The sequence below is a fragment of the Streptomyces sp. BV286 genome (genome assembly GCF_019090165.1).
Lineage (GTDB): Bacteria > Actinomycetota > Actinomycetes > Streptomycetales > Streptomycetaceae > Streptomyces.
This window is the reverse complement of sequence record NZ_JAHRIB010000170.1, coordinates 1-47,591: the sequence shown is the minus strand read 5'-3', so window position 1 is coordinate 47,591 and position 47,591 is coordinate 1. Positions and strand designations below refer to the sequence as shown.

General features: G+C 70.6%; 36 protein-coding genes and 2 tRNA genes. 31 read left to right on the top strand and 7 right to left on the bottom strand.

Annotation, left to right across the window (positions count from 1 at the left end):
* The 5 genes from KUF83_RS31160 to obgE form a co-directional block, all read left to right on the top strand.
* A partial coding sequence (locus KUF83_RS31160; protein ID WP_254644638.1) for a ribonuclease E/G occupies positions 1–3,816 on the top strand: 3,816 nt, incomplete at its 5' end.
* Between the two features lie 344 nt (positions 3,817–4,160).
* Entirely contained in the window at positions 4,161–5,513 is a 1,353-nt protein-coding gene (locus tag KUF83_RS31155) for a phospholipase D-like domain-containing protein (RefSeq protein ID WP_217458341.1), read from the top strand.
* Positions 5,514–5,777: 264 nt separating this feature from the next.
* On the top strand, positions 5,778–6,098 hold the full coding sequence (gene rplU, locus KUF83_RS31150) for a 50S ribosomal protein L21 (protein ID WP_006374708.1): 321 nt from the start codon (positions 5,778–5,780) through the stop codon (positions 6,096–6,098).
* Positions 6,099–6,112: 14 nt separating this feature from the next.
* Entirely contained in the window at positions 6,113–6,367 is a 255-nt protein-coding gene (gene rpmA, locus KUF83_RS31145; protein ID WP_189775945.1) for a 50S ribosomal protein L27, read from the top strand.
* Positions 6,368–6,512: 145 nt separating this feature from the next.
* Entirely contained in the window at positions 6,513–7,952 is a 1,440-nt protein-coding gene (gene obgE, locus KUF83_RS31140) for a GTPase ObgE (protein WP_217458340.1), read from the top strand.
* 406 nt (positions 7,953–8,358) lie between these two features.
* Here obgE and KUF83_RS31135 read toward each other — a convergent pair whose 3' ends face one another.
* Entirely contained in the window at positions 8,359–10,443 is a 2,085-nt protein-coding gene (locus KUF83_RS31135) for a hypothetical protein (protein WP_217458339.1), read from the bottom strand.
* Positions 10,444–10,839: 396 nt separating this feature from the next.
* Here KUF83_RS31135 and proB point away from each other — a divergent pair, with 396 nt between their 5' ends.
* The 5 genes from proB to KUF83_RS31110 all read left to right on the top strand — a co-directional run bounded on the left by proB (position 10,840) and on the right by KUF83_RS31110 (position 16,054).
* Positions 10,840–11,946, top strand: a complete 1,107-nt coding sequence (proB, locus tag KUF83_RS31130; protein WP_217458345.1) for a glutamate 5-kinase — start codon at positions 10,840–10,842, stop codon at positions 11,944–11,946.
* A 256-nt stretch (positions 11,947–12,202) separates the two neighbouring features.
* A complete protein-coding gene (locus KUF83_RS31125) occupies positions 12,203–12,661 on the top strand; it encodes a hypothetical protein (protein ID WP_217458344.1) in 459 nt (152 codons plus the stop codon).
* Between the two features lie 115 nt (positions 12,662–12,776).
* Positions 12,777–14,063 carry a glutamate-5-semialdehyde dehydrogenase gene (locus KUF83_RS31120; protein ID WP_217458338.1) on the top strand — a complete coding sequence of 429 codons (1,287 nt, stop codon included), beginning with the start codon at positions 12,777–12,779 and terminating at the stop codon, positions 14,061–14,063.
* A gap of 157 nt (positions 14,064–14,220) precedes the next feature.
* Positions 14,221–14,829, top strand: coding sequence for a hypothetical protein (locus KUF83_RS31115; RefSeq protein WP_217458337.1), 609 nt, complete (start codon positions 14,221–14,223; stop codon positions 14,827–14,829).
* A 157-nt stretch (positions 14,830–14,986) separates the two neighbouring features.
* Positions 14,987–16,054 carry a hypothetical protein gene (locus tag KUF83_RS31110; RefSeq protein WP_217458336.1) on the top strand — a complete coding sequence of 356 codons (1,068 nt, stop codon included), beginning with the start codon at positions 14,987–14,989 and terminating at the stop codon, positions 16,052–16,054.
* Between the two features lie 10 nt (positions 16,055–16,064).
* Here KUF83_RS31110 and KUF83_RS31105 read toward each other — a convergent pair whose 3' ends face one another.
* On the bottom strand, positions 16,065–17,180 hold the full coding sequence (locus tag KUF83_RS31105) for a M48 family metallopeptidase (protein WP_374106210.1): 1,116 nt from the start codon (positions 17,178–17,180) through the stop codon (positions 16,065–16,067).
* Between the two features lie 102 nt (positions 17,181–17,282).
* Here KUF83_RS31105 and KUF83_RS31100 point away from each other — a divergent pair, with 102 nt between their 5' ends.
* The 10 genes from KUF83_RS31100 (at position 17,283) to KUF83_RS31055 (ending at position 23,201) form a co-directional block, all read left to right on the top strand.
* A complete protein-coding gene (locus KUF83_RS31100; protein ID WP_217458334.1) occupies positions 17,283–17,438 on the top strand; it encodes a hypothetical protein in 156 nt (51 codons plus the stop codon).
* Between the two features lie 279 nt (positions 17,439–17,717).
* Complete coding sequence (locus KUF83_RS31095) at positions 17,718–17,882, top strand: hypothetical protein (protein ID WP_217458333.1); 165 nt, start codon at positions 17,718–17,720, stop codon at positions 17,880–17,882.
* Between the two features lie 47 nt (positions 17,883–17,929).
* Positions 17,930–18,604, top strand: coding sequence for a nicotinate-nucleotide adenylyltransferase (nadD, locus tag KUF83_RS31090; RefSeq protein ID WP_217458332.1), 675 nt, complete (start codon positions 17,930–17,932; stop codon positions 18,602–18,604).
* A gap of 16 nt (positions 18,605–18,620) precedes the next feature.
* Positions 18,621–20,363 (top strand): LCP family protein, encoded by a 1,743-nt coding sequence (locus tag KUF83_RS31085; RefSeq protein WP_217458331.1) that lies wholly within the window; start codon positions 18,621–18,623, stop codon positions 20,361–20,363.
* A 263-nt stretch (positions 20,364–20,626) separates the two neighbouring features.
* A complete protein-coding gene (gene rsfS, locus KUF83_RS31080; RefSeq protein WP_217458330.1) occupies positions 20,627–21,073 on the top strand; it encodes a ribosome silencing factor in 447 nt (148 codons plus the stop codon).
* Complete coding sequence (locus KUF83_RS31075) at positions 21,070–21,771, top strand: histidine phosphatase family protein (protein ID WP_254644637.1); 702 nt, start codon at positions 21,070–21,072, stop codon at positions 21,769–21,771. The genes rsfS and KUF83_RS31075 overlap by 4 nt, the downstream gene beginning before the upstream one ends.
* Before the next feature lie 307 nt (positions 21,772–22,078).
* Positions 22,079–22,151: transfer RNA gene (locus KUF83_RS31070), tRNA-Ala, on the top strand.
* Between the two features lie 301 nt (positions 22,152–22,452).
* Positions 22,453–22,626 carry a hypothetical protein gene (locus KUF83_RS31065; RefSeq protein WP_217458329.1) on the top strand — a complete coding sequence of 58 codons (174 nt, stop codon included), beginning with the start codon at positions 22,453–22,455 and terminating at the stop codon, positions 22,624–22,626.
* Positions 22,627–22,629: 3 nt separating this feature from the next.
* A complete protein-coding gene (locus KUF83_RS31060; protein ID WP_010986886.1) occupies positions 22,630–22,863 on the top strand; it encodes a hypothetical protein in 234 nt (77 codons plus the stop codon).
* Positions 22,864–23,128: 265 nt separating this feature from the next.
* A tRNA-Ala gene (locus KUF83_RS31055) sits at positions 23,129–23,201 on the top strand.
* 109 nt (positions 23,202–23,310) lie between these two features.
* Here KUF83_RS31055 and KUF83_RS31050 read toward each other — a convergent pair.
* Together KUF83_RS31050 and KUF83_RS31045 are read right to left on the bottom strand one after the other, a co-directional pair.
* Positions 23,311–24,933 carry an NADH-quinone oxidoreductase subunit NuoF family protein gene (locus tag KUF83_RS31050; RefSeq protein ID WP_217458328.1) on the bottom strand — a complete coding sequence of 541 codons (1,623 nt, stop codon included), beginning with the start codon at positions 24,931–24,933 and terminating at the stop codon, positions 23,311–23,313.
* The gene (locus KUF83_RS31045) at positions 24,933–26,246 is read right to left on the bottom strand and encodes a cytochrome b/b6 domain-containing protein (RefSeq protein ID WP_217458327.1); all 1,314 of its coding nucleotides are present in this window, start codon (positions 26,244–26,246) and stop codon (positions 24,933–24,935) included. Before KUF83_RS31045 ends, KUF83_RS31050 begins: the two co-directional genes overlap by 1 nt.
* Before the next feature lie 418 nt (positions 26,247–26,664).
* Between KUF83_RS31045 and leuS the strand changes: the two genes are divergently transcribed.
* The 9 genes from leuS to holA all read left to right on the top strand — a co-directional run bounded on the left by leuS (position 26,665) and on the right by holA (position 39,264).
* Entirely contained in the window at positions 26,665–29,541 is a 2,877-nt protein-coding gene (gene leuS, locus KUF83_RS31040; protein ID WP_217458326.1) for a leucine--tRNA ligase, read from the top strand.
* A 148-nt stretch (positions 29,542–29,689) separates the two neighbouring features.
* Positions 29,690–30,481, top strand: coding sequence for a hypothetical protein (locus KUF83_RS31035; protein WP_217458325.1), 792 nt, complete (start codon positions 29,690–29,692; stop codon positions 30,479–30,481).
* A gap of 72 nt (positions 30,482–30,553) precedes the next feature.
* Entirely contained in the window at positions 30,554–31,399 is an 846-nt protein-coding gene (locus KUF83_RS31030; protein WP_217458324.1) for a DegV family protein, read from the top strand.
* A gap of 313 nt (positions 31,400–31,712) precedes the next feature.
* Positions 31,713–32,969, top strand: a complete 1,257-nt coding sequence (locus KUF83_RS31025) for a ComEA family DNA-binding protein (RefSeq protein ID WP_217458323.1) — start codon at positions 31,713–31,715, stop codon at positions 32,967–32,969.
* Positions 32,970–33,250: 281 nt separating this feature from the next.
* Positions 33,251–35,929, top strand: coding sequence for a ComEC/Rec2 family competence protein (locus KUF83_RS31020; protein WP_217458322.1), 2,679 nt, complete (start codon positions 33,251–33,253; stop codon positions 35,927–35,929).
* Positions 35,930–35,933: 4 nt separating this feature from the next.
* Entirely contained in the window at positions 35,934–36,761 is an 828-nt protein-coding gene (locus KUF83_RS31015; RefSeq protein ID WP_217458321.1) for an arylamine N-acetyltransferase, read from the top strand.
* A 172-nt stretch (positions 36,762–36,933) separates the two neighbouring features.
* Positions 36,934–37,815 carry a YceI family protein gene (locus KUF83_RS31010; protein WP_217458320.1) on the top strand — a complete coding sequence of 294 codons (882 nt, stop codon included), beginning with the start codon at positions 36,934–36,936 and terminating at the stop codon, positions 37,813–37,815.
* A 62-nt stretch (positions 37,816–37,877) separates the two neighbouring features.
* A complete protein-coding gene (locus KUF83_RS31005) occupies positions 37,878–38,123 on the top strand; it encodes a hypothetical protein (RefSeq protein ID WP_217458319.1) in 246 nt (81 codons plus the stop codon).
* Positions 38,124–38,277: 154 nt separating this feature from the next.
* On the top strand, positions 38,278–39,264 hold the full coding sequence (gene holA, locus KUF83_RS31000) for a DNA polymerase III subunit delta (RefSeq protein ID WP_217458318.1): 987 nt from the start codon (positions 38,278–38,280) through the stop codon (positions 39,262–39,264).
* A gap of 296 nt (positions 39,265–39,560) precedes the next feature.
* On the opposite strand, the gene rpsT is transcribed toward holA, so the two are convergent.
* Complete coding sequence (gene rpsT / locus KUF83_RS30995) at positions 39,561–39,827, bottom strand: 30S ribosomal protein S20 (RefSeq protein WP_217458317.1); 267 nt, start codon at positions 39,825–39,827, stop codon at positions 39,561–39,563.
* Between the two features lie 231 nt (positions 39,828–40,058).
* On the opposite strand from rpsT, the gene lepA reads away from it, so the two are divergent.
* Together lepA and KUF83_RS30985 are read left to right on the top strand one after the other, a co-directional pair.
* Positions 40,059–41,927 carry a translation elongation factor 4 gene (gene lepA, locus KUF83_RS30990; protein ID WP_217458316.1) on the top strand — a complete coding sequence of 623 codons (1,869 nt, stop codon included), beginning with the start codon at positions 40,059–40,061 and terminating at the stop codon, positions 41,925–41,927.
* Between the two features lie 252 nt (positions 41,928–42,179).
* Positions 42,180–44,066: a long-chain fatty acid--CoA ligase gene (locus KUF83_RS30985; RefSeq protein WP_217458315.1), complete on the top strand. Its 1,887-nt coding sequence runs from the start codon at positions 42,180–42,182 to the stop codon at positions 44,064–44,066.
* Between the two features lie 45 nt (positions 44,067–44,111).
* Here KUF83_RS30985 and KUF83_RS30980 read toward each other — a convergent pair whose 3' ends face one another.
* Positions 44,112–44,696, bottom strand: coding sequence for a two-component system response regulator (locus KUF83_RS30980; protein WP_217458314.1), 585 nt, complete (start codon positions 44,694–44,696; stop codon positions 44,112–44,114).
* On the bottom strand, positions 44,686–47,591 hold a 2,906-nt coding region (locus KUF83_RS30975), incomplete at its 5' end, for an ATP-binding protein (protein WP_217458313.1). The genes KUF83_RS30980 and KUF83_RS30975, both read right to left, overlap by 11 nt.

Sequence of the window (47,591 nt, the reverse complement as noted above, 5' to 3'; positions counted from 1 at the left end):
GCTCCGGCTCCGCGTCGCCGTCGTGCCTCGCGTCGGGCGTCCGCCCCTGCGGGTGCGCCGCAGACGGCTGAGGCCGAGGCTGCTCCGGTGGCCGTTGAGACTCCCGCGGCCGCCGAGCCCGTCGTTGAGGAGGCGCCTGCCGTCTCCGAGGCCGAGGTCGAGGCTGCTCCGGCTCCGCGTCGCCGTCGTGCCTCGCGTCGGGCGTCCGCCCCTGCGGGTGCGCCGCAGACGACCGAGGCCGAGGCCGCTCCGGTGACCGCCGAGGCCCCCGCGCCCGCCGCGACACCGGTCGTCGAGGAGACACCGGTCGTCGAGGCCGAGGCCGAGGCCGCCCCCGCCCCGCGGACGCGCCGTCGCGCCACACGCCGGGCCACCGCCCCCGCCGGTGCGCCCCAGGCGGAGACCGAGACCACTCCGGAGGCGCCCGCCGAGGCCGCCACCGAGCCCACTCGCCGTGCCACCCCGCCCGAGGCGGAGCGCGCCGAGACCCCCACCGCGACCGAGCCCGCCGAGGCCGTTGTCCGCGACGAGCGCAGGGAGGCCCCCGTGGCCGCTGCCGAGAATGACCGGTCCGCCGAGACCGAGACCTCCGCCGACACCGAGGAAGCGGCTCCGCGCCGCGCCCGTCGCCGTGCCACCCGCAAGGCGGCCGGAGGCTTCTCCGCGCCCGCGCCGAGCAGGACCGCGGAGGCTGAGGACGAGTCGTCCCGGCGCCCCGGGCGTCCCGCCGTCGCCGTGTTCCAGGCGCCGGTCTTCACCGAGCCGATGTTCCAGACGCCGGAGCGCGCCGCGGCAGCCGCCGCGGCCGAGGCCGCGGAGGACGTCCCGGAGGAGGCCGAGGAGGTCGCGGAGCCGGTCCAGCAGGCCGCCCCCGCGGTCGTCGAGGAGGAGACCGCCGGGCCGCGCAGGCGCCGCCGCAGGAAGGCCGAGGAGCCCGCCGCCCCGGTGGTGGAGAGTGCCCCCGAGGCCGAGGAGCCCGTCGACGAGGAGCCGGCCGAGGAGGAGTCCGCCGAGGACGCCGCCGAGGGCGACGACAACGAGGAGACCGGCTCGCGCCGCCGTCGCCGCCGTGGTGGCCGTCGCCGCCGCCGGGGCGAGTCCGCCGACGCGGACGGTGACGAGTACGCCGGTGAGCAGTCCGACCGTGGTGAGCAGACCGCCCAGGACACCGAGGACACCGCCGAGCAGACCGAAGAGGACGCCGCGGACGCGGAGGACGACCACGAGGACGCCGGCGGCTCCAGCAGCAGCCGTCGCCGCCGTCGCCGTCGCCGCCGGGCCGGTGACTCCTCCGGCGAGGCCGACGCCGTCGAAAGCGACCCCGAGCGCACGGTCGTCAAGGTCCGCGAGCCCCGCAAGAAGGAAGAGCGGTCCCACGACAGCTCGGACGAGGTGCAGTCCATCAAGGGCTCGACCCGCCTCGAGGCCAAGAAGCAGCGCCGCCGCGAGGGGCGCGAGCAGGGCCGCCGCCGCGTCCCGATCATCACCGAGGCCGAGTTCCTGGCCCGCCGTGAGGCCGTCGAGCGCGTGATGGTCGTCCGCCAGAGCGGCGAGCGCACCCAGATCGGCGTCCTCGAGGACGACGTGCTCGTGGAGCACTACGTCAACAAGGAGCAGTCGACCTCGTACGTCGGCAACGTCTACCTGGGCAAGGTCCAGAACGTGCTGCCGTCGATGGAGGCCGCCTTCATCGACATCGGCAAGGGCCGCAACGCGGTCCTGTACGCCGGTGAGGTCAACTTCGAGGCGCTGGGCATGGCCAACGGCCCCCGCCGCATCGAGAGCGCCCTGAAGTCCGGCCAGTCGGTCCTCGTGCAGGTCACCAAGGACCCGATCGGCCACAAGGGTGCCCGTCTCACGAGCCAGGTCTCGCTGCCCGGCCGCTACCTGGTCTACGTGCCCGAGGGCTCGATGACCGGTATCAGCCGCAAGCTGCCCGACACCGAGCGCGCCCGCCTGAAGACCATCCTCAAGAAGATCGTCCCCGAGGACGCGGGCGTCATCGTGCGCACCGCCGCCGAGGGCGCGAGCGAGGACGAGCTGAGCCGTGACGTCGAGCGGCTCCAGGCGCAGTGGGAGGACATCCAGAAGAAGGCGAAGAGCGGCGGCAGTTCGAACGCCCCGACGCTGCTGTACGGCGAGCCGGACATGACCGTCCGCGTCGTCCGCGACATCTTCAACGAGGACTTCACCAAGGTCATCGTCAGCGGCGAGGAGGCCTGGGACACCATCCACGGGTACGTCTCGCACGTCGCGCCCGACCTGGCCGACCGCCTGTCGAGGTGGACCTCCGAGGTCGACGTCTTCGCGACGTACCGGATCGACGAGCAGCTCGCCAAGGCGCTGGACCGCAAGGTGTGGCTGCCGAGCGGTGGTTCGCTGGTCATCGACAAGACCGAAGCGATGATCGTGATCGACGTCAACACCGGCAAGTTCACCGGTCAGGGCGGCAATCTCGAGGAGACGGTCACCAGGAACAACCTGGAGGCGGCCGAGGAGATCGTGCGCCAGCTGCGGCTGCGCGACCTCGGCGGCATCGTCGTCATCGACTTCATCGACATGGTCCTGGAGTCCAACCGGGACCTGGTGCTGCGGCGCCTCCTGGAGTGCCTGGGCCGCGACCGTACGAAGCACCAGGTGGCCGAGGTCACCTCGCTGGGTCTCGTCCAGATGACCCGCAAGCGGGTCGGCCAGGGCCTGCTGGAGTCCTTCTCGGAGACCTGCGTCCACTGCAACGGCCGCGGCGTGATCGTGCACATGGAGCAGCCGACCTCCGCCGGAGGCGGCGGCAAGCGCAAGAAGCGCGGCCGCGGCGGTGCCGAGCAGACCCACGACCACGAGCACACGCACGAGCCGGAGACGGCCGACGTGCCCGAGCCGGTCGAGACGGCCGCCGAGGTCGCCGCGGAGGCCGCCGAGCCGGTCGCGCTGCCCGAGCCCGAGTTCGTACCGGACGAGGACCTCTACAGCAGTGCCGCCGAGGCGGAGGCCGCTGCCACCCGTGGCCGTTCGCGTCGCCGCACGAGCCGGCGGGCGTCGGCCCCGGCGGGTGCGCCGAGGTCCGAGTCCCGCAGGTCCGAGCGCAGGAGCGAGGTGCCGACCGCGCAGTCCGTGACCGCGGAGGACGAGATCGCGCGTCCCGTGCAGCAGGAGCCGGCCGCGGTCGCGCAGGCCGCGCCCGTCGCCGCCGAGGACCCGGTGGTCGAGGCGGCCGCCGAGGCCCCCGCTGTCGACGACGCCGCTCCCAAGGGGCGTACGCGCCGTCGGGCGACCCGCAAGGTCTCCGCGCCGGCCGGTTCGCCCAAGGCGGCCGAGGAGGCCGTGGTGACCGTCACCGAGCCGGTCGCCGCGCCCGCCGAGCCCAAGGTGGAGCAGGCCGCGGAGGCCGTCCCCACGGCGGAGCAGCCCGCCGTCGACAGCGCCGCCCCGGCGCGGCCGAGGCGCCGTGCGGTCCGTAAGGCCACCGCGCCCGCCTCGTCGGCGGAGTCCGCCGTCGTGGTCGTCCCGTCCTCGCCCGCCGAAGCCCCGGCGCAGGCCGCCGAGGCGCCTGCCGAGGCCCCCGCGGACGCGTCCGGAGCGGGCGACGAGGCTCCGGCCAGGAAGACGGCCCGCAAGACGGCCAAGAAGGCGACCGCGAAGAAGGCCGCCGCCAAGAAGACGACGACTACGGCGGCCAAGAAGACGGCGGCCAAGAAGACCACGGCCAAGAAGGCGACGAAGACCGCCAAGACGGCCGCGAAGTCGACGTCGAAGAAGACCGCGGCGGCGGAGCAGCAGACGCCGTCCACCGTCACGGCCTCCACCGACGAGGACTGACGAGGGCAGGCCGAGCACCGGGGCGCGAGCCTCGAACCACGACGCCCCCCGACCGGCGGCCATCGAGCCGGTCAGGGGGCGTCGGTGTGTGCGGCGGCGGAGGGCACCGCTGTACCCGGCGGAGGGGGCGACGTAACCCGGGCGCCCTGTGACGTTCCCCGAACTGCCTTTCAGTGCGCCCGATTTGGCGCGACCTGACACGCTTTCAGGGCCATCATGGATATCACATTTAACCCCCGCCCCTTGGAACACGATCACTTACCTGTAAAAATTGAGCAGTCATGTACACATACGCGGGTGCGCGTTGGGGAGAACGCTCACACGTGTCAGGGGGAGGGGATCAAATGGCGCGCGTGCGCCTGAAGGGCACTGGGCGACACCGTGCTGCGAAGCCGGTCAAGGGAAGCCGCCAGGTCGTCGCGCTGGCCACCGTGCTGTCCGCGGCGGGCGTCCAGGCCGCCACGTCGGCCGGTACGGCGGAGGCGGTCGACAACCCGACCTGGACCGAGGGGCCGATCTTCAACGATCCGCTCGGCACCACAGACCAGCAGGCCGCGATCCGTACCCGGCTGATCGAGCTGACGAACTCCGCGCTGCCCGGCTCCACGATCAAGGTCGCGGTCTACCACGTGTGGGAGGCCGGCGTCGTCAACGCGCTCGTCGCCGCCAAGAACCGCGGTGTGGACGTCCAGGTGCTGCTCGACGAGTCCAGCATCAGCGACCGCCCGACCAACACCGCGTACGGCACGCTCGCGTCGGGCCTCGGCACGGACCGTACACAGGGCTCGTACGTCGCGACCTGCCCGGAGAGCAAGTCGTGCCTGGGTGACCCGAAGTTCGGGCAGTCGATCATGCACAACAAGTTCTGGCTGTTCTCGGCGGTCGAGGGCGCCACGAACGTGGTCGTCGAGACCACCTCGAACTCCACGCCGTCCGCGCACACGCGCTTCTTCAACGACGCGCTGATGCTGCCGAACAACCCGACGATGTACGACGCGTACGCGGACTACTTCGACACGATGGTCGCGCAGGACTGGGAGTCCTGGAACTACCGCACGGTGAGCAACGGCCTCTACAAGGCGTACTTCTTCCCGCGTGCGGGCAACACCCGGGCCACCGACACGGTGTACTCGATCCTCAACAACGTCACCTGCAAGTACAAGGACACCGCGGGCGTCACCCAGTCGACCAAGGTCCGGGTGGCGATCTTCAAGATCACGCGGCTGGCCATCGCCGAGAAGCTGGTCTCGCTGAAGAAGGCGGGCTGCTCCGTGAGCATCGTCTACGCGGAGTCCGACAGCGCCAAGAGCACCGGCGGCACCAACGGCACCTGGGAGAAGATGCACACCACCGGTGGCCCGACCGTGCGGTGCTACAACGACGACCGGGACCCGCTGAACCCCGGCCAGAAGCTGGCGACGCCGTACATCATCCACTCCAAGTACATCCTCATCGACGGCATGTACGACGGCGTGAAGAACAAGGTCAGCTTCACCGGCTCCGGGAACTACACCGGCCCCGCGCTGCGCGAGAACGACGAGTCGATCGTGAAGGTCGACGACGACGCCGTGCACGACATGTACAAGGTCCACTTCGACCGCGTGACCAAGGTCGCCTACCCGGGCACCGCGGACACCACGGACCTGTGCAAGGGCGTGAAGCCGCTGCCCGCGGACGGCGAGAAGCCGACGGTGTAGGGGACGCACGGCGTGCGACCGGGCCCGGAGCAGACCCGCTCCGGGCCCGTCGCGGTCCCCGGGCGTGGTCCGGGCCGGGGGCGGTCCGGACCCGGTTTGACCCCCAGGTCGGGGCCCCGTAACCTTGCCCTTCGGTGTGTTCACTGATGCACCGCATTCCCGTAAACCTCTTCCTCCCGGTGGCTCGCGCCCCGGGAGAGGCCGTCTGCCTTCATCGACGGCTGGACTGCGGGGATTCCGATTTCGAGCGAGAGAGAGATCCGCGTGTACGCCATCGTGCGCAGCGGTGGTCGCCAGCACAAGGTTGCTGTCGGCGACATCGTTGAGGTTGACAAGATTTCCACTGCCAAGGTTGGCGACACGGTCGAGCTCTCGACCCTGCTCGTTGTCGACGGCGACGCTGTGACCAGCGACCCGTGGGTGCTGGCCGGCATCAAGGTCCAGGCCGAGATCGTGGATCACCACAAGGGTGTGAAGATCGACATCCTTCGCTACAAGAACAAGACCGGCTACCGCCGTCGTCAGGGCCACCGCCAGCAGTACACGGCGATCAAGGTCACTGAGATCCCCGCGGCTGCGAAGTAAGGGACTGAGGAGAGATGGCACACAAGAAGGGCGCATCGTCCACCCGGAACGGTCGCGACTCCAATGCCCAGCGGCTCGGCGTGAAGCGCTTCGGCGGTCAGGTCGTCAACGCGGGTGAGATCCTGGTCCGCCAGCGTGGCACCCACTTCCACCCCGGCGTGAAGGTCGGCCGTGGCAAGGACGACACGCTGTTCGCGCTGGCCGCCGGTGCGGTCGAGTTCGGTACGCACCGTGGCCGCAAGGTCGTGAACATCGTTCCGGTCGCCTGACCGGATCTTTCGCGAGGCGGACCTCACTTCCCGTACGGGAAGCGGGTCCGCCTTTCGCGTGTTTCAGCAGAGTAGTGATCACTGGACGGCGACGATCAGTGATCATCGATGAGAGATTTTCCGTACGTAACTGGAGGCACATTCCATGACCACCTTCGTGGACCGCGTCGAGCTGCATGTCGCCGCGGGTAGCGGAGGTCACGGCTGTGCCTCCGTTCACCGGGAGAAGTTCAAGCCGCTCGGCGGCCCGGACGGCGGCAACGGCGGCCGTGGCGGTGACGTGATCCTGGTCGTCGACCAGTCCGTCACCACGCTGCTCGACTACCACCACTCCCCGCACCGCAAGGCCACCAGCGGCCGGCCCGGCGAGGGCGGCAACCGGTCCGGCAAGGACGGCCAGGACCTGGTCCTGCCCGTACCGGACGGCACGGTCATCCAGGACAAGGCCGGGAACGTACTCGCCGACCTGGTCGGCGAGGGCACGACGTACGTGGCCGCGGAGGGCGGCCGTGGCGGCCTCGGCAACGCCGCGCTGTCCTCGGCCCGCCGCAAGGCGCCCGGCTTCGCCCTGCTGGGCGTACCCGGTGGCATGCAGGACATCGTCCTCGAACTCAAGACCGTCGCGGACGTGGCGCTGGTCGGCTACCCGAGCGCGGGCAAGTCCTCGCTGATCTCGGTCCTGTCGGCCGCGAAGCCGAAGATCGCCGACTACCCGTTCACCACGCTCGTCCCCAACCTCGGTGTCGTGACGGCCGGTTCGACCGTCTACACGATCGCCGACGTGCCGGGACTGATCCCCGGGGCCAGCCAGGGCAAGGGCCTGGGGCTGGAGTTCCTGCGGCACGTGGAGCGCTGCGAGGTGCTCGTCCACGTCCTCGACACGGCGACCCTCGAATCGGACCGCGACCCCGTCTCCGACCTCGACATCATCGAGGAGGAGCTGAAGCAGTACGGCGGCGGCCTCGACCGCCGGCCGCGCCTCGTCGTCCTGAACAAGATCGACGTGCCGGACGGCAGGGACCTGGCCGACATGGTCCGCCCCGACCTGGAGGCCCGCGGCTACCAGGTCTTCGCGGTCTCGGCGGTGGCCCACACGGGCCTCAAGGAGCTCTCCTTCGCCCTCGCCGACCTGGTCTCCAAGGCCCGTGCGGCGAAGCCCAAGGAAGAGGCCACGCGGATCGTCATCCGTCCGAAGGCGGTCGACGACGCCGGCTTCACGGTGGTCCAGGAGGAGGACGGCCTCTACCGCGTCCGCGGCGAGAAGCCGGAGCGCTGGGTCCGCCAGACCGACTTCAGCAACGACGAGGCCGTCGGCTACCTCGCCGACCGTCTCGCCCGTCTCGGCGTCGAGGAAAAGCTGATGAAGGCGGGCGCCCGCTCGGGCGACGGCGTCGCCATCGGCCCCGAGGAGAACGCCGTCGTCTTCGACTGGGAGCCCACGGTCATGGCCGGCGCCGAGATGCTCGGGCGTCGTGGCGAGGACCACCGCTTCGAGGCGCCGCGGCCGGCTGCGCAGCGGCGGCGCGACAAGCAGGCGGAGCGGGACGAGTCGGACCAGGAGTTCGACGACTTCAACCCGTTCTGACCGGTGGCCCTCCGGGCGGGTGGGTGTGCTCACCGCCTGCCCGGTGGGGGCTGGGTGCGCAGTTCCCCGCGCCCCAGAGGGGGCGGGCTGGGGTTTGGTGTGTTCACCGCCTGCCCGGTGGGGGCTTGGCGCGCAGTTCCCCGCGCCCCTGAAGGGGAGGGCTGGGGTAGGTGTTTTGCCGCGGCCCGGTGAGGGCTGGCGCGCCGTTCCTCGTGCTTTCTGGCGGGGGGCGAGTCATGGAATCCGGGCTTGGCCCCATCTTTTAGGGGCGCGGGGAACTGCGCGATCAGCCCCCGCGCTCCCGCAGCCGAACTCGTACTCGGACCCGTACCCGTACTCGTACCCGACGAAAAACGGGGCCCGGAGAATCTCCGGGCCCCGTTTTTCGTGTGCTCACGCGGCAGCGCTACGCGCTGACGGAGTCCTCCGCCTCGTTCGGGTCCTGCGCGGCCTCCTCGGCCGCATCCTCCTTCGCCGACCGCGGCGAGGGGATCTCCGCGGCGAGCCGCGACTCCATCCGTACGCGCCGCTCGTCGGCCTTCGTGCACAGGTCGTCGATCGCCCCGTTGAAGCGGGCCAGCGACGGCGGGTCGGACGGGCCGAGCAGGTGCTCCTTCAGCGCGGCACGGGCCGCCACGAAGGTGTCCTTCTCGGGCCGGCGAACCGACTCCAGGAGCGCCGGCACCCCCTCGGCGCCGGGCGCGAGGACGACACCCGCCGACACCGTCGGGAAGCCCGTGCGGAACGCCGCCTCGGACATCCCCGAGGTGTTGGCCACCGCGTACGGCTTCTCGCTCGACAGCCAGTCGGAGACGACCGACGAGACATCGCTGATCAGCAGGTCCGCCTCGTTGAAGCAGGCGAAGATGGCCGGTCGCGCGTCCGTGACGATCTGGTGCTCCCACTCCGGGAAGGACGCCCAGTACGCCTTCTCCCAGGCCAGCGTGGCCTCGGTGATGGCGGCCTCGCGGTCACCCCGGGGCGCGCCCTGGAGCAGCATCCGCTCCATCTCGTCGGCGCTCACCCGGAAGTCGGTGGAGGTCAGCTTGTCCAACTCGGCCGTACGGCGCGCCAGTTCGGCGGCCGCACCGGAGTCGGGACGGGCGCCCGACCGCTTGGTGTTGGCCTCGCGGATCATCGCCATGATGCGCTCGTTCGCGGCGCCCGCGCGCGGCTCGACGGAACCGGTCATCGGGTGCGGCTTGTAGAGGAGCCGTACGCCGTCGTCGGCCAGCAGCCGCCGCACGATGTTCTCGCCGGCCAGCACCACCGAGGTGTTGCCGGGGTTGCCGTCCCAGCCCTCCCACGTGGGGGCGTACAGGACGGTCGTGAACGCGCCCGTCGGCGCTCCCGAGTACGGGCGGATCGGCGCGAGCTGCGGGCGGCCGACCTCCACGATGTCCTTGTCCTCGACGCCGACCTCGGCCAGCGCGTACCGCTCGCGGGCCGCGGGACCGGCCACCCACACCTCGTCGTACGCCTTCGCGTAGGGGTTGCAGGAGGAGAGCTTGTCGCTCTCGCCGTGGTTGATGAAGGCGTGCTTGACCGTGGGGATGCGCAGGACCTGCGAGGTCTTCGCGGCGTTGGCCGGGTGCAGCATCATCTTCAGCGTCGAGTTCTCCAGCGAGAACATCGTCGAGACCTTCGGGAAGCAGATGACCGGCACGTCGGTGGCGTCGATCTTCTGCACCATGAACCGCTCACGCAGCACGATCAGCGGCTTGGCGTCGACCGAGGAGAGCGTGGAGAGCCACATGTTCGCCTGGTACGCGGAGGTCGTGCCGCCGGAGAAGTACATGGCCACGGTCGGCCGGTAGTCGGCCAGCCACTTGTCCAGCCACTCCATGACCTTCTGCTCGCTCTTCGCACGCTTCTTCGGCAGCAGCCAGGTGGCGAGGTAGACCGTGCCGCCGCCGATCAGGGCGAGGGAGACACCGAGGCCGATGCCGCCCCAGTAGGCGTCCGTGGTGGCCGCGGTGACCATCAGCCCGGCCGTGGCAGGGACGGAGAAGGTGAGCAGGCGGTGGCCCGCGCGGCGGGCCAGGACACGGGGCGGCGCCGCGGTCAGGCGCAGCGCGGACGCGTCGATGTTGCGGGTGACGATCGGCAGCGTACGGGTGCGGCGCACCACGATCGCGGTGGCCTGGCAGGCGAAGTGGAAGGCGTAGAAGACGCACAGGGCGATCAGCAGCGGTGCCTGCTCGCGCATCGGGTTGATGCCGTCGATCCGCAGGAGTCCCACCAGGATCAGCATGTCGCGGAGCAACTGCCGGACCGTTACGTCGAAGCGGACCTTGCCGAGCAGTGAGAGCAGACCGGGATCCCGGTACTGCAGGAACACGTCGAGGGCTAGGCCCGCAGCGCTCGCGGCGATGAACACCGGGACGTTCGGCAGCAGAGCGGAGACGATCTGAGCCGTGAAGAGCGCGAACATCGCGAACAGCGCGGAGAGCTGCACGATGCGGCGGGGGGCGAGTCCGGCGGAGGGCACGGAATGGGCTCCTGCGAGGGGTGCGGCGGATGGGGGGAAGCGTGGAGGTCGGGCCTCGCCGTACCTCCCTACAGCTCGTACGGGAGAGGCCGATCCCTGACCGTATGACCTCTGCGGGCCGCCTAGCAATCTTGCGTGAGGACTATCACCGGATATCGGTTTAAAACGACGGGAAGCTGTGAGGTGCCTCTCCCGCCCTGCCGTGACCCGCGCCCCGGCGTCCGCCACTCGAAACGCGGGGGCGGTCGCCACCCACCGTCACGTAGATTGCACGGACCGGGCTGGTCGGGAGCATTGGGGTACAGCGTGTCAGCGGCAAGGCAGGCGGCAGCGGGGCAGGACGAGGGGGCGGCCCGAAGGGTTCCGGCCGAAGGCGGTGGCGGCGGACGGGCCGGTGTGGCGGAGGCCCGCAGGGTCGTCGTCAAGGTGGGTTCCTCGTCACTGACCACTGCGTCCGGGGGCCTCGACGCGGACCGCGTGGACGCCCTCGTCGACGTGCTCGCCACGAGCCGCAGCGGCGGGGAGAGGGAGATCGTCCTCGTCTCGTCCGGCGCCATCGCCGCGGGCCTCGCCCCGCTGGGCCTGCGCCGCCGCCCCAAGGACCTGGCCCGCCAGCAGGCCGCCGCCAGCGTCGGCCAGGGCCTTCTGGTCGCCCGCTACACCGCCTCCTGCGCCCGCTACGGCGTCCGGGTCGGCCAGGTGCTGCTCACCTCCGACGACATGAGCCGCCGCGCCCACCACCGCAACGCCTCCCGCACCCTCGACAAGCTCCTCGCGATGGGCGCGCTGCCGGTCGTCAACGAGAACGACACCGTGGCCACGGACGAGATCCGCTTCGGCGACAACGACCGCCTCGCCGCGCTCGTCGCCCACCTCGTACGCGCCGACCTGCTGGTCCTCCTCTCCGACGTGGACGGCGTGTACGACGGCGATCCCAGCAGGCCGGGCACCTCGCGGATAGCGGAAGTACGCACTCCGGCGGACCTCGCGCACGTCGACATCGGCAGCGCGGGCAAGGCGGGCGTCGGCACCGGCGGCATGGTCACCAAGGTGGAGGCGGCCCGGATCGCGGCCGCGGCCGGCATCCCGGTGGTGCTGACCAGCGCGGTCCACGCGGCGGACGCCCTCGCGGGGCGGGACACCGGCACGTACTTCCACGCCACCGGCCGCCGCTCCGCCGACCGCCTGCTGTGGCTCCAGCACGCGTCGACCCCGCAGGGCGCCCTCATCCTCGACGACGGGGCGGTGCGCGCGGTCGTCGAGCGGCGTACGTCCCTCCTGCCCGCGGGCATCGCGGCCGTCGAGGGCGACTTCAGCGCGGGCGACCCCGTCGAGCTGCGCGACAGCGCCGGGCGGGCGGTCGCCCGGGGGCTCGTCAACTTCGACGCCAAGGAGATCCCGCAGCTGATCGGGCGCTCCACGCACGAGCTGGCCCGCGAGCTGGGGCCCGCGTACGAGCGCGAGGTCGTGCACCGGGACGATCTGGTGCTGCTGAGCCCCTGAACGGCCGGAAGGGTCGCCTCCGGCCAGGAGCGCCCGCCGGCGGTGCCCGCCGGGAGCGGCCTGCCCGGTCCGCGGCCGCGTCCGTGGACCGGACTCCCGGCCGAAAACAGTGGGGAACGCCCGACAAAGCCCCTGCCCGGAGGTGGACCTTCGGTAAAAGCGCCACGCGGAGCCTTCCCACCTGCTCAACTTTGACTCAGGGAGACCCCCTGAGTCCGAGCGGACCCATTGCGTAAAGGAGGCCGTCGTGAGACGAGTGCGCCCTGGGACGACGGCGTCCCGAGGTGTGGCCGGCTCCCGCGCGGCCGGCGAGGAGCGGACGCTCACCAGCGTCGCCGCCGGTGACACGTACGAGGTCGAGGAGCCGCGGGACCTGCCGCGGCTGTGGCACGTCACGCTGAGCGTCTCGGGCGGCGAGGCCCCGCTCAAAGAGGTCAGGCGGGGCCTGGAGCAGCTCGCGCACGACCACCCCTTTCTGCTGACCAGCCGGTATGCCAACGACCACGCGGAGATCCGCTACTGGGAGGAGGCCCGCGACCTGCACGACGCGGCCGCGGTCGCGCTGCGGCTGTGGGGCGAGCACCGCCAGACCGCGAAGCTGCCGCCCTGGGAGATCGTCGGCCTGGAGGTCATCGACCGCGAGACCTACCACCAGAGGATCGCGGAGGGGTACGGGCCGCTGCCGGCCACCCCTGTGGGCGTTCACCCGTTCTAACCCTCTCAGCCCTGGCGTCCCTCGGGGCACACGCTTTCTACGGCCATTTCAGGACCTGTCTCGCGGTGTGGGACAACGGCTGAACACCTCTCGCGGGCGCACTACCCTGCGGTATATGACCACGCTCTCGCCGTACGACTCGATGTCTCCGGTCACCCAGGCCGCCTACCGTGCCAAGGCGGCCGCCGCCGACCTCGCTCCGCTGCCGCGGGCCGACAAGGACGACGCGCTGCTCGCGATCGCGGACGCGCTGGAGGTCCGTACGAGCGACATCGTCGAGGCCAACGCCAAGGACATCGAGCGTGCCCGTGAGGCCGGCACCAGCGAGTCCGTCGTCGACCGGCTCACGCTCACCCCCGAGCGGATCCGCGCGATCGCCTCCGACGTGCGTGACGTGGTGGCACTGCCCGACCCGGTCGGCGAGGTCGTCCGCGGCTCGACCCTTCCGAACGGCATCGACCTGCGTCAGGTCCGGGTGCCCCTCGGCGTCGTCGGCATCATCTACGAGGCCCGCCCGAACGTCACCGTCGACGCCGCCGCCCTGTGCCTGAAGTCCGGCAACGCGGTGCTGCTGCGCGGCTCCTCCTCCGCCTACGAGTCCAACGCCGCCCTCGTCCGCGTCCTGCGCGACGCCGTCGGCGGCTCGGGCCTGCCCGCCGACGCCATCCAGCTCGTGCCGGGCGACAGCCGCGAGTCCGTACGGGAACTGATGCGCGCCCGGGGGCTCGTCGACGTGCTCATCCCGCGCGGCGGCGCCTCGCTGATCCGCACGGTCGTCCAGGAGTCCGTCGTCCCGGTCATCGAGACCGGCACCGGGAACTGCCACGTGTACGTCGACGCGCAGGCCGACCTCGACATGGCCATCGACATCCTGATCAACTCCAAGGCGCAGCGCGTGAGCGTGTGCAACGCTGCGGAGACCCTCCTGGTGCACCAGGACATCGCCGCCGAGTTCCTGCCGCGCGCCCTCGACGCCCTCGCGGAGGCCGGCGTCACCGTGCACGCCGACGAGCGTGTCCTCGCCTACGCCAAGGACTCCGAGGCCACCGTCGTCGAGGCGACGACCGAGGACTGGGAGACCGAGTACCTCTCGTACGACATCGCGGCGGCCGTCGTCGACTCCCTGGAGCGGGCCGTCGAGCACATCCGGCTGTGGACCTCCGGGCACACCGAGGCGATCGTCACCACCTCGCAGCAGGCGGCCCGCCGTTTCACCCAGCTGGTGGACTCCACGACGGTCGCCGTGAACGCGTCCACGCGCTTCACCGACGGCGGCCAGTTCGGCTTCGGTGCCGAGATCGGCATCTCCACGCAGAAGCTGCACGCGCGGGGACCGATGGGGCTGCCCGAGCTGACGAGCACCAAGTACATCGTCACGGGCGACGGCCACATCCGGCGCTGACTGCCCCTGCCCCCGCCCCCGGAGCGTCGAAGGGCCCCCTCCGTCACGCCAGGGGGCGCTCGGCGGAACTCACCGAGAAATCTCCCCACGCGGTGTTTGACGGAGCCCTTCGGAAGCGTCTCGCCAGGCGGATGAATTTCCTTACCGTCTGCCCAAAATGACCACCCCGGTCTACTCTGGATCCGTGCCGGAGGACGTGGGGGGCACGCCGTTCCCTGACGGCTGGGAGCCCGACGACGACCGCGACCGCGGGGGTGCGGACGAAGAGTTCGCCTCCGTGGTCTTCGACGAGGCCTTCGTACGGGCGGCGAGAGTGCACGAGCCGACCGCCGTCGAGCGCCTCCTGGCCGCCGCGCAGGCGAGAGCGGAGGCCTCCGAGGCCGAGGCCCGCCGGGCGCGCACCCGCGGCCCACGAGGGGACGACGACCTCTACGAGGACGGGTTCGGCTCCGACGACCGGAGCGGTTTCGGCCATGACCCGGAGCTGGACGATCCGGACGACTCAGACGCTTTCCACGGCGATACGGGCACCTACGGCAGGCCGACTCGCTGGCACCGGCCCGTAGCCTGGATGCTCGCCCTCGTGATGGGTATCGGCATGGTCGCGCTGGCCTTCGCCGCGGTCTACCGGGGTGCCTCGTCGAGCAGCCGGGATCAGGTCCCGCCGCCCGCCTCCACCGGCCTCGAACTGGATGCCGGGGTGGGCCCCTCGGCCTCCGCCGACTACTCCCAGCCGGCCGTCTCGGCGGTGCCCCGCACTCCGTGAGGAGCCACGCGGGGTCAGAGCCGGAACAGGTTTGAAACGCCGCTGCCGCAGCCTGCGGGGCCGCTCCGGGAGTCTGTGGCGAACCTGGTGAGAACCTGTCAGAAGTTGTCGTGCAGCGGGGCGTTTACCTGAGGTCCGGGAGACCTACTCTGAAAGTATGGGCGGGCCTGGAGACCCACCTGAGGGGACGCCCGAGGGTGTCCCCGGCGGTGGCGAGGAGGAATACCGATCCGTCGTCTTCGACGAATCGTTCGTCCGCGCTGCCCGCCTCCAGGAGTTCTCCGCGCAGGAGCGGATCGGCGACCACACCCCGGCCGTCCGCCGCCGCCCCCCGATGCGCCGCGGTCTGTCCCGGCAGGCGCTGATCCTCGTCGTCCTGATCGCCGTCGCGTTCGGTACGGCGATCTACATGGGCGTACGTCATCCGTACCAGACCCCCGTCGCGAAACACCCCGAGCCGCTGCGGATGACCGTGATCCCGCTCGCGCCGCAGAGCCGCGTGCCCGGCTCGGCCGACGTGGCCGCCCTGTACGCCCACAGCCCGGCCGACCAGTTCCGCATCGGCGCCGAGGGCATCACGCTGCCCGCCTCCCGGCGCACCGCACACTTCTCCGACAGCCAGGTCGTCACCGCGCTGACCACCGCGAAGGACTACCTCGTGGAGTCCTCGCTCGACCCGGACGTGCTCACCGGCGGCATCAGCCGGTCCGTACGGATACTGCTCGACCCGCAGCAGCTCGACCAGTTCGACCAGAGCTTCCGGAGCCCCACCGCGGACGGGCGGCACGCGCCCACCGGCTGGCTGGTCCGCTTCGACCCGGTACGCACCGAGCTGGCCGACTCCAAGATCCGGGTGCAGGGCACACTGACCGCCGCCGAGACCGACTCCGACACCCTGGAGGTCAGCGCCGACCACACCTTCGTCTACGCGCTGCGGCCGGCCGGCTCGGACGAGAAGGCCAAGGCCTCGCTGTTCACCGTGCGGCGCGAGCTGCACTTCCGGTTCGACCGCGACGACCTGCGCATGCACCAGGCCGAGCTCGTCGTCTCGTACGTCCAGGCCGGGCCGCTGGCCTGCGCGGAGGACGCGAGCAACCACCTGCGTCCGCTCCTCGCGGGCGAGACGGCCAAGGCGGGCGGCCCGGCCGGCACCGACCCGTTCGCCACAGGCAGTGCCACGGCGCTGTGCGGGTCGCTGGCGGCCAGCGCCCAGCCCAAGATCTAGCCGCGGCCGGTCAGGCGCTTCCGTTGGGGCCGCCGCCGTCCGGGCGGTCGGTGGGCGGCTGGTCGGTGGGGGAGCTGTCGGAGCCGCCGCCCGCGCTGCCGCTCGCGAAGCCGCCGAAGCCGCGTCGCACCCGGCCACCGAGGTCGCCCGCCCCGCCCGCGATGTCGCTGACCAGCTTCATCAGCGGGTCCTTGCTGTTCTTCATGTCGGTGGCGTAGCTGGCCGCCGACTGGCGGAACGAGTCCGTGACCGACGTGCCCCCGTCCTCGTCGCGGCGAGGGTAGTGACCGTCCATGATCCGCTGGTGGTCGCGGGACTCCGCCCACTTCTTCAGCTCGGCCGCCCGGACCGTGGTGAAGGGGTGGGAGCGGGGCATCACGTTCAGGATCTTGAGCACGGAGTCGCGGAGGTCACCGCCGGCCTCGTACTCCTCGGCCTGCGCGAGGAACGCGTCCACGTTCATCTCGTGCAGGTGGTTGCCGCCCGCGATCTTCATGAGGCCGCGCATCGAGGCCTTCAGGTCCTGGCCGACCAGGAGGCCGGCCCGGTCCGCGGACAGCTCGGACTTGCGGAACCACTCGCGCAGGGCGGTCACGATCGCCATGATCGCGAGGTTGCCGAGGGGGATCCACGCCACCCGCAGGGCGAGGCTGGTGAGGAAGAGCAGGATGGTGCGGTAGACGGAGTGGCCGGACAGCGCGTGCCCCACCTCGTGGCCGACGACCGCCCGCATCTCCTCCTCGTCGAGGAGCTCCACGAGGCCGGTGGTCACGACGATGATCGGCTCGTCCAGACCGATGCACATCGCGTTCGGCTGCGGGTCCTGGTTGACGTACATCGGCGGGACCTTCTCCAGGTCCAGGATGTAACAGGCGTCGCGCAGCATCACGTTCAGGTGCGCGAACTGGGCGTCGGAGACCCGCACCGAGTCCGACAGGAACAGCAGCCTCAGGCTCCGCTCCGGGAGCAGACCGCTGAGCGCCTTGAAGACCGTGTCGAAGCCGGTGAGCTTGCGCAGGGCGACCAGGGCCGAGCGGTCCGCAGGGTGCTCGTACGCCCGGGAGGAGATCCCCTCGAAGCGCCTGCGCTGCCTGCTCGGTACGTTCTCGTGGCTTTCTTCTGGCATGTGGTCCCCCATGCGTTTGATTGCCTTCTGTGCCCCCGAGGCGGGGCCCAGCCTAGGCGGAGATACCGTGGACGGGCAGTACAGCGAAGGAGTCGTACGTCAATGGAACATCTCCCCGAGTCCTGGCTCACCGAGGCCGCGAGCGCCGCCCAGCAGCAAGGGGCGGGCAACCTCCTCCGCGTCGTGCTGATCGTGATGGTCGTCGGCTGTGTGCTGGTTGCCTGGTTCCTGCTGCGCGGCTACAAACGGGACGACTGAGACGGGGCGGAAGGTTCCCGACCGCCCGTCCCGCACTGCCGACTGCTCAGACCGCCGGGAGGTCCCGGATGGTTGAGACGGATGGTTGAGAGCGGTGCGGAGTTCTCCCCGCCGGCGCCGACGGGGACGGGCCGCCGACGCCGGACGATTCCAACGGTGGAGTCGAAGTGTTGAGGGAGACAGCCCCCGCATACGATGTGCGGAAGTCTTTATCCCGCCCTCCCCCACTCTCGGCCTCGTTCGAGCGGGGGGACCACCATCGGATAGGTCCTGCCGAAGATGAGCTTCCACAGCACCGCTGCCCAGTTGGTCACACTTGCCGCCGAGGGCGAGAAGCACGGCGGCAACCACGAGAGCCTCAGCCCCCTCCTGATCGGCGGCGGAGCCTTCTTCGCCCTCATGCTGCTGCTGTGGATCACCACCCGCTTCAACCGGGACCGCTGACGCCCGCGCGACCGGGTCCGCCGTCCGGGCCGGTAGGGTCTGCACGCATGGGAGAGCAGGACATGCCTACCGGTCCGCCGGGCGTCACGGCGCCCGGCGCACGGCGTGGCACGGGAAACGGCCCGTCGAGTCCGGGCAAGCGCCGCCTCGGCGTCATGGGCGGAACGTTCGACCCGATCCACCACGGACACCTCGTCGCCGCCAGTGAGGTCGCCGCCCAGTTCCACCTCGACGAGGTGGTGTTCGTGCCGACCGGCCAGCCGTGGCAGAAGAGCGACCGCAAGGTCACCCCGGCCGAGGACCGCTATCTGATGACGGTCATCTCGACCGCCGAGAACCCGCAGTTCTCCGTGAGCCGCATCGACATCGACCGCGGCGGCCCGACCTACACCACTGACACGCTGCGTGACCTGCGGGTGCTCAACCCCGACACGGACCTCTTCTTCATCACCGGCGCCGACGCGCTCGGCCAGATCCTCACCTGGCGCGACGCCGAGGAACTGTTCTCCCTCGCGCACTTCATCGGGGTCACACGGCCCGGTCACGTACTGACCGACCCCGGTCTGCCGGAGGGCGGTGTCTCGCTGGTCGAGGTTCCCGCACTCGCCATCTCGTCCACGGACTGCCGGGCCAGGGTCGCCAAGGGCGACCCGGTCTGGTATCTGGTGCCGGACGGTGTGGTGCGCTACATCGACAAGCGAGACCTGTACCGCGGCGAGTGAGCCGAGAGGGGCACCGGTGAACGACCGATACGACGCTGGGTACGGGGGCGCCCCGTACGAACTCGTCGGCTACGACGAGTTCGGGCAGCCTGTGTACCGGCAGGTGCCGCCGCCGGGGCAGTCTCCGCAGCACTCTCCGCAACAGGACGAGTACGGCTCGTACGACCCCTACGGCGGCCAGCCCCACGGCCAGGCACCGGCCCAGGGACAGCCGCACCCCCAGGGGTACCAGCAGGAGTACGGCCAGACGTACGGACAGGGCTACGAGCAGGGATACGGCTACGACCCGTACGCGACGGGGCAGCAGACGTCGCCCGTGGTGTCGTCCTATGACACCGGTCAGCAGCAGCCGGTGTCGTCCTATGACACCGGTCGGCAGCAGACCCAGGCGGCCGAGCACACCGCCTACATCCCGCAGCAGGCAGGCCCCGCGCCGTCGTCGGCGCCGCCGGAGGCCGAAGCGCAGGCCGAACCGCAGGGCGAACCCGACTACCGCACCGAGCAGTTCGCCTTCGTCGAGGAGCAGCCCGAGGACTCCGAAGACGTCATCGACTGGCTGAAGTTCACCGAGAACCGCACCGAGCGGCGCGAGGAGGCCAAGCGCCGGGCGCGCGGCCGGGTCGTCGCCCTGGTCGTCGTACTCGCTCTGGTCGCGGTCGGCGGCGTCGGCTACCTCTGGTACGACGGGAAGCTGCCCGGGTCCTCGTCGGACTCCACGGCCGGTACGACCACCGCGGCCGGCGCCCAGAAGCGGGACGTGATCGTCGTACACCTGCACAACACCAAGGGCAGCGGCACGGCGACGGCCCTGCTCGTCAACAACACCACCACCAAGCAGGGCACCACCGTCCTGCTCCCCAACTCCCTCGCCCTGACGGACGAGAACGGCACGGCGACCACCCTCGCCAAGTCGGTCGACGACGACGGCTCCTCGGGGACCCGCGACGAACTCGACACCGTCCTCGGGACGGACATCGAGGGCACCTGGCGCCTCGACACCCCGTACCTGAACAACCTGGTCGAGCTCGTCGGCAGCATCGACATCGACACCAACGCCGACGTGCCCGACCCCGAGGCGAAGAGGAAGGGCGAGGCCCCTCTCGTCAGGAAGGGCAAGGAGCAGACGCTCAGCGGCAAGATGGCCGTCGCGTACGCCACCTACCGCGCCTCCGGGGAGTCGCAGAACGCGCAGCTGCAGCGGTTCGGGCAGGTCATGCAGGGCGTGCTGCGCAAGCTGTCGTCCGACACGCAGGCCGCGACGACCACCGTGCAGACGCTCGCGCAGATCCTCGACCCCTCGCTGACCGACAAGGACCTGGGCGCGTTCCTCGCCAAGCTCGCCGACCGGGCCAAGGAGGGCGAGTTCAAGACGGCACTGCTGCCGGTGCAGACGGACGGCCGGCTCAGCACGCAGGCCGGCGACAGCGTGGTCAAGGAGGTGCTCGGCGGCGCTGCCAGGAGCCCCGAGAAGGGCGCCGCCGTCGAGGTAGGCATCCGCAACGCGACCGCCGACAAGGACGCCACCGAGCAGGCCCGGGTCGTGCTGCTCAACGGCGGCTACACCTTCGTCGACGGCGGTACGGCCGATGTCGCGCAGGCGGTGTCCCAGGTCACCTACGCCGACGCGGCGAAGAAGGAGGACGCGGCGGAGGTCGCCAAGACGCTGGGCCTGCCGACGAGTTCCGTGAAGAAGGGCAAGGCCGCCCCGAACGCGGACGTGTCGGTGGTGCTGGGCCAGGACTACAAGGCGAGCGACTAGCGCCCGCTCCGCAGGTGGGCGACCGCCCGCTCGGCAGTGAGCGGGCAGGCCGCCGGGGCGTGCGGGCGAGCCGGTGTTCCCGCGGCGCACGCAGGGCCGTACGCCATGGCCGGGGGCCCGCGGACCGGAGCCGCGGTGCCCGGGCGGCGCCCCGGCCCCGGCCCGTGGGGTGATCCGTTCGTCCCGTGGGGTGGCGTCGGCGGTCCGTGAGACCCTTGGGGTGACCCCTCGGGGTTCCCTGACCACCTACGGAAAGCCTTGTAGTGACCGCCACTGACCGCTCCACCGAGCTCATCACCGCCGCCGCGCAGGCGGCCGCCGACAAGCTCGCGCACGACATCATCGCGTACGACGTCAGCGACGTGCTGTCGATCACGGACGCCTTCCTGCTGGCCTCCGCGCCCAACGACCGCCAGGTCAAGTCGATCGTCGACGAGATCGAGGAGCGGCTGAGCAAGGAGCTCGGCGCCAAGCCGGTGCGCCGCGAGGGCGACCGCGACGCCCGCTGGATTCTGCTCGACTACGTCGACATCGTGGTGCACGTCCAGCACAGCGAGGAGCGCGTGTTCTACGCGCTGGAGCGCCTGTGGAAGGACTGCCCCGAGCTGGACCTGCCCGCCGACGCCAAGGCCACGCGAGGCAAGGCCGCCGAGCACGCCGAGCTCCAGGACGCGGAGGACGCCGCCGAGCTGCGCGGAGACCTTCGATGACCGCCGGCGGGGGACACCCCGCGGTGGACACCAGGCCGCTGTCCGAGGCCGGCAGGAAGGCCGGCCGGGGGCGCCGCGTCATCCTGTGGCGCCACGGCCAGACCCTGTGGAACGTGGAGCGTCGCTTCCAGGGCACCACGGACGTCGAGCTCACCGAGACGGGTGTGGGCCAGGCCCGCCGTGCCGCCCGGCTGCTCGCGTCCCTCAGGCCCGACGCGATCGTCGCCTCGGACCTGAAGAGGGCGGCGAACACCGCGGCTGAGCTGTTCGCGCTCACCGGCCTCGACGTGACGCACGACGAGGGCCTGCGCGAGACGTACGCGGGCGTCTGGCAGGGCCTGACGCACGAGGAGATCATCGAGCGGTACGGCGACCAGTACGCGGCGTGGAAGCGCGGCGAGCCCGTCCGCCGGGGCGGCGGCGAGCTGGAGACCGAGGTCGCCGACCGCGCGGCCCCCGTGGTGCTCCGGCATGCCGAGAAACTCCCCGATGACGGCACGCTGGTGGTCGTCAGCCACGGCGGCACCATCCGCACCACCATCGGCCGTCTCCTCGGCCTGGAGTCCCAGCACTGGGAGAGCCTCGGCGGCCTCTCCAACTGCTGCTGGTCCGTCCTCGGTGAGGGCGCCCGCGGATGGCGGCTGCTGGAGCACAACGCGGGGACGCTGCCGGAACCGGTGCTGGGCGACGACGACTAGGTTCTCCGGCCGGGAGAGCGGGAACGCCCGGGGAACGGGCGCGCACCGGCCGGAGGACCTCTGTCCGGCCGCGGGCCCCTCGGCCCGTCGCCCGGACTGCCGTGGAGCGGGAATCCGGTCCGTGGCGGGCGGCCCGGCGCCGCCCGGCGAGAGGCCGAAGTCTGTCGCGCACGGACGAACGGCGTCGCTCCGGTGACGCTCCGCCGGGGACCTCCGCCCCCCTCAGCACCGGATTTCACTTTCCGGCTGGTCGCAGGCTAAAGTTCTTCTTGTTCCGCCGCCGAGAAAAGCGACCGGGACACGGCACGGGGCTATAGCTCAGTTGGTAGAGCGCCTGCATGGCATGCAGGAGGTCAGGAGTTCAATTCTCCTTAGCTCCACAGATCGAAGATCCCGTCCCCGTCAGGGGGCGGGATCTTTCGTTGTCCTCCGCCTGCGCGGCCGTCGAAGGCCCCGCAGCCGCGCGGCCCGCACACTCTTCCCGGATCGGTTTGAGTCACTTGGGCTCCGGGGGCGTATACCTCTACGGACGCGCTACTCGTCCGCACGTTCGCGCTGGCCGCGACCGCCGCGACGGGTGCCGTGTCCGGACTGGTACGAAGGCGTCGCTGACCGTATTGCTCCGGCCGTGGCAGAATCAAACGGCCGGAAGGGAGCGCGGCCCGACGGGAGGGAGTTGCGATGCCTGCGAGCATCCTCGGGGAGGTCGACGACCTTTCCGGATCCGATGCGACACGGGACCGGATCACCCGCCTCGGCTGCCCTTCCTGCGGTTCGGCCCACGTCGCCCAAGTACTCGGCGACAACGGAGGAGTTTCCTACGTGTGCACGGCCTGCGGCCACAGCTGGAGCTGATCGATGGGTGCGCACAGGCGAAAATGCGACTGGTGCGGCAGTGGTACGCCGATCGTCCGCGACATGGAACCGGTCAACCACGACTACCAGTACTGGTGCGAGGAATGCGCGCGGGCGCTGATCATAAAAGGCGACCCGATCGAGACGTACCGGGAGCTGGAGGGGGAGCCGATCTACGGCCGGCTCCTCGACGAGCACTGCACGCTCAAACGCTTCTACTCGTTCGCCACGGCCTGAGTCCGGCCGGGCCCCGCCCGCGACGGACGAACGGCCGGGGTGCCGCCGCGACGCGGCCTCCGGCGACGGTCCGGAACGCCGAAGCGGCTCCTCCGTGGAGGGCGGACGACGTCAACTCGGCGCCAGCCGCCCCGAACACCCCGTTTAGGTCTGCTTGAGTCGACTTGAGGTGATTGTTCGTGGGGGCCGGAAACGATTTGGTGGTGCACCGCAGGGACCGGTAATGTTGGCGTCGCCGCCGGGGGAATCCGGTGGAACACCGCAAGGGGCTATAGCTCAGTTGGTAGAGCACCTGCATGGCATGCAGGGGGTCAGGAGTTCAAATCTCCTTAGCTCCACAGCACATGAGAGCGGGCCATCCGATCAGGATGGCCCGCTCTTCGTTTTGGCGTGTGCCGGGTGCCGGGTGTGCGCCTCGGCGGCCCGGGCTTCCGGGCCGCCCGTGGATCAGCGTCCGCGACCCAGCGCGCGACGGCCGCCCCCGCCGCCCTCGCGTACAGCCGGCAGGTTCTGCCGGGGGGCCGCTCCGCGGGTGTCCTCCTCCAGGCGCAGGGCCAGCGCCGGGCAGCGGCGTACGGCGCGCAGCGCCTTCGCCTCCGCGTACCGGGGCACCTGGGCCTGGGCGACCGTCGGAAAGCCGTCGGCGCCCAGCTGGAAGACCTCCGGAAGGATGTCCGCGCACAGGCCGTGCCCGCGGCACAGCGTCCAGTCGACGTAGATCTTCTGACGGCTGGGGCCCTGCTCCTGCTCGGAAGCGCCGCCCGGGATGCCGGTGGGCTGCTGGCCGCCCTCGAAGAGCGGCAGAACGCCCTCCACGGGCCTTCCGCAGCCGTTGCCGAGCACATGCGCGGCCAGGTCGTCCGTGAAGGCCTTGATGGTCGACTCCAGGAACATCGCGGAGCCGTCCGGGTGGGAGCACGCACCGCGGCGCTTCACGGCGTTGGCGACCTGCTTGAGCGCCTCCAGGGCGGCCGGACCGCCGCCGTTGAGGATGTCCTCCATGCCGCGCGCCGCGGCCGGCAGCCCGAGGTAGCAGGGGCCGCACTGGCCGGCGCTCTCCTCGGCCAGCCACTGGGCCACCCGCAGCGACTCGCCCAGGGGGCAGGTGTTCATGCTGATCGGCAGGATCGCGCCCGCACCGAGCGCACCGCCCACCGCGTCCAGGGAGTTGCGCGAGACGATCGCCTCGTTGACCGTCGCCGAGTCCAGCCACTTGCCGTGGTACCCGCCGGTCAGCACACCCTGCGGGACCGGCGGGGCGCCGGCCAACTGCAGGATGTAGCGCAGCGGTACACCGGTCGGGGCCTCGATCACCATCGGGCGGGCGACCGCTCCGGAGACGGTGAGCATGACGGTGCCGGGCTCGTCGTACAGGCCGGTGTTGCCGTAGCGCTCGGCGCCGATGCGGGCGGCGATCGCCAGCTGGGCGAACGTCTCGGCGTTCGACAGCAGGGTCGGCGCGCCGCCGACCCCGTTCTGCGAGGCGCTGGTCTTGCGGCCCGGCGGGATCGCCGGTCCGCCGTCGATGGAGCGGACCAGCGAGGCCGCCGCTCCGGTCACCATGCGCACCGGATTGCGCTGCACGCGCGCGCGGATGGTCGCTCCGCGCCGGTTGGTCAGTCCGCGCTCGGAGAGCGCAGCCTCCATCGACCGCTGCGTGGATTCGCGGGTCACGCCGATGACCAGGGTGCGGGCACCCAGGGCCTCCGCGACCAGCAGGGCGCCGTCCAGGATCAGGTGCGGGGCACGGTTGATCATCACCGTGTCCTTGCGGCAGGCGGGCTCGTCCTCGCTGCCGTTGACGACGACCACGGGACGTACACCACGGCGGATCGCCGCCTCGGCGACCGACCTCAGCTTCTTGTGGAACGGGAAGCCCGCGCCGCCGCGGCCCTTCAGGTTGATCCGTTCGGAGAGCTGCGCGAGCTGCTCACCGCCCATGGGCTCGAGCGGCCCGTGCACCTTCAGGTGCATGGGCAGGTCGAGTCTCTCGACGAGGTCGAAACCGGAGGTGAGCTGGGGAAGGCCCACCACTCGGACTTCGGGGACGTCGGGAAGGGCCTCGTTCACTAATAGCCTCCGGAAGGCGCGTTCCAGGGTTCGCCGTTGCTCGGTGCTTCGAAGGAACCGGGCAGCGTTTCAGTGGCGGGACCGCTGTTGTACGTGTCGTTCGGGTTGTACGTACCGAGGGGGTCGTTCGTCTCACCGGTGTCGTACACATCACTTCCGCCGTACGCGGGGACGGCGCCGGTGTCGTACGCGGCGTTCGCGTCGTACGTGGGGATGGTGCCGGTGTCGTACGTCGGTGTTCCGGCGGCGCGCGGCGGGGCCTCGTAGAGCGGCGGGGACGGGGTCGGCCAGCGGGCTCCGGTGTTGCCGTCGGTACGCGGCATCGCCTCGGTGGCCTGCATGTCCAGCGGCACCTGCATGCGCTGGGTCGGGTCGGCCATCAGCGGGTCCTGCGCGCGCGGCGTGCTCGACACGGCACGGTAGGCGGCCGCGAAACCGCCGGTGTCGGTCAGCGACCCGGTGTCCGTGAAGGACCCGGTGTCCTGGAGGGCGGAGCGCTGCGAGGGCTCGTACAGGGACCCGGAGCGCTGCTGGGGCGCCGGGTCGGGGAAGCCGGGCCGGCCGCCGGGCAGCGGGGCCTCACGGCGCCCCTGGGGCTCGTCACGGAAGGACCTGACGTTGCCGTTGCCGTTGTCGAGTATCGACAGGACGCGCCTGGCGACCTTCCGCTTGAACGGCAGGGGAGCCGACCGCAGGAGCAGCGCGGCCATGACGGCGACCAGGGCGAGGCTGTACAGGATCACGAAGATCGGCTGCGCCTCGCGGCCCGCGAAGAGACCGTGGATCAGGGCCGAGCACCAGGCGGGGTAGGCCAGCATGTGCAGCGCGCGCCAGCGGCCGGCGACCTGCACGGGGGACGCGAACGCGCTGCGCAGCGCGCCGGTGAGGGCCGTGAGCACCATCAGGAGCCCGGCCAGGGTGCCGAACCCGATGAGCCCGTTGGAGCCGGTGACGCCGAGGCCGAAGGGGATGACGGCCGCGATCGCCGACGTGTGGTCGAGCGCGAGCTTGACCGAGACGTGCAGGATCAGGAAGCCGACCGAGCTCACCGCTGTCGTCCTGTGCACGGCCTGCGCGATCAGGCGCTGGCGCGTGTTGAGGAAGACCCGGTCGGTCGCGACGAGTCCCCAGAGCACCGAGAGGGTGAGGGAGACGAGCGACAGAACACCCGCACCGAAGTTGAGGAACTCGCGGAATCCGTCACCTCCGACCACGACGACAAGGGGTATGAGCAGCAAAACGGCAGCAGTCACTCCGCCCCGGACCGAGCGGCTCGGCTGGGAGAGCGTGCTGTTGTTGCGGCGAGAGTTCATGGGGGCAACTCCGAACAGTTCGGGAAAGCGGTCCCGCTGCCGCACTCTAGGTCGAGTCCATACCGAGGAGTACGAGGTTTGAGTTATTGCGTTGTTATCTAAGGGCAGTGGTGGAGTTGTGATGTCCCTTAGGGGCCCTTACGCGAAGTAACCTTTGACCTCTGCTCGGCTTTTGCCGACCTGGTGCGGGAGAGGCACTCAGTGCCGGAGCGTAGCCGAAAGCTCGTCGCGGCCGTCTCGGCCGCTGCGGTACCCTGACGTCATGCGTGCCGTACGCCTTCTGCTTAGTGAGCCGCGCTGATCAATCCCGGTCGTCGGACAACCACGACCGGACATCGGCGCGGCGCCCCCTCCTGTGCGAGGGGTTTTTTCATTTCCTGAGCCGCTGGCAGAGACGATCGATGGAGCTTTGAGGATCATGAGCGAGACGAACACCGCTGCCGCCTCCGAGGTGGCCGCGCCGCACCGCTACACGGCCGCCATGGCCGAGCAGATCGAGGCACGCTGGCAGGACTTCTGGGACGCCGAGGACACCTACGCGGCACCCAACCCGAAGGGTGACCTGGCCGGGGACCCCGCGCTGGTCGCCAGGCCCAAGAAGTTCATCATGGACATGTTCCCGTACCCCTCCGGTGCGGGCCTGCACGTCGGCCACCCGCTGGGCTACATCGCCACCGACGTGTACGCCCGGTACCAGCGCATGACCGGCCACAACGTCCTGCACACCCTGGGCTTCGACGCCTTCGGCCTGCCCGCCGAGCAGTACGCCGTGCAGACCGGCACGCACCCGCGGGTGTCCACCGAGGCCAACATCGAGAACATGAAGGTCCAGCTGCGCCGCCTGGGCCTGGGCCACGACAAGCGCCGGTCGGTCGAGACCATCGACCCGGACTACTACAAGTGGACCCAGTGGATCTTCCTGCAGATCTTCAACTCCTGGTACGACGAGGAGGCCGGCAGGGCCCGCCCGATCGCCGAACTGGTCGCCCGGTTCGAGACCGGTGAACGCGCGGTACCGGGCGGACGTACCTGGAGTGGGCTGACCGACGCCGAGCGCGCGGACATCCTGGGCGAGTACCGCCTGGCCTACGCCTCGGACGCGCCCGTCAACTGGTGCCCCGGGCTGGGCACCGTCCTGGCCAACGAGGAGGTCACCGCCGACGGCCGCTCCGAGCGCGGCAACTTCCCCGTCTTCAAGGCCAAGCTGCGTCAGTGGAACATGCGCATCACCGCGTACGCCGACCGCCTGCTGGACGACCTGGACGCGCTGGACTGGCCGGAAGCCATCAAGCTGCAGCAGCGCAACTGGATCGGCCGCTCCGAAGGCGCCCGCGTCGACTTCCCGATCGACGGCGAGGCCATCACGGTCTTCACCACCCGCCCGGACACCCTGTTCGGCGCGACCTACATGGTGCTGGCCCCCGAGCACCCGCTGGTCGAGAAGTTCACCCCGGCCGCCTGGCCCGAGGGCACCCACGACGTCTGGACGGGCGGCCACGCCACCCCGTCCGAGGCCGTCGCCGCCTACCGCGCGCAGGCCGCCTCCAAGTCGGACGTCGAGCGGCAGGCCGAGGCCAAGGACAAGACCGGCGTCTTCATCGGCGCGTACGCGACCAACCCGGTCAACGGCGAACAGGTCCCCGTCTTCGTCGCCGACTACGTCCTGATGGGGTACGGCACCGGCGCGATCATGGCCGTCCCGGCGGGCGACCAGCGCGACTTCGAGTTCGCGCGGGCCTTCGAGCTGCCGATCCAGTGCATCGTCGAACCGACCGACGGCCGCGGCACCGACACCTCCACCTGGGAGGACGCCTTCGGCTCGTACGACGCGAAGATCATCAACTCCTCCAACGACGACATCTCGCTGGACGGCCTGGGGGTCGTCGAGGCCAAGGCGCGCGTCACCGAGTGGCTGGAGCGCAAGGGCGTCGGCCGCGGGACCGTCAACTTCCGGCTGCGCGACTGGCTGTTCAGCCGCCAGCGCTACTGGGGCGAGCCCTTCCCGATCGTCTACGACGAGGACGGCATCGCCCACCCGCTGCCCGAGTCGATGCTGCCCCTGGAGCTGCCGGAGGTAGAGGACTACTCGCCGCGCACCTTCGACCCGGACGACGCGAACACCTCGCCCGAGACCCCGCTGTCCCGCAACGAGGACTGGGTCGACGTCACGCTGGACCTGGGCGACGGCCGCGGCCCGCGCAAGTACCGCCGTGAGACCAACACGATGCCCAACTGGGCCGGTTCCTGCTGGTACGAGCTGCGCTACCTGGACCCGCACAACTCCGAGAAGCTGGTCGACCCGGAGGTCGAGCAGTACTGGATGGGCCCGCGCGAGGGCCAGCCGCACGGCGGCGTCGACCTGTACGTCGGCGGCGCCGAACACGCCGTGCTGCACCTGCTGTACGCGCGTTTCTGGTCGAAGGTGCTGTTCGACCTGGGCCACGTCTCCTCGGCGGAGCCGTTCCACAAGCTGTTCAACCAGGGCATGATCCAGGCCTACGTGTACCGCGACAGCCGTGGCATCGCCGTACCGGCCGCCGAGGTGGAGGAGCGCGACGGCGCCTACTACTTCGAGGGCGAGAAGGTCTCCCGGCTGCTGGGCAAGATGGGCAAGTCCCTGAAGAACGCGGTCACTCCGGACGAGATCTGCGTCGAGTACGGGGCGGACACACTGCGCCTGTACGAGATGGCGATGGGCCCCCTGGACGTGTCGCGGCCGTGGGACACGCGCGCGGTGGTGGGCCAGTTCAGGCTGCTGCAGCGGCTGTGGCGCAACGTCGTCGACGAGGCGACCGGCCAGGTCACAGTCGTCGACACCGAGCCGGACGAGGAAGCGCTGCGCGCCCTGCACAAGGCGATCGACGGCGTGCGCCAGGACCTGGAGGGCCTGCGCTTCAACACCGCCATCGCCAAGGTCACCGAACTGAACAACCACCTGACCAAGACCGGCGGCCCCGTCTCGCGGACGGTGGCCGAGTCGCTGGTGCTGCTGGTCGCGCCGCTGGCCCCGCACATCGCCGAGGAGCTGTGGCGCAAGCTGGGCCACACGGACTCGGTCGTCCACCGGGACTTCCCGGTCGCCGACCCGGCGTACGTCGTGGACGAGACCGTGACGTGCGTCGTGCAGATCAAGGGCAAGGTCAAGGCACGTCTGGAGGTCTCCCCGGCGATCTCGGACGAGGAGCTGGAGAAGGTGGCCCTGGCCGACGACAAGGTGGTCGCCGCCCTGGGCGGAGCGGGCATCCGCAAGGTGATCGTGCGGGCGCCGAAGCTGGTGAACATCGTTCCGGCCTAGGCGACACCCGGGCCGGCCGGTGCGGCCGGCCCGGCTCGGGGTAGTCCCCTACGGGCAGGTTGGGGGTTCCGCTGGAACCCTCGGCCTGCCTTTTCCGTTTACCGTGAAAGAGTCGGCAGGCACTGGACGCAGCACCGAGAGGACCGACATGGAAGCCGTGGCAGCCGTCGTGGCGCTGATCTTCGCGCTGTTTCTGGTGCTGGGCGTGTACGCCACGGTGAAAGTGGTGGGCGCCGCCAAGCGCGGCGTGGACCGCACCGTCGCACAGGCCCGCCGCTCGGTGGAGGACACCACACTCAGGGCGAAGACCTTCACCCAGCTGGGACCCCAGGGCGAGCTCGCCCAACTGCGCCTCTCCTTGCGCACGTCGATGAGGGCCACACAGGACGCGCTGCAGGCGGGCGTGACCGAGGACGAGTCGCTGAAGGAGTCCCTGGCCCTCTTCGACCGCCTCAGCGCGCACGGCCACGAACTGGACGGCGAGCTGAAGCGACTGGAGCGCGAACCGGACAGGGCGCGCCTCACCGAGCGGCTGCCCGCCCTGCGGGAGCGCACCGAGCAGATCACGAAGTCGGCCGACGCACTGCGCTGGGCGGCACGCGACCGTGCCCAGCGGTTCGGGGGCGACGACCTGGACTCGCTGAGCACACAGATCGACATGGAGGCCGGCGCGCTGCGGCACTGGACCACGGAGCCGTCGTCCACGTCGACGACGGAGTCCTCGTCCGAGCCCTCTCCCGTGCGGTCCGCGGAGGCGGCCGCGACTCCTTCCCCGCCGCCGTGGCCGGAGGCGCCGAGCGCCGCCGCCGACCAGCAGACCTGGCCGGAGCGCCCCGAGTCGCGCAGGGCCGAGGAGCCCACCCGGCCCGCGATCGATGCGCCTGTGCAGCGGCCCGCCTACCCTTGGGAGAAGAAGCCCCGCCCGGAGAGCACGACTTGATCCCGTCGGCCCGGCCGCGGGCGGGAGGGGCCGGGCTGCCGCCCACGTCCCCCGGCAGGTAACCTCCAGCTCATGTCCCGCCATGTCGCGATCGTCACCGATTCAACGGCCTACCTGCCGCCCCGGACGATGGAGCGTCACGGCATCACCGCGGTACCCCTGACCGTGGTCCTCGGCGACCAGGCGCTCGAAGAGGGCACCGAGATCTCGGCCCGTTCCCTGGCCCAGGCCCTGCAGAAGCGGCGGTCCGTGACGACCTCGCGGCCCAGTCCGGAGGTCTTCGCCGAGACCTACCGCCGCGTCGCCGAGACCGGCGCCACGGGCATCGTCTCCCTGCATCTGTCCGCCGAGTTCTCGGGCACGTACGACGCGGCGGTCCTGGCGGCGCGCGAGGCCCCGGTGCCCGTGCGGGTGGTGGACACCGGAATGGTCGCGATGGCCCTCGGCTTCTGCGCGCTGGCGGCCGCCGAGTCCGCGGAGGCGGGCGGCACGGTCGACGACGCGGTCACGGCGGCGGAGAAACGGGCCGCGGGCACGTACGCCTACTTCTACGTCGACACGCTCGACTATCTGCGCAGGGGCGGCCGGATCGGGGCGGCGCAGGCGCTGCTCGGCTCCGCGCTGGCCGTCAAGCCGCTGCTGCAACTGGACGGCGGGCGTATCGAGCTGCTGGAGAAGGTGCGGACGGCCACCAGGGCGATCGCCCGCCTGGAGGAGATCGTGGCCGACCGGGCCGGGAGCGCCCAGGTGGACATCGCCGTCCATCACCTCGCCGCGCCCGAACGCGCCTCGGCGCTCGCGGAGCGGTTGCGGGTACGGGTGCCGGGGCTGGCCGATCTTCACGTGAGCGAGGTCGGGGCAGTGATCGGGGCGCATACCGGGCCCGGGCTGCTGGGGGCTGTTGTCTCGCCTCGGTGAGGTGAGGCGAGTCGTGGTGAGGCCAGTCGTGGTGAGGCGGAGCGCGGCTGAGCAGGGCATGGTTTCGGCAGGCAGGCAGGCAGGCAGGCAGGCAGGCAGGCAGGCAGGCAGGCAGGCAGGCAGGCAGGCAGGCAGGCAGGCAGGCGGTGCATGGTCGGCGCCATGTGAATGAGGGCCCGCAACTCGTGTGCACGGCCGGCTCCAGTGCATGATCTGACCCGTGTGAGTGACGGAGTTGTCCACAACTGGGCGGTAATCCCCGGGAATTAAGCAAGATCATCGGGGATGGGGCTTCGTGCCTGATTCTCGTCGCATGGCACTTCGATCACCTTCACGGATCACGGCAGCTACCAGTGGACCGGGCCGCGGCCCGGTGTCCGACGGTCGTACGCGACACCGCCGTCGGCCCGGCCGCGGCGGGTCCCGGCGCCGACAGGCCTCGGCGGAGGCGCTGCGCATGCGCGCGGAGACGCTCTTCGCCGAACGGACGAGAGTGCGCGGCGAGTTGCGGCACGGGCCACCGGCGCCCGCGCGGGACGAGTCGGACGGGCCGGACGAGCCGGACGAGCCGGTGGTGCGGGGCGAGCCGCAGGTGCCGCGCGTGCGGCATGTGCCGCACGTGCCGCAGTGGGCTCGGGCGGGTGGCGCTGACCCCGGGGGCGGATTCGGGGACGAAGGGGATGCCCCCGCTGGTGCTGGTGCTGGTGCTGGTGCTGGTGCCGATGTCGATGTCGATGCCGGTGTCAGGGCTCCGGTCGGGGCTGGTGTGGTCACGGATGCTGAGGCCGTCACAGGCTCGGGCGGACGGGATGACGAGGATCCGGCCGGGGCCGCCTGGCGGGAGCGGGCCGGGCTTGCCGTCCGCGAGCGGATGCCGCTGTGGCTGCAGTCCAGGTGCGGGCTTGAGCGGAGGAGCGTGGCCGCGCTCACTGTGGTGCTGGTCGTCGCGGCCGTCTTCGCCGCACAGCACTTCTGGTCGGGGCGGACCCAGCCCGTGCGGGCACCGGAGGTCGTACGGGCCGCGGTTCCGTACGGGGAGGAGGGCGAGGACAGCCACAGGAAGGTGCCCGGAGCCTCGGCCGCCGCACAGGGCCCAGCACCCGCGGGCGCGACCGGCACCGCGATCGTGGTGGACGTCGGCGGCAAGGTGCGCGAGCCCGGGATCCATCGGCTGCCGGCCGGTTCCCGTGTCGAGGACGCCCTGAAGGCCGCGGGCGGAGTGCGTCCCGGTACCGACACCGAGGGCCTCAACCGCGCGCGGTTCCTCGTGGACGGCGAGCAGGTGGTGGTCGGAGCTCCGGCGACGGTGGCGGGGCCCGGCGCGGCGGGAACCGCGGGTGGCACGGGTGGCACGGCCGCCGCCGGGGGAGTTGCGTCGGCTCCGGTCGCTCTCAACACGGCCACCCTGGAGCAGCTGGACACACTGCCCGGCGTAGGCCCCGTACTCGCGCAGCACATCGTCGACTACCGCACCCAGCACGGCGGCTTCCGTTCGGTGGACGAGCTCCGTGAGGTGAACGGGATCGGCGACCGCCGATTCGCCGATCTACGGAATCTCGTGCGGCCATGAGGGGCCCCATGACGCGTGACGTGACAGGGGCGGGGCGGGGCTCTTCGGGATCAGGGCCGGGACCGCGACCGGGACTGGGACTGGGACTGGGATCAGGGCCAGGGCCGGGATCGGGATCGGGATCAAGGTTAGGGCCGGGACCGGGATCGGGATCAAGGCCGGGATCAGGGCCAGAACCGAGGTCGAGGCGGCGGTCGGCTCCTGCCGGGCCTGGAAGACGGCAGACTGCCGCGGCCCCGGTGGCGCGCGGCCGAACCGTGTCCCCGGACTCTCGGTCGGCCGTGCACTCCGGCTCCGGCAGTCCGCTCGGTGCCGCGCACCCTCGGCAGGAAGGGCCGACGGACCTGCGGTTGGTGCCCCCGGCGCTGGCGGCGTGGGCGACGGCGGCGGTGACGCTGGACGCACCCCCCGGGTGGGTCGCGGGCGTGGTGGCTGTCTGCGTGGCCGTGGCCGGCTGGCTGCTGGCCACAGGACGCGGCGGGGGCCGCGGTCAGGGCGACGGCACGCGGCTGCCCCGACCGGACGGATTGGGAGCCGGGGACGAGGGCCGGGACGGGGACGGTGACGCTGGTGGCAGTGGCAGTGGCAGTGGCAGTGGAGGTGGAGGTGGAGGTGGAGGTGGGAATGGGAATGGGAGGGGGAGTGGGCGTCGGCCCGCCGGTTCGTGGCGGGTTCAGGGGCGGAGGTGGGGGTGCCGGTCTGCCTGGCCGAAGGTCTCCGGAGCGGCCGTGCTGCTCTGTGTCGCGGCTGCGGCTGCCTCCGGAGGGCTGCACGGTGCCGATCTTCACCGTGGCCCGGTTCCGGAGTTGGCGCGACAGTACGCCCAGGTGACGGCAGAGGTGGAGGTCACCTCGGACCCAAGGCTCACCCGGCCCCGGATCAGGGGGAACCACGCCGCACCGACCGCGATCCTGCTCAACGCCGAGGTCCGGCGTGTCGAGAAGCCGGACCGGACGGTGGCGCGGACCCGGACGCCGGTGCTGCTGATCGTGGACGCGGGTCAGCGGGTGGCCCGTGAGCGGGAGGGCTCGCCCTGGCTCTCCCTCCTGCCGTCCACCCGGCTTCGCGTGACGGCACGGGTCGTGCCCGCGCTCGGAGGCGGAGACCGGATCGCGGCGGTGCTGCGCGTGCGCGGCAGAGGGGCACCGAAGGTGGTCGGGCAACCGTCCGGCACGCAGCGGTTCGCCGGAGAGCTCCGGGGCGAACTGCGCGCGGCGACCGACGGGTTGGAGCCGGACGCGCGGGCGCTGCTGCCGGGCCTGGTGGTCGGGGACACCTCTCGGGTCACCCCGGAGCTGGACGAGGCGTTCAAGGCGACAGATCTCACTCATCTCCTGGCGGTCAGCGGGGCCAACTTCACGATCGTGCTCGCCCTGCTCATCGGGCCGCCGGGCCGAGCCCAGCGGGTCGAGCGCCGAGGGCTGGCACCCCGGCTCGGACTGCCGCTGCGGGCAACCGCGCTGTGCGGGGGCGCGCTCACGCTCGGCTTCGTGATCGTGTGCCGACCGGACCCGAGTGTGCTGCGCGCCGCGGCCTGCGGAGCGATCGCGCTGCTGGCCATCGCCACCGGGCGCCGCAGATCACTGATCCCGGCGCTGGCCACAGCTGTTCTCGTGCTGGTGCTGTACGACCCCTGGCTGGCCCGGAGCTACGGCTTCCTGCTCTCGGTGCTCGCCACGGGTGCTCTGCTCACACTGGCCCCGCGGTGGAGTGCCGCACTGCAAAGGCGTGGGGTGCCGGGGAGGTTGGCCGAGGCGTTGGCGGCCGCGGGTGCCGCGCAGGCGGTGTGCGCACCGGTCGTCGCCGTCCTCTCCGCGCGGGTCAGCCTGGTGGCGGTGCCGTGCAATCTGCTCGTGGAGTTCGCGGTCGCGCCGGCCACGGTGCTGGGATTCGCGGCCCTGGCCACGGCTCCTTGGGCGATGCCGGTCGCGAAGGCGATGGCATGGTGCGCGAGTTGGCCCGCAGGGTGGATCGCGGACATTGCCCGCGCCGGGGCGGCCCTGCCGGGCGGAGGCATGGACTGGCCGGGGAGCTGGACCGGCGCGTTGCTGCTCGCCTGCGCGATCACCGTCGCCGTGCTCGTCGGCCGGAGGCTGCTGCGGCACCCTTGGCTGTGCGGGGTCTGCGGAGTGCTGTTACTGCTCGTGCTGGTGCAGCCGCCGCCTCTCACCCGGGTGATCACGGGGTGGCCGCCGACCGGTTGGCGGTTCGCGATGTGTGACGTCGGTCAGGGCGATGCGACGGTGCTCGCGGCGGGCGACGGCAGCGCTGTGGTGGTCGACGCGGGACCGGACCCGATGCTGGTCGACCGGTGCCTGAGGGCGCTCGGCATCACCCGTGTCCCACTCGTCGTGCTGACCCACTTCCACGCGGACCATGTGACGGGGCTGCCGGGAGTGCTGCGCGGCCGCTCGGTGGGGGCGATCGAGACGACCGGGTTCGAAGAGCCACTGGACCAGGCCGAGTTCGTCCACCGGCAGGCGGCGGCCCGACGCATCCCGGTGACACGGGCGGTGGCGGGGGAGCGGCGTCGTACGGGAGGTCTCGACTGGCAGGTTCTGTGGCCGCCACCGAGTCCGGTTCCGGGACCGGAGGGCCCGAACGACGCGAGCGTCACTCTGCTCGTCCGTTCGGGCGGGCTGACGATGCTCATGCTCGGGGATCTCGAACCGCCCGCCCAGCAGGCGTTGTTGAGATCGCCGGCCGGCGCCGGACTGGAAGCCGTGGACGTGCTCAAGGTCGCCCACCACGGGTCGGCCTACCAGGACCCCGACCTCATACGCAGGGCGGCGCCACGCCTCGCGTTGATCTCCTGCGGCGCCGACAACCCGTACGGGCACCCGGCCCCGAGCACGGTGGCCGCGCTGGAGGCCGGAGGCGCTCAGGTGCTGCGGACGGACGTGGACGGAGCGGTCGCGGTGGGAGGTGGAGACGATCACCTGCTGGTGACGCGAGACTGAGGGTATGAAACCCGCAAAGGTCGATGCCTACCTCCGCCGTATCGGCGTCACCCACCCCGCCTGGCCCACCGCCGACGTACTGCGCGAGCTCCAGTTGCGGCACCTGCTGACCGTTCCCTTCGAGAACCTGTCGATCCACCTCGGTGAGGAGATCGTGCTGGAGGAGAAGCGGCTGCTCGACAAGGTGGTGGGCGCCCGCAGGGGCGGCTTCTGCTACGAACTGAACGGCGCGTTCGGCGCGTTGCTCAAGGCGCTGGGTTTCGACGTGACGCTGCTCGCGGGGCGGGTCTACGGGGAGAAGGAGCGGCTCGGGATTCCGTACGACCATCTGGCGCTGCGGGTCCGGACGGTGGACGGGGGCGACTGGCTGGCCGACGTCGGGTTCGGAGCGCACAGCCACTATCCGCTGGCCTTCGGGGAGCGGGGCGAGCAGACGGACCCGGCCGGCACGTTCCGGGTGATCGTGGCCGGGGCGGATCCGGCCGGGGTCCGGGGGACCGCCGGGAAGTTCGGGGATCTGGAAGTGGTGCGGGACGGGAAGTCGCAGTACCGGCTGGAGACGCGTCCGCGGGTGCTCGGGGACTTCGCGGCCGGGGCCTGGTGGCACAGCACCTCGCCGGAGTCGCACTTCACCCGGTCGCTGGTCTGCTCCCGGGTCACCGAGGACGGCGGGCGGACCACGCTCAGCGGGCGCACCCTCACGGTCACGGGACCCGGCGGTGGCAAGGAGAAGACGGAACTGAGCACGGACGAGGAGGTGCTGGAGGCGTACCGGGAGCGGTTCGGGGTGGTGCTGGATCGCGTCCCTGTGGTCCGGAACGGAGGTGCCTGAGGGAAGAACACAAGCGGAGCGGCCAATTCGGGCCACCAGGGCGTAGTACCAGCACATGTGCTGGTTTCCTGCGATGTAGTCGTGTGTTGCCTCGAAAGTCGCATCAGTGGTCGAATACCTCCTCAACAACGGCTGATTTCACAGCGTGTGTTGACGCGAGGGCGGGTCGCAGATGGTCGGCAGCTGGCTGGGGAACCGTACGAACCGGGCGCAGACGGCGGGCAACCTCGCCACGGTGCCGATGCCGGCAGGTGCCGGGGTGCTCGGCTGCCGGGTGCTGGATCCCGTCAACCAGCCGGTGCCGGAGGCGGAGTTCGCGGTCACGGACACCGCAGGTCGCCAAGTGGTCGCCGGAGGACTGGATCCGTTCGGGTCCTTCCTGGTGACGCTCCCCGCCGGGGAGTACCGTCTGGCGGTCTCGGCCGAGGGATACGCCCCGTACCGGGCGAACGCCACGGTGGCGGAGAACGCGGTGGCCGCGCTCGGTGAGGTGACCCTGCATCCCGCCCGGCCGCCCGCGCTGCCGGGTTTCGGGGACTGGGAGATCGAGCCGACCCATTCCTCGATCGGCTTCACCGCACGGCACATCGGGCTGGCGCGGGTGCGGGGGAGGTTCAACACCTTCGCGGGGATCGTGCGGATGGCCGAGAACGTGGAGCGGTCGGCCATGCACGTGGTGATCGACGCGGCGTCGATCGACACCAACGTGAAGATGCGGGACGACCATCTGAAGTCCGCGGACTTCCTGGACGTGGACCGGTTTCCGACGCTGGAGTTCTACAGCGACCGGTTCACGCACCGGGGTGGCAGCCGGTGGGCGATCACCGGGGGACTGTCCCTGCACGGCGTGACCCGGACGGTCACGCTTGACGCGGAGTATCTCGGCGTGGGCAACGGTATGGAGGGCGAGATACGGGCGGCCTGCCGGGCCACCACGGAGTTGCGCCGCGACGACTTCACGGTGAGCTGGCAGACGATGCTCGCGCGGGGTATCGCCGTGGTCGGACCGAGCATCAGGGTCGACCTGGACGTACAGATCGTCCCCAAGGGCTGACCGGGGTCCGCTGCCTGCGGGCCCCGGTGCGGGGCGCTGCGCCGGTACCGGAAAATGGCCGTGTGAGCGATGTGAGACATGTACTGGTGCTGCCCGACCGCGGTGCCGCCGAGGAAGCGGCGCAGGAGCTGGGGGAGCGGTTCCGGCTCGACGAGGAGCCGCAGCTCGTACGGGACGCCCTGGCCGGTGAGGACGACGCCGAGGACGCGCAGTGGCTGCTCGTGCTGCGGGACGAGGACGGGCGGCTCGACGCCCGGGAGCTGGACGAGTTCGCGCAGGAGTGGGAGGGCTGGCGCGAGGAGCCGTGACCGTCGTGCCGGTGCCGGTGCCGGTGCCGGTGCCGGTGCCAGCGACGGCGACGGTGACGGCGACTGCGTCTGCGTCTGTGACGGCGACGCAGAGTCGTAGTCGTAGTCGCCGTCGTGGGCCGGTTGTCAGAGGTGCGTGGGATGCTTGGGCGCGATGGCCAGGAACTCTGCACACGACAATCCGCTCGCCCCTGTCACGCTCGCGGTGGGACAGGAGGACCTCCTGCTCGACCGCGCCGTGCAGGAGGTGGTGGCGGCCGCGCGTGCCGCCGACGCGGACACCGACGTACGGGACCTCACGTCGGACCAGTTGCAGCCGGGCACGCTCGCGGAGCTGACGAGTCCGTCGCTCTTCGCCGAGCGCAAGGTCGTCGTGGTGCGCAACGCGCAGGATCTGTCGGCCGACACGATCAAGGACGTGAAGGCGTATCTGAGCGCTCCGGCCGAGGAGATCACGCTCGTGCTGCTGCATGCGGGGGCCGCCAAGGGCAAGGGCCTGCTCGATGCCGCGCGCAAGGTGGGAGCACGGGAGGTCGCCTGCCCCAAGATGACGAAACCGGCGGACCGGCTGGCCTTCGTGCGCAGTGAGTTCCGTGCGCTGGGGCGGGCGGCGACACCGGAGGCGTGCCAGGCGCTCGTCGACTCGATCGGGAGCGACCTGCGGGAGCTGGCGTCCGCGGTGACCCAGCTGGTCGCGGACGTCGAGGGGACGATCGACGAGGCTGTCGTCGGGCGGTACTACACGGGCCGCGCGGAGGCCTCCAGCTTCACGGTGGCGGACCGGGCGGTCGAGGGGCGGGCGGCGGAGGCGCTGGAGGCCCTGCGGTGGTCCCTGTCGACCGGGGTCGCCCCCGTCCTGATCACGAGTGCGCTGGCACAGGGCGTGCGGGCCATCGGGAAGCTGTCATCGGCTCGCGGCGGGCGTCCGGCCGACCTGGCCCGGGAGCTCGGTATGCCGCCCTGGAAGATCGACCGGGTGCGGCAGCAGATGCGGGGGTGGACTCCCGACGCGGTCGCTGTCGCGCTGCGGGCGGTCGCGGAGGCCGACGCGGGTGTGAAGGGCGGCGGCGACGATCCCGAGTACGCGCTGGAGAAGGCCGTCGTCACGATCGCTCGCGCGGCCCGCTCGCGCCGCGGGTAGCAGCCACCGGTCGGCGATGTGCGCCACCGTTCGCCGGATGCCGGATGCCGGATGCCGGATGCCGGATATCAGATGCCGGATATCAGATATTGGAGGCCGAAAGCCCCGGTCACCCGCCCCCGAAGGGGTGGTGGGCCGGGGCTCGGTTCAAGCTGGGGACTCGTACCCGCGTGGCGAACGCAGGTCGCGTACGAGTCGGGTCGCCGGTCGGGAGCGGATGAGAGAGGGCCCGCTCAGGTCCTTCCGGCATTCGAATCAAGTGAGTGCGGAGCCGGGGCCCGGCACTCGGCAGAGGTTCAGCCCTTGAGGGTGGCGACCTTGGAAGCAAGCGCCGACTTCTTGTTGGCGGCCTGGTTCTTGTGGATGACGCCCTTGGAGACGGCCTTGTCCAGCTTCCGCGACGCCTCGCGCGCGGCAACCGTGGCCTTCTCGACGTCACCCGCGGCAGCGGCCTCGCGGGCCTTGCGGATCGCGGTCTTCAGCGAAGACTTGACGGCCTTGTTGCGCAGCCGAGCCTTCTCGTTGGTCTTGATCCGCTTGATCTGGGACTTGATGTTCGCCACGAATGAGCCTTCTCAGGTTCAGGCACACGAGACTGAACGTCTCACGCACCGGTGATTTCTCTTCTAATTTCCTGCGTGTCCCGTGCAGAGAGGGCATGAGACACAGCTGCCCAGATTAGCAGTCGCCCTCCGGACGGCCCAAACCGGTCGCATGCCCCCGCCCGTGGGACCATGGAGCCTACGTATCGATCCGACCCGAGGCGACAGGCGCCTCAAGAGACAGGACCCTGCGTGCCCGCGACCCCTAACAATGTGCCCGAGCCCAGCCGCACCGCCCCGGCTCTGATCCGCAACTTCTGCATCATCGCGCACATCGACCACGGCAAGTCCACCCTTGCCGACCGGATGCTCCAGCTGACCGGCGTGGTCGATCAGCGGCAGATGCGCGCTCAGTACCTCGACCGGATGGACATCGAGCGCGAGCGCGGCATCACGATCAAGTCCCAGGCGGTGCGACTGCCCTGGGCGCCCACCGACGACCCGGGCAACACCCACGTCCTCAACATGATCGACACCCCCGGGCACGTCGACTTCACGTATGAGGTGTCGCGGTCCCTCGCGGCCTGTGAGGGCACGGTCCTGCTCGTCGACGCAGCTCAGGGCATCGAGGCCCAGACCCTCGCCAATCTCTACCTGGCGATGGAGAACGAGCTCACCATCGTCCCGGTGCTGAACAAGATCGACCTGCCGGCCGCCCAGCCGGAGAAGTTCTCCGAGGAGCTGGCCAATCTCATCGGCTGCCAGCCCGAGGACGTGCTGAAGGTCTCGGCGAAGACCGGCATCGGCGTGGACGCGCTCCTGGACCGGGTCGTCCGTGACGTCCCGGCCCCGGTCGGCGTCAAGGACGCCCCCGCCCGCGCGATGATCTTCGACTCGGTCTACGACTCGTACCGGGGCGTGGTCACCTACGTCCGTGTCATCGACGGCCAGCTCAACAAGCGCGAGCGCATCAAGATGATGTCGACGGGCGCCACCCACGAGCTGCTGGAGATCGGCGTCTCGTCCCCCGAGATGACGCCTTCCGACGGCATCGGCGTCGGCGAGGTGGGCTACATCATCACCGGCGTGAAGGACGTCCGTCAGTCCAAGGTCGGTGACACCATCACCAGCAAGGACAAGGGCGCCACCGAGGCACTCGGCGGGTACAAGGACCCCAAGCCGATGGTCTTCTCCGGCCTCTATCCGCTGGACGGCTCGGAGTACCCCGACCTCCGCGAGGCGCTGGACAAGCTCCAGCTCAACGACGCCGCCCTGGTCTACGAGCCGGAGACCTCCGCGGCCCTCGGCTTCGGCTTCCGTGTCGGCTTCCTCGGCCTGCTGCACCTCGACGTCATCCGTGAGCGCCTGGAGCGCGAGTTCAACCTCGAACTCATCGCCACCGCGCCGAACGTGGTCTACCGCGTGATCATGGAGGACGGGAAGGAGCACACGGTCACCAACCCGAGCGAGTTCCCCGAGGGCAAGATCGACAAGGTCTTCGAGCCGGTCGTCAGGGCCACGATCCTTGCTCCGAGCGAGTTCATCGGCTCGATCATGGAGCTCTGCCAGACCCGCCGCGGCACCCTCCTGGGCATGGACTACCTCTCGGAGGACCGTGTGGAGATCCGCTACACGCTCCCCCTCGCCGAGATCGTCTTCGACTTCTTCGACAACCTGAAGTCCAAGACCCGCGGGTACGCCTCCCTGGACTACGAGCCCACCGGCGAGCAGGACGCCTCGCTGGTGAAGGTCGACATCCTGCTCCACGGCGACCGCGTCGACGCCTTCTCCGCCGTCACGCACAAGGACGCGGCCTACGCGTACGGGGTGAGGCTCGTCGCCAAGCTGCGCGAGCTGATCCCGCGCCAGGCCTTCGAGATCCCCATCCAGGCGGCCATCGGCTCCCGGGTCATCGCCCGCGAGACCATCCGTGCCATCCGCAAGGACGTCCTCGCCAAGTGCTACGGCGGTGACATCTCCCGTAAGCGGAAGCTGCTGGAGAAGCAGAAGGAGGGCAAGAAGCGGATGAAGATGGTGGGCTCTGTGGAAGTTCCGCAAGAGGCCTTCATCGCCGTGCTGTCCAGCGACGACAGCGGCGGCGCCGCCAAGGGAAAGAAGTAGCCACCGGCAACCATCGGGCGAGGCCCGAAACCACGGGCCCGTCGTGCTTTCGCGCGGCGGGCCCACCGCGTCCACGGACCGCCTCGTTCCGCCCACGCTCTGTAGGAAGTGACAGGCCGCCGCCTCTTACGCACCGGGCGACCGGGCTTTACTCTGATCACCACTCGCTGGTTACTCACGAGTTAAACAACGACCGCACTGAGCCAACCGCACTGAGACGGCCACACACTGTCGCGGGCCCCGGAGGATGTTGTGAGCGACACACAGACCCTGATCGACAACCGTCCGCCGTCCGTGGCGGCCCTCTTCCTGGAGCGCGTCGCGGCCACGCCGGACGCGGAGGCGTACCGCTACCCGGTGCCCGCCGCCTCGGGCGAGGGGCCGGACGACTGGAAGTCGCTGAGCTGGGCGCAGGCGGCCGACCGGGTGTACGCGATCGCGGCCGGCCTGATCGAGCTGGGCGTGCGGCCGGAGCAGCGCGTCGCGCTCGCGTCCTCCACCCGCGTCGAGTGGATCCTCGCCGACCTCGGCATCATGTGCGCCGGTGCCGCGACGACGACCGTGTACCCGCAGACCAAGGCGGACGAGTCGGCCTTCATCCTCTCCGACTCCGAGAGCAGGGTGCTGATCGCGGAGGACGCGGAGCAGCTCGCCAAGGCCCGTGAGAGGCGTGCCGAGCTCCCCGAGCTCACCCACGTCGTGGTCATCGACTCCACGGGTGTCGAGTCCGGCGACGACGAGGGTGACTGGGTGCTCAGCCTCGCCGAGCTGGAGCAGCGGGGTGCCGCGTACCTGGAGAAGAACCCCGACCTGGTCAAGGAGAAGGTCGGGGCGATCACCAGGGACCAGCTCGCGACCCTCATCTACACCTCCGGCACCACGGGCCGCCCCAAGGGCGTCCGGCTGCCGCACGACAACTGGTCGTACATGGCGAAGGCCATCGCCGCGACCGGCCTGGTCGGCAAGGAGGACGTCCAGTACCTCTGGCTGCCGCTCGCCCACGTCTTCGGCAAGGTCCTCACGTCCGGCCAGATCGAGGTCGGGCACGTCACCGCCGTCGACGGCCGCGTGGACAAGATCATCGAGAACCTGCCGGTCGTGCAGCCGACGTACATGGCCGCGGTGCCGCGCATCTTCGAGAAGGTCTACAACGGGGTCGCGGCCAAGGCGCGCGCCGCCGGCGGCGCCAAGTACAAGATCTTCCAGTGGGCGGCCGGGGTCTCCCGCGAGTACGCGAAGACCACGCAGGACAACTTCCGCCGTACCGGTGTCGCCTCGGCGCCCTTCGGTCTCTCCGCCAAACACAAGGTCGCGGACACGCTGGTCTTCTCCAAGATCCGCGAGGCCTTCGGCGGCAACCTCCGCGCCTGCGTCTCCGGCAGTGCCGCGCTCGCGCCGGACATCGGCTACTTCTTCGCGGGCGCCGGCATCCACATCCTGGAGGGCTACGGACTCACGGAGTCGTCCGCGGCCTCCTTCGTGAACCCCGGTGAGGCGTACCGCACGGGCACGGTCGGCAAGCCGCTGCCCGGCACCGAGGTGCGCATCGCGGACGACGGCGAGATCCTGCTGCGCGGCCCCGGCATCATGGAGGGCTACCACGGTCTGCCCGAGAAGACCGCGGAGGTCCTGGAGTCCGACGGCTGGTTCCACACCGGCGACATCGGTGAGCTGTCCCCGGACGGCTACCTGCGCATCACCGACCGCAAGAAGGACCTGATCAAGACGTCGGGCGGCAAGTACATCTCGCCCGCCGAGGTCGAGGGCCAGTTCAAGGCCGTCTGCCCGTACGTCTCCAACATCCTCGTGCACGGCGCCGACCGGAACTTCTGCACCGCGCTCATCGCCCTCGACGAGCCGTCCCTCCTCGGCTGGGCCGCGGACAACGGCCTGTCGGGCAAGTCGTACGCCGAGGTCGTCGCCGCTCCCGCGACGGTCGAGCTGATCGACGGTTACGTCAGGACGCTCAACGAGGGTCTCCAGCGCTGGCAGACCATCAAGAAGTTCAAGCTGCTCCCGCGTGACCTCGACATCGAGCACGGCGAGCTCACCCCGAGCCTCAAGCTGAAGCGCCCGGTCGTGGAGCGGGAGTACAAGCACCTGATCGACGAGATGTACGCGGGTTCGCGCGAGGCGTAGCCGTGTCCGCGGGGCGCTCCCGCGGCGGCGTGGACGGGGGCGGGGTCACAGACCTCGCCCCTTTCGCATGTCGCGCAGCAGGTCCTCCATGTGGCGTATGTGGTGGCGCAGTTCGAGGGTGCCGTCGAGGCCGTCGGCCGATATGTGGGTCTCCATCGCGCGCAGACGGCCGGCGAGTTCGTCGAACTGCGCCTGCTCGTGGGCGAGCATCCGCTCCAACTGCCGGTTCTTGCGGTGCAGATCGAGGAAGACGGTCACCTTGGCGCGCAGCACCCAGGGGTCGAACGGCTTGGTGAGATAGTCGGCGGCTCCGGTGGCGTACCCGCGGAACGCGTACCCGGCGTCGGAGTCCGTGCCGGTCAGGAAGATGATCGGTACGTCCTTGGTCTGGTCGAGCCGCTTGATGTTCGCGGCGGTCTCGAAACCGTCCATGCCCGGCATCCGGATGTCGAGCAGGACGACCGCGAACCGCTGCCGCAGCAGGGCCTTCATCGCCTCCTCACCGGAACGGGCGCGCACGAGCGGCTCGTTGAGGGACCCCAGGACGGCCTCCAGCGCGATCAGGTTGTCCTCCATGTCGTCCACGAGGAGGATGCTGGCGCGCTCGTCGGTCGATGCCTCAGTGCTCATGGTGATCGCTTGCCTGCCTCATTCGTTCGTCGGCGGGGGCGGGCTCCTCCGAGGGGCCGGCCCCCGCGATGACGGATCCGGCGGAGTCCTCCCGCTCCGTGCCGTCCGCGCGCTCGGGGTCCAGGAGCGCGCAGACGACGGTCAGCAGCTGGTCGACGTCCACCGGCTTGGGTACGTAGTCGTTCGCACCGCGCGCGATGGACTTCTCACGGTCGCCCGGCATCGCCTTGGCGGTGAGGGCGACGATGGGAAGTCCGGTCCAGCGCGGGGTGCGGCGGATGGCGGAGATGGTCTCGTAACCATCCATCTCCGGCATCATGATGTCCATCAGGACGAGCTCGACGTCCGGGTTGCGCTCCAGGGTCTCGATGCCCTCGCGGCCGTTCTCCGCGTACAGGACGGGCATCCCGACCCGGCCCAGCACGTGGGTCAGCGCGAAGACGTTGCGGATGTCGTCGTCCACGATCAGCACCCGCCGCCCGGGCAGGACCTGGCCCGCACGACCCGACTTCCACGCCTCCAGTTTGGTCGGCGCGGGCCAGCTGTCGTCCTGGTCGAGGACGGTGAAGGGCTCGGTGGACAACTGCCCGGGCACGGGCAGGGACCGGTCCTCGGCGCCCGGTGCGGTCGGCGAGTGCCCGGGGCTGACGACCGGCACGTACAACGTGAAGGTGGAACCCTGGCCCGGCACGCTCTCGGCGATGATCCGGCCGCCCAGCAGGCCCGCGATCTCCCGGCTGATGGACAGGCCGAGACCCGTGCCGCCGTACTTGCGGTTCGTCGTGCCGTCGGCCTGCTGGAACGCCTCGAAGATCACCGGGAGCTTCTCCGGGGCGATGCCGATGCCGGTGTCGGAGACCGCGAAGGCGATCACGTCGTCGCCGAGCTCGGGTGTGAACCGGGGCCCGGGATCCCTGACCCGGCTGACGCGCAGCTCCACCCGGCCCGACGCGGTGAACTTGATCGCGTTGGAGAGCAGGTTGCGCAGGATCTGCTGGAGCCGCTGCTCGTCCGAGTACATCTCGCGCGGTACGTCCTCGCCGACCGTCACCTCGAGGGCCAGCCCCCGGTCGATGGTGAGCGGCCGGAACGTGGCGTGCACGTAGTCGAGCAGTTTGATCAGCGGCAGCTTCTTGGGGCGTACGTCCATCCGGCCGGCCTCGATCTTCGACAGGTCGAGGATGTCGTTGATGAGCTGGAGGAGGTCCGACCCCGACCGGTGGATCGTCGTCGCGAACTGCACCTCCTGGTCGGACAGATGGCCGTCCGGGTTGTCGGAGAGCAGCCGGGCGAGGATCAGGAGCGAGTTGAGCGGGGTGCGCAGCTCGTGCGACATGTTCGCCAGGAACTCGGACTTGTACTGCGACGAGGTCGCCAGCAGCGCTGCCTTCTCCTCCAGTTCGGCGTTCGAGCGCTGCAACTCGGCCTGCTGCGACTGGAGTTCGTCGGAGCGGTCCTGGAGCTGGATGGCCAGCCGCTGGGACTCGCCGAGCAGGGACTCCGTACGGGAGTTGGCGATGATGGTGTTGATCGCGACGCCGATGGTGTTCACGAACTGGTCGAAGAACGCCAGGTGGACGTCGGAGAAGCGGGAGAACGAGGCGAGCTCGATCACCCCGAGCAGCTTGTCCTCGAAGAGGATCGGGATGATGACGACGCTCGCGGGAGCCGCCTCGCCCAGACCGCTGTTGATCTTGATGTAGTCCGGCGGGGCCTCCTCCACCAGGATCCGCTTCTTCTCGCGCGCGGCCTGCCGTACGAGCCCGTGCACCGGCATGCTGACCGTGTCGACCGTCGCGCTCTGCGCCGAACCGTACCCGGCGATGAAGGCAAGTCCCTTGATGGGAAGGGCTGTCTGGAGAGTGGCCTTGTCCATTTCCGGGTCGGCGAGGAAGAAGGCGCCGTACTGCGCGTTCACCAGCGGTGTCAGCTCGCGCAGGATCAGGTCCGCGACCTCCATCAGGTCCCGGTGGCCCTGCATGAGGGCGGCGAGGCGGGCGAGGTTCGACTCCAGCCAGTCCTTGGCGCGGGTGGTCTCGCGGAGGTTGGCCACCATCAGGTTGATGTTGTCCTTCAGCTCGTCGACCTCGCCCTGGGTCTCCACCGTGATGGAGCGGGACATGTCGCCCTGGGCCACCGCGGACGCCACCTCGGCGATCGCGCGGACCTGGGTGGTGAGGTTGGACGCCAGCTCGTTGACGTTCGTCGTCAGGCGCTTCCAGGTGCCGTACACGCCCTCGACCTGTGCCTGGCCGCCCAGTTGGCCCTCGGAGCCCACCTCGCGGGCCACCCGGGTCACCTCGGACGAGAAGGACGACAGGGTGTCCACCATGGTGTTGATGGTGGTCTTCAGCTCCAGGATCTCGCCGCGCGCGTCCACGTCGATCTTCTTCGACAGGTCGCCCTGGGCCACCGCGGTGGCGACCTGCGCGATGTTGCGGACCTGCGAAGTCAGGTTGTCCGCCATGTAGTTGACGTTGTCGGTGAGATCCCGCCACACCCCGGAGACACCCAGCACCTGGGCCCGGCCGCCGAGGCGGCCGTCCGTGCCGACCTCGCGGGCCACCCGCGTCACCTCGTCGGCGAAGGCGCGCAGCTGCTCCACCATCGTGTTGACGGTGTCCTTCAGCTCCAGGATCTCGCCGCGCGCGTCGACGGTGATCTTCTTGGAGAGGTTGCCGTTGGCGACGGCCGTCGTCACCTGGGCGATGTTGCGGACCTGCGAGGTCAGGTTCAGGGCCATGAAGTTGACGTTGTCGGTGAGGTCCTTCCAGACGCCGGAGACGCCGCGGACCTGGGCCTGACCGCCGAGGTTTCCCTCGGTGCCGACCTCGCGGGCCACGCGGGTGACCTCGTCGGCGAAGGCGGAGAGCTGGTCGACCATGGTGTTGATCG

Bases quoted from the DNA above. Each gene is read 5' to 3' on its own strand.
- KUF83_RS31155 (WP_217458341.1), top strand. From the start codon at position 4,161: ATGGCGCGCGTGCGCCTGAAGGGCACTGGGCGACACCGTGCTGCGAAG.
- rpmA (WP_189775945.1), top strand. From the start codon at position 6,113: ATGGCACACAAGAAGGGCGCATCGTCCACCCGGAACGGTCGCGACTCC.
- obgE (WP_217458340.1), top strand. From the start codon at position 6,513: ATGACCACCTTCGTGGACCGCGTCGAGCTGCATGTCGCCGCGGGTAGC.
- KUF83_RS31120 (WP_217458338.1), top strand. From the start codon at position 12,777: ATGACCACGCTCTCGCCGTACGACTCGATGTCTCCGGTCACCCAGGCC.
- KUF83_RS31115 (WP_217458337.1), top strand. From the start codon at position 14,221: ATGACCACCCCGGTCTACTCTGGATCCGTGCCGGAGGACGTGGGGGGC.
- KUF83_RS31110 (WP_217458336.1), top strand. From the start codon at position 14,987: ATGGGCGGGCCTGGAGACCCACCTGAGGGGACGCCCGAGGGTGTCCCC.
- KUF83_RS31105 (WP_374106210.1), bottom strand. From the start codon at position 17,180: ATGCCAGAAGAAAGCCACGAGAACGTACCGAGCAGGCAGCGCAGGCGC.
- KUF83_RS31100 (WP_217458334.1), top strand. From the start codon at position 17,283: ATGGAACATCTCCCCGAGTCCTGGCTCACCGAGGCCGCGAGCGCCGCC.
- KUF83_RS31095 (WP_217458333.1), top strand. From the start codon at position 17,718: ATGAGCTTCCACAGCACCGCTGCCCAGTTGGTCACACTTGCCGCCGAG.
- nadD (WP_217458332.1), top strand. From the start codon at position 17,930: ATGGGAGAGCAGGACATGCCTACCGGTCCGCCGGGCGTCACGGCGCCC.
- KUF83_RS31075 (WP_254644637.1), top strand. From the start codon at position 21,070: ATGACCGCCGGCGGGGGACACCCCGCGGTGGACACCAGGCCGCTGTCC.
- KUF83_RS31065 (WP_217458329.1), top strand. From the start codon at position 22,453: ATGCCTGCGAGCATCCTCGGGGAGGTCGACGACCTTTCCGGATCCGAT.
- KUF83_RS31060 (WP_010986886.1), top strand. From the start codon at position 22,630: ATGGGTGCGCACAGGCGAAAATGCGACTGGTGCGGCAGTGGTACGCCG.
- KUF83_RS31045 (WP_217458327.1), bottom strand. From the start codon at position 26,246: ATGAACTCTCGCCGCAACAACAGCACGCTCTCCCAGCCGAGCCGCTCG.
- leuS (WP_217458326.1), top strand. From the start codon at position 26,665: ATGAGCGAGACGAACACCGCTGCCGCCTCCGAGGTGGCCGCGCCGCAC.
- KUF83_RS31035 (WP_217458325.1), top strand. From the start codon at position 29,690: ATGGAAGCCGTGGCAGCCGTCGTGGCGCTGATCTTCGCGCTGTTTCTG.
- KUF83_RS31030 (WP_217458324.1), top strand. From the start codon at position 30,554: ATGTCCCGCCATGTCGCGATCGTCACCGATTCAACGGCCTACCTGCCG.
- KUF83_RS31025 (WP_217458323.1), top strand. From the start codon at position 31,713: ATGGCACTTCGATCACCTTCACGGATCACGGCAGCTACCAGTGGACCG.
- KUF83_RS31015 (WP_217458321.1), top strand. From the start codon at position 35,934: ATGAAACCCGCAAAGGTCGATGCCTACCTCCGCCGTATCGGCGTCACC.
- KUF83_RS31010 (WP_217458320.1), top strand. From the start codon at position 36,934: ATGGTCGGCAGCTGGCTGGGGAACCGTACGAACCGGGCGCAGACGGCG.
- holA (WP_217458318.1), top strand. From the start codon at position 38,278: ATGGCCAGGAACTCTGCACACGACAATCCGCTCGCCCCTGTCACGCTC.
- KUF83_RS30980 (WP_217458314.1), bottom strand. From the start codon at position 44,696: ATGAGCACTGAGGCATCGACCGACGAGCGCGCCAGCATCCTCCTCGTG.